Consider the following 55661-nt stretch of genomic DNA (forward strand, 5'->3'; position numbering starts at 1 on the left):
AACATGAGACGATGGGCGGCGATCACGCCATAGCTGCGCCCGAAATCCGCAAAACGCCGCAAAAGCGCGGCTCCCAACCCCCGAAAAGCCTCCAAAGCAACGAAAATGGCCGCCCTCAATCCTCACAACAAGCCTCCCGCAATATTGCGCAACGGGCCCCACTTGGGAGCGCCGGCCGCCCCCACATCCGGCAAGACAGGTCTGCGCGCTGCTTGTCCAGCAACGACGCCGGTGGCCACGTTCAGAACTTGTAGCTGAGATTGATGCCGACCGTGTTCAGTTTCACGCTCTGATCGCGGTCGTTGAAGGGGGCCGGCGCCTCATGGTTCTCTGAGCCGAAATCGTAATAGCGATATTGCGCGCCGACGACGAACTTGTCGGTCAGCGCGTAGTCGACGCCCGCGCCCACGGTCCAACCGACATTTGTGCGCGTGTTGTCAAACCCTGGCCCCGAGGTCTGCGACGTCTCGATGTCGGCAAAGGCTATGCCGCCGATGCCGTAGACCAGCAGGCGGTCCATGGCGAAGCCGGCCTTGGCGTTGACCGAGCCGAACCACTTGATTTCGGCGCCGAATGTGTCTCCCAGGACCGATTGCGCCGTGCCGTCGACCGAGGAATAGTTGAGGTCCGCCTCGGCGCCCAGCACGGCCTGATCGAACTGCCAGAGGCCGGCGACATGCCCGCCGACGAATCCGCCGTCGACGTCGGGCGTGATGGAAAACGGCGCGCCTTCCGTTGTGGTGATCTCGGAGCGGCCCCAGCCATATCCCGCCTGCAGGCCGGCATAGTAGCCGGTCCAGTCGAAGCCAGGCGCGGTCATCGGCACGTCGACTGTCGCGTCGGCAGCGAAAGCCGGCACGGACAGGACTGCAAGAAGACCGGCACTTGCGACCAGGCGATGCATCGAACCCGCCGAGAAGAGTCAAATATCCTTGATCGGAACATAACCTGATCTGCGGCAAAACGGAATCGGATTTCTGCAAAGGTGATTAGGGCGAGGTCGAGCGCATCGCCGAGCGGATTTCAGCCGGCAACGCCAAGGTCGAAGTCGACCTGAAACCCGAGTAATCCGGCAATCTCCAGGCAAATCCTTTCTTCCTCGCTGGCCAAAACGCCGTCGGCTTGGCACAGTCGGGCAAACAGGAGTCTTTGATGGCCACGAAGCCGCCCGCCCGCGCGACGAAACCCAAACCGTGGACCGAAATGGCGACCGATCTGGTCGATGTCGCGATGGGCCGCAAACCCGCCGATCTCGTCATCCGCAACGGGCGCTGGGTGAACGTCCATTCGGGCGAGATCATCGCCGGCACCGACATCGCCATCTCAGGCGGTCGCTTCGCCTATTGCGGGCCGAATGCCGGCCACACGATCGGGCAGGGCACCAAGGTGGTCGACGCGGGCGGACGCTATCTCGTGCCCGGCCTTTGCGACGCGCACATGCATGTCGAGAGCGGCATGGTGACGGTCACCGAATTCTGCCGCGCCGTCATCCCGCACGGAACCACCTCGATGTTCATCGATCCGCACGAGATCGCCAATGTGCTGGGCCTGCCGGGCGTGCGGCTGATGCATGACGAGGCCGTGGCCATGCCCATAAACGTGCATGTGCAGATGCCGTCCTGCGTGCCCTCGGCGCCTGGGCTCGAACATGCCGGCGCCGAACTGACGGTCGCCGATGTCGCGGAAGCGATGGGCTGGGAAAACATCATCGGACTTGGCGAGGTGATGAATTTCCCGGGCGTCGCCGCCAACGATCCGGTGATGTCGGGCGAGATCGCCGCGACGGTCAAAGCCGGCAAGACGGTTGGCGGGCATTATGCCTCGCGCGATCTTGGTCTGCCGTTCCACGGCTATGTCGCCGGCGGACCCGAGGATGACCACGAGGGCACGCGCGCCGAGGACGCAATCGCCCGCGTACGCCAGGGCATGAAGGCAATGCTGCGGCTGGGCTCTGCCTGGTACGACGTTGCCTCGCAGATCAAGGCGGTGACGGAAAGCGGCATCGATCCGCGCAACTTCATCCTGTGCACCGACGACAGCCATTCCGGCACGCTGGTGCATGAGGGACACATGGACCGGGTGGTGCGCCACGCCATCAGCCAAGGTCTGAAGCCGGTGACCGCGATCCAGATGGCAACGCTCAACACCGCCCTTCATTTCAAGCTGGAACGTGAGATCGGTTCGATCGCGCCCGGGCGGCTGGCCGACCTGCTGATCGTCTCCGATCTCACCCAGATGAGCATCGACGAGGTCTATGCGCGTGGCGTCAGGCTGGCCAAGGGCGGCAAGCTCGACATCGATATCCCGGCCTATGATTATCCGAAGACGGCGAAGAACACCGTCAAATTGGGCAAGAAGCTGAAGGCCGGCGATTTCGATATCGCGGCACCCAAGGGGGCCAACGAAGTGCGGGTGCGGGTGATCGGTGTCATCGAGAACCAGGCACCCACGCGCGCGCTGGAGGCCGATCTGCCAGTCGAGGATGGGCTGGTCGCCATGGATCGCCGCAACGACATTTGCCAGATCGCGCTGGTCGAGCGGCACAGGGGCACGGGTGCCGTCACCAATGCCTTCGTCTCCGGTTTCGGCTACATGGCCGACTGCGCCATGGCCTCCAGCGTGGCCCATGACGCCCATCACATCATCTGCGTTGGCACCAACAAGCAGGATATGGCGCTGGCCGTGAACCGACTGGGCGAAGTTGGCGGCGGGGTCGTGCTGTTCTCCAGAGGCAAGGAACTGGCGCTGGTCGAAATGCCGATCGCCGGGCTGATGTCGGACGAGCGCGCCGAGATCGTCGCTGCCAAGGCTGAGAAACTGACCGAGGCAATGCGCAAGATGGGCTGTTCCCTGAACAACGCCTACATGCAGCACTCGCTGCTGGCGCTGGTGGTAATTCCGGAGTTGAGAATTTCCGACGTCGGGCTGATCGACGTAACGACGTTCCAGAAAGTCGATCTATTCGTCTGAAACCAGCCGTCCGCTCTTGGTTGCTCACCCGCCGGTGGCGATGGTCAGCACCTTGAACGGCGTCGTGATGATGACTTCGGCAGCCGAGCCGACGACCTTTCCCAGGCCCTGACCGATATCGGTGAGCTGTGCCGGGTCCTCATCCGCGGCGAGGCCCGCCGGCGTGCGCAGCCTATTGCCGAGCAATTGCACCAGGAACGGGTTGTCGGCGAATTTCGCGTGGTTGAGGCCGCCGTCGCCGCCCTTGGTCTTGGTCAGGTCGACCACCGACACGCCATAGGAGGCGAGGTCGGCGGCATTGCCATAGTCGCCGACGCGCGGTTTGTCGCCAGAGATGAACGAGGACAATTTGAGAGCCCGGTCGTCGCCTGAAAGCAGCACGGCGAACGGCTTGTCGGGCTTGCCATAACGGATCATCTGCTTCTTGAACACGTCGACGTCGATATCCGGTGAGGCAAGGATGACATAACCCAGCTTGCCGCCGAGATCGCGGTCGCCGGTGATGGCGAGTTGGCGCAGCGCCTCCATCGTCAACCATGTCCCCATCGAATGGGCGATGATGTCGATGCTCTTGACCCGCGTCTTGGCGAGCATCCTCAGCGTTGCCTCGAGATCGTCACGGGCGGCGGTGGAACTGTCCTTGTCGTAGATATAGCCCGTCGTCTTGGCGCCCGACGCCCACGAGAATAGCACAGGCGTACCCGGATATTTCGTGTCGTGGGCGATCTGCGTCAGCCGGTAGATGCCGTCGTCGAAACCATTGTTGAAGCCATGCACGAAAACCAGCGCACGGTCGCCGCGCATGGCGATGTCAGCGCCGACCGCCTTGGCGAATTGCGGCGCGCCTTCGTAGAAGGTGACATCCCTGGCTGTGAAATCCTTGGCCGGGTTGCTGTTGGCCGAACCCTTGGCGCGCTCGATGTTGCCGACCTGATGGCTCTTCGGAACCGTGACATCGACCCGCGCAAAGCTGGTGGTCAGGGAACGGTCGCCGTCGAAGACCTGCCGTGGGTCCTTCGCCGCTTTCTGGCGGGTGGTGGCGACAAATATTTCATGGGCGGCCGCAATATCGGATGCCGGCACGGTGACCGTCGTCTTGTTGAGCAGATCATGCGTATTTCCAGCGCAGCCAGCGACCAGCACCGCGAACGCGACGACACCATGACTCTTCAAGCGCAAGGCCACGCGTCGGCTCCCGCATAAGGGGACGTCAAACGCATGACGTCGCTCGATACTCCGATAAGGCCAGAGACGGGCGCGGTCCAGTTCAAAGTAGGCCAATGGTTCGGCGATGGTGAACAGGCACGGCGAAAACCGCGGCGCCGCATCTACTGTCCAAGCAGGCTGATGCGGTCGGTCACGTCCCGGTCGCTGGCGAAACCATCGTCCTCGCGCAGCCGCTGGCCGATCATCTTCACCAGTGCCGGATTGTCGGCGAATTTCGTATGATTGAAGCTGTCGCTGCCTTTGACCTTGGAGAGATCCACGACCGTCACGCCGTAGGAGGCAAGGTCGGCGGCATCCTTGTAATCGCCGACGCGCGGCCGCGAGCCGGCGATCAGGCCGGACAACCTCAGCGCGCGGTCGTCGTCCGACAACAGCAGGATGAACGGCTTGTCGGGCTTGCCGTAGCGGCGCATCTGGCTCTTGAACACATCGACATCGATGTCGGGAGAGGCCAGCACCACATCGCCAAGCTTGCCGCCAAGATCGCGATCGCCGCTGATGGCCATCTGGCGCAGCGTTTCCATTGTCACCCAGGTTCCCATCGAATGGGCGACAATGTCGATGCGCCGCGCGCCGGACTGCTGCAGCATTCGCAAGGTCACTTCGAGCTGGTCGCGGGCGGCACTGGCGCTTTCCTTGTCATAGACATAGTCGGTGGTCTTGGCGCCCGAGGCCCAGGAAAACAGCACCGGCGTCCCGGGATAGCCGGAATCATGGACAATCTGGGTCAAGCGGTAGACAGCGTCGTCGAAGCCGGTGTTGTAGCCGTGGACGAAGACCATCACGCGGCCGCCGCGCGCCGCTATGTCGGCGTTGAGCGCGCTGGAGAATTTCGGCTGGGTATCGTAGCCGACGACCTCGGAAGCCATGAAGTACTTTGCCGGATCGTCCGACTTGCCGCGTGAACGCCGCTCGATCTGGCCGGTCGTGTGGAGCCCGGGAACGGTGACATTGACGCGGGCGTAGTTGAGCGTCGCCGAGCGTTCGCCGTCGAAAACCTTGTTGGGGTCGTCGGAGGGCTTGCGGGTCGTGGCAATGAAGATCGAGTGGTTGCCCGCGATTTCCGTCACCGGCGCCGACATGACCGCGCTGCCGAGCAGTTCCTCGGTTTTGCGGCCGCCGCAGCCCGCCACCAGCAGCGCAAGCGCAAGAATGCAAATCGTCTTCAAATGCACGATAAAAATTCCACTCGATCCCAAACAAGGGCCGTCCACCCTCCGCGATACCTCCCCAGCAGGCCAAGTGCGGCGGAAGTAAGTCGCGTCCAGCCGAAATGCGGTCGGCGCCTCGCGACGGCCTTCGCACTGTTGCGCGAAGGCCAAAGCGGCAGCAAGGCCGTAACGCCGCAGAGGGCAGGCGCCTGCATCTCGGCCGGATGTCGAATTCAGGCGCCCATCAATGCGCGGCTCGGCTCGATGCGAGAAAACATGAACAAACGTCCCCAAGTGCCTGCTAGCATTTCGGGACGGCGCCGTTGCGGGCGCGGGCTCGACCGGGCAATGGCCTTGCCGGGCCGGATGTGTAATAGGGTTATTGTCTAACTCGCCCGCGGGCGATCCCGGGATGACCTTGTCATGACCAGCTTTTCCTCGCGCGTCGCCACCGCCGCCTCTGCGATCCGCCAGATATTCCCGGAGACACCGCTGCAGGAAAATGACTATCTGTCGAAAAAGACCGGCGCCCGGGTGCTTTTGAAGCGCGAGGATTTGAGTCCGGTCCGCTCCTACAAGATCCGCGGCGCCTTCAACTTCTTCCGCAAGGCGCTTGGCGAAGGCAACCAGGCCGAGCTGTTTGTCTGCGCGTCCGCCGGCAACCATGCGCAGGGCTTTGCCTTTGTCTGTCGCCATTTCGGCAAGAAGGGCGTGGTCTTCATGCCGGTGACGACCCCGCAGCAGAAGATCGACAAGACCAGGCTGTTTGGCGGCGACTTCGTCGAGATCAGGCTGGTCGGCGATTTCTTCGACGACTGCTATCGCGCCGCCTTCGAATTCACCGAGAGCTCCGGTGGCCATATGGTGCCGCCCTTCGACCATAAGGACATCATTGAGGGTCAGGCGACGGTCGCCCATGAGATCGCGGACCAGATGCCGGGCGCGCGCATGCCCGACATGGTCATGCTGCCGGTGGGTGGCGGCGGTCTGGCTGCCGGGGTGACACACTATTTCGCCGATCAGGGCCGTGAGGCCCAGTTCGTGTTTTGCGAGCCTGCCGGCGCGCCGAGCCTGCGCGAGAGCCTTGCGGCGGGAAAACGGCTGAAGCTCGCCAAGGTCGACAACTTCGTCGACGGCGCGGCGGTCGCCGAGATCGGCCGCGAACCTTTGCGCTATCTCAAGGAGTTTGCCCCAGAGAGCGTGCGGCTGGTCCCGGAAAACCGGCTCTGCGCGACCATGATCGAGATGCTCAACGTCGAAGGCGTGGTCCTGGAACCCGCCGGCGCGCTTGCGATCGATGCGCTGAAGGATTTTTCCAGGAAGGAAATCCGGGGCAAGACCATTGTAGCGGTAGTATCAGGTGGCAATTTCGATTTCGAGCGACTGCCGGACGTCAAGGAACGGGCGCTGCGCTTCGAAGGCCTGAAGAAATATTTCATCATCCGCTTTCCGCAGCGGCCGGGCGCGTTGCGCGACTTCCTCGACATGCTGGGTCCGGACGACGACATCGCCCGCTTCGAATATCTGAAGAAGTCGGCGCGCAATTTCGGCTCGGTCCTGATCGGCATCGAAACCAAGGATCGGCGCAATTTCGACCTGCTGAAGGCGAATTTCGAGGCCGAGGGCGTCCAGTATCAGGACATCACCGACAATGAGACACTGGCGGGTTTCATAATATGAGCGGCAAGATCTTCATCGCGCTGTTTTCCGGCATCAATGTCGGCGGCAACCGCATCGTCAGGATGGCGGAGTTACGGTCGTTCTTCGAGGGCCTCGGTTGTTCCGATGTCTCCACCTACGTGCAGAGCGGCAATGCCGTATTCCGCGCTGACAAGGGCGACGCCGCCGCGCTGACCAAACAGATCGAGGCGGCTTTCGAGAAAAAATGGGGTTTCCATTCGCGCATCATGGTGCGCGATTTCGAATGGTTCGAACGGCTGGTGCGCGAAAATCCCTATCCGGAAGCGGCCGCTGATCACACGAAGCTCCACGCCTATGCGCTGGAGCGTGAGCCGACCGCCGATGAGGTGGCCCGGTTGGCGGAAAAGTGCACGGGTCCCGAGCGGTTCGAGGTCAAGGGCGATGTGCTCTATCTCAGCGCGCCGGACGGGCTCGGCAAATCGGTGTTCGCCAGCCTCATTCCGCGCACGTTGAAAGTGCCGGGCACGGCCCGCAATTGGCGCTCAGTGCTGGCGCTGCTGGAAATGGCGCGCAAGTCCGGAAGCGATTGATCCACGCGTCTCGCCGGAAATGCGCGGCGACACGCATGAACGAACTACGCCGCCTCGGCGCGTTTCCAGTCGAAGGCCAGTTCTTCGCGGAACGCAAAGCGTTTGATGTGGTCGGCAACGACATTTTCGAGGCGCTCGATCGAAGCGGACTCGTCGGTCGAAACCGTGATGTGCAGCGCTGCCCCGTCGGCGTCCATGACCGCGCGGCCCAGTGAAAGGTCGATGACGCCGTGATTGGGGTCGAACTCGACGGGAAACTTGTGCGCCCAATGTTTGCACAGCTGCTGCAGATAGCGGCTTGCGTGCGCCGTGGAGACATTGGCGTGGCTGATCGGCATGAAGGGTTCTCCGAAGCTATCTCAAGACGTGGCGCTGCTCTTCAGGGCAGGCGCCATAGGCGCATAGATAGGCACAACCTGGCAAAACACCATGGAGTGGCCGCCGGCCACTTGAAAAGGCTATCGATTACCAGCTTCCGGTATTCGCCATCGACGCCCACGGTTCCGCCTTGGCCTTGGCCGGACCTTTCTGCAGAAGCTCGATCGAGATGCCGTCCGGCGACCTGATAAAGGCCATGTTGCCGTCGCGCGGCGGCCGGTTGATGGTGACGCCATTGTCCATCAGTCGCTGGCAGGTGGCGTAGATGTCGTCGACCTCGTAGGCGAGGTGGCCGAAATTGCGCCCGCCCTTGTAGTCTTCCGGATCCCAATTGTAGGTCAGCTCGACCAGCGGCGCCTTGTCGGCGATGCCGCTCTGCTCGTCTTCCGGAGCGGCCAGGAAGATCAGCGTGAAGCGGCCCTGCTCGTTTTCATAGCGGCGAACTTCCTTCAGCCCGAGCTTGTTGCAATAGAAATCGAGCGAGGCATCGACATCGGCGATGCGGACCATGGTGTGCAGATAGCGCATGTGTTTTCCTCGATCTGTTGGGTTGCGGCGCAACATAGGGTCGGCCCGGTCAAAGGGCAATCGCCGGGGTCAGGCGGCGCCGGCAAAGAACAAATCCGGTATTCCCGCAATGAACCGTGAAAAAAGGCACGTCAGGTCTTGCACATACCGGAAGCCGCGGTGTTAATCTGGTGCCAAGAATCAGTTGCGGTGTTCTTGAATAAAGGGGGCATTCTTATGGGGGAAAAGGCCTCTTTGACGGGGCGGGCGAATACCCTTGGCGACGCCTTGACACGCGACGAGGGCGGCGACGCCGCCGACCTTGCCGAAATTGCCGGCGCCATCAAGTGGTTCGATGTGGCCAAGGGCTATGGTTTCATCCTTCCGGATGACGGTGTTTCGGGCGATATCCTCCTCCATGTGACTTGTCTTCGACGGGACGGCTTCCAGACAGCCTTGGAAGGCGCGCGCGTGGTCTGTCTTGTGAAGCAGGGCGAGCGCGGGCTGCAGGCCTTCCGTGTGCTTTCCATGGATGTCACCACCGCCGTCCATCCCGCGGAAATGCAGGAACAGCGCACCCATGTCTCGGTGACGCCGGAGAGCGGGCTCGAACGCGCTCTGGTCAAATGGTTCAACCGCACCAAAGGGTTTGGATTCCTGACGCGCGGCGAGGGCACCGAGGACATTTTCGTTCATATGGAGACCTTGCGCCGCTACGGCATCACCGAGCTTCGGCCCGGCCAGGTCGTACTTGTCCGTTTCGGCCGCGGTGACAAAGGCCTTATGGCTGCCGAAATTCACCCCGATATGGGCACCTTGCCGGTCTCGCACTAGGGCGATCCGGCCGAGGATTTCATATGAGACACAGGAACGGGCTGACGACGGGCGTGGTATGCGCTGTGGCCGCCGTCATAGTCGCTGCAGCCGCATTCTTCTATTTCCAGGTACCCAGCGCGGCCGATGGCCGGGCGATGATCCTTCCGGTCGATCCCGCGCCGCTGGTGGTTGTGACCAAGAATGGCAAGCGCTCCTTCTCGATCGAAGTCGCCGATACAGAGGCCGAGCGGGAAGCCGGCCTGATGTTTCGCGAGGACATGGCCGCCAATCATGGCATGCTGTTCGTCTTCGACGAGACACGCGACGTCAGTTTCTGGATGAAGAATACGCCGATGCCGCTCGATCTGATCTTTGTCGGTCAGGACGGCAGGATCCGCGCGATCAAGCAAGGCGAGCCGCAGTCGGAGGCAATTGTTTCGCCGGGCGAGCCGGTTCGCTTCGTGCTCGAACTCAAGGCTGGCACTGCCGCCAGGGACGGCATCGCGGATGGCGACCTGCTGCGCCATCCGGCGATCGGCACGGCACCGGGTCCTGGCATGCCGCCCGCGGACAAGGGCGATTCTCCGAACGTCGATTCTGATTGAGCGCCGGGACCGCCTTCCGATGCAGTTTTTTTCCCATGGCGGGTTCGATCTAGCCTTCCTCGACCGCCAACCGGCATCGGGCGAGGGCGATCCGGTGCTGATGATCCATGGCTTCGCCTCGAGCCACTATGTCAACTGGGTGTCGCCCGGCTGGTTCAAGACGCTCAATGATGCCGGCTATCGCGCCATCGCCTTCGACAATCGCGGCCACGGCTCGTCATCCAAGAGTTACGACGAGGCCGATTATACACCCGCGAAAATGGCTTCGGATGCCGCTGCCTTGCTCGATCATCTCGGCATCGAACGGGCCCATGTCATGGGCTATTCGATGGGCGCGCGAATTGCTGCCTTCCTGGCACTGTCCGACCCGGACAAGGTGGCGACGCTGGTCTTTGGCGGCCTCGGCATCGGCATGATTGACGGCGTCGGCGATTGGGATCCGATCGCCGCCGCTCTCCTTGCCGAGGATCCGGCCGCGACAACCCATCCGCGCGGCCGCTCTTTTCGCGCCTTCGCCGACCAGACCCGAAGCGACCGCCGGGCGCTTGCCGCCTGCATCGTCACCTCACGGGAATTGCTTGGTGAAGAGGATATCGCCCGCATAGCCCAGCCGACGCTGGTCGCGGTCGGTACCACCGACGACATTGGCGGATCGCCGGACGAGCTTGCGGCGCTGATGCCCAACGCCAGGGCCTTCCACATCGAGGGCCGCGACCATATGCTGGCTGTCGGGGACAAGACCTTCAAGCAACGGGTGCTGGAGTTCTACGCCGAAAATCCGCTCTGAGGCTTCGATTTCTTTTGGACCAAGGGTCTCGGGGCGCGAAATTGACCTAGGTCAAGGCCTGCAGGGACCGTGCGATATTTTGTCTGGCTTGTGGTTCGAAGCGCTGCCGGAACTCCTGCGTGTGAAAAATATGCGGTCGGGCAAGGAAGGTCTTCAGCACCGCACCGCGGCCGGCACGCCATATCGACTCCTCCACCCAGCCATATTCGCGGCGGACCGCGCGTTCATAGGCGTCGAACGCCTCAGGCGCGGCACCCAGGATCGAAAGATCCATGTCGAGAAACAGGCTGGCGTCGCGTATCGCCGCCGCGTCGTCGAATAGCGGCAGCTGGTGTGTGGCGGTGGCGAGGATCATAGCGCTGATGCGGCCCATGCGGCCGGCATCGATGCGGCCGGCGAGCTTTTTCTCGGCAAGGGCGGCACTTTGCGCCTCATTGTCCCTGGCCCTGCTGTCGTAGATGGCGTCGTGGAACCAGATCGCCGCTTCGACGGCTTCGGGGTCGCCGAGCTCTCCCCGATAGTCGCGAGCAAGCGCCAGCATTGCCTCGATATGCGCGAGGTTGTGATAGTGGCGTTCCTCGGCGGCGTAGAGCGCCGAAATTTCGGTTTTCAGGGCGTCGTTGATCAAGGGTTCGTTTTCCATGGCTGCTTGAATTCCCGCGAACCAAATCCATTTGACACAGCACTAAGGAAAATTGAGTTCAATCGTGCTATGATCTGGCTTATATGTGCGGCCCCGATGACAGCAGACTAGCAGGACGCAGGACGAGACGTCGATGAACAGCATCAGCATTTCCCGCCACAGCGCGTTGCAGCCGGTCGATCCGATCTGGCGTTCGATCCGCGACGAAGCGATGGAAGCGGTCAACCGCGACCCGCTTTTGGCCGCGTTCCTCTATTCGACGATCCTCAACCAGGAGAGCCTGGAAGAGGCTGTCGTCCACAGGATCGCGGAGCGGCTTGCCCATCAGGATATCGGCTCCGATCTCATCCGCCAGACCTTCAAGTCTATGCTCGCCGACGATAAGGACTGGCCGACCACGGTGCGCGTCGACATCCAGGCCTATTATGACCGCGACCCGGCTTGCGACCGGTTCATCATGCCGGTGCTCTACTTCAAGGGCTTCCACGCCATCCAGACCCATCGGCTGGCGCATTGGCTGTGGAACCACGGCCGCAAGGATTTCGCTCTCTACCTGCAGAGCCGTTCGTCCGCGGTCTTCCAGACCGATATCAATCCGGCCGCGCGCATCGGCAAGGGTATCTTCATCGATCACGCCACCGGCCTCGTCGTCGGCGAGACCGCGGTGATCGAGGACGATGTGTCCATCCTGCACGGCGTGACGCTGGGCGGTACCGGCAAGGCCGGTGGCGACCGCCATCCCAAGATCCGCCATGGCGTGCTGATTGGCGCCGGCGCCAAGATTCTCGGCAACATCGAGGTCGGCCATTGCTCCAAGATTGCCGCCGGATCGGTGGTGCTGTCGCCTGTGCCGCACAACAAGACGGTTGCCGGCGTGCCGGCCCGCGTGGTCGGCGAGACCGGTTGCGACCAGCCTTCGCGCCAGATGGACCAGCTTCTGCCGTCGCAGAAGATGGACCACGTGATCAGTTTCGATATCTGATTTGCTGGCAGTTGCCCCGCATGATTGCGATTTGCTCGGTGGTGCTGCCGCTTCCGGTGCAATAAGGCCGGCTTGCCTTTACATCGCCATTGTCGACGTGCCAGAAGCGCCGTTCAAACGAGCAAGCCGATGATCGGAGAAGACTGTTGAAGCCGGACGAAATCAGAAAGCTGGACGCCTATTTCAAGCGCGTCTTCCAGAACCCCAAGCTTGAGGTCAAGGCACGGCCGCGCAAGGAAGATTCGGCCGAAGTCTATGTCGGTGACGAATTCCTCGGCATCGTCTTCAAGGACGAGGACGATGGCGACTATAATTTCTCGATGGCGATCCTGGACATCGACCTGGCCTGAGCCAGCAATGCCACGGCAGGCCGCGTCGAGCGCGGCCGGGCCGCTTTCAGCCGGTCAATGTCCGGTCTTGAGGATTCGCCCCGCCTCGGCCGCGATCGCCGCATCGAGCGTCTGCCAGTCGCCAAGGAATTCCTTCGGGAAGCGATAGGTAAGGCTGAGATCATCCCCGACATGGATGTCCCGCTCGCAAGGAGCCAGCGATTCGCCGGCGCTCGGCCCGCTGAGGCAGCGGGCCACGAAGAGGTCCTTGCCCCCACGCTTGCCGACGACCAGCATCTCGTTCAGATAGCCTGATTTCTCATTGAAGCCGTAGACCGTCGTGCCGCCAGGTCCTGGAATGCCGGGCTGGACGATCAGCGCGCTGTAGATCGGCCCGAACCGGCCGCTCATGTCGCGCGACATCATCTGCTGCTCGAAGGACAGGAAGATGATGTTCCTGTTGGCCCCGGCGTGATTGAAATCATCGCGCGACGCCTCGCTGTAGCCGTCCATCTGGGGATAGCGCAAATAGAGGTCGAGGCGCGAGGCGATGCCGTCGCGCCGGGCCTGCTCGAACCGGATGAAATTGGCTGGCACGGTGATGATGTTGTTGCCGATCACCACCTCGCGCACGGTCGCGTCGTCGGTGTAGCCGGCCATGGCAATGGAACGGCCGAACCATTTGCCGCCAAGGCTGATGACTATCGACAGCAACGCAAGTGCGGCGAACGCGTAGAACACCCGCTTCATCAGCATGGAATCGACCACGGTGAGTTCTGGGCCGTCGGCGATCGCTGCCTGCTTCATCTCGGTCCTAGTCCCTCCGCCATCCGGGTGTCCCTCGACGGCACACATCGTACGGCACGGCTCTTGCTGCCGTCCTGAAACGACTGTGCGATTTCATGGTAAATGGAGGGTTAATATGGTCCAGATCGAGCTCTTGCTGTTCGCTTTTGTCGTCGGGCTGACGGTTTGCGGGCTGACCGGTTCGACAATGGAACTGGTATCGGGTCGCAAGGTCGCCTTCACCGAGCCATATGTGTCGCCCTCGCATGTGCTGCGCTCGCTGGCTGCCACTGCCGGCGCCGGGCCGTTCATGCTGATCAACGATGCCCTTGATGCGCGGCGCCAGAACCGCATTTCGACAGTGGCGCTCTTGTCATGCGGTTGCACCGCTATTGCCTGGTCCCTGGCGCTGGGCATCGTCGTGCTCGCCATTGCTTCATGGGCGGTCCGTCTCCTAGGGTTTCCAGCCTGAGACGATTCGGAGACCGACAATGCCGCTTTATGCGATCGATGGAACGGAGCCGAGCTTCGCCGACGCTGACTCGAACTGGATCGCGCCCGATGCCACGCTGATTGGCGACATCAGGATCGGCCGCAATGCAGGCTTCTGGTTCGGCGCCGTTATCAGGGGCGACAACGAGCCCATCGTCATCGGCGCCGACACCAATGTGCAGGAGCATACCGTCATGCACACCGATCCCGGCTTTCCGTTGACCATCGGACAGGGCTGTACGATTGGCCATCGCGCCATGCTTCATGGCTGCACGATTGGTGACAACAGCCTGATCGGCATGGGCGCCATCGTGCTGAATGGCGCCAGGATCGGCAAGAATTCACTCGTCGGCGCCGGCGCCCTGGTCACCGAAGGCAAGGAGTTTCCGGACAATTCGCTGATTGTCGGTTCGCCGGCCAAGGCGATCAGGGTGCTGGACGACGCGGCGGTCGAGCGGCTGCGGGCATCGGCCGCGCACTACGTCGCCAACGCCAGGCGCTTCAAGGCGGGGTTGAAGAAGGTCTGAACTCTCGGCCGACGCACGCCTTCGGCCGCCGGTTGCGCTTATGGTTCCCGGTTACCCGTTCCGCGCTCGGCCATGGCTGCTCGTAGCAGCGACGCGCCCAACCCGAATCCTGCAATCTCTGCTTCTTCAAGGGCTGTCGTACAGTCGTCGATACGGGTCCTTAACGAAGGGTCCGCGCCGCCGGCAAGAAGCAGGCGGATCGCCTCCGCGTCGCGCGTGGCGACGGCGTAGTGGAGCGGCGTCCAGTCGTTGACGCCTCGCATATCCGGATCGGCGCCGTGATCGATCAGGATGCCGATGATGTCGAGCTTGTCCGCGCGCTTGGTGGACAGCGCCGCGATAATGGAGGGAAATCCGGCATGATCCTCGTAATTCGGGCTGGATCCGGCCTCGATCAGCATTGCGACGAATGCGAGAGGGCTCCAGTAGATGGCGTATTCCAGCGGATGGCCAAGACCGAGCTCGAACGGCATGTGCTCGTCGAACCACCCCCTCGAGCCGCCCAAGGCGGTGCCGAGGGCCCCGAAGTCGCCAGCCTTGAAGGCATCGTCGATTGCCTTGAACAGCCGGTGGCGCTCGCATCGATCTTCCGGGATTTCCAGCATCGGCAGTGATCCAGGAAACGAAACGGCCGATTGTGCATCGATCTGTTGCGCGTGGAAAGGCAGGGGCAGCGTGATGCACCACGTGTCATCGGGTCAGTTTTAGCAGCTTCCTCCAGAAATGGTGGAGCCGGCCCGGGGACGGGGCCGGCTCCTTTGACCCGGTCGTTGGGGACGGGGAGGGTGGGGACTCGACCGGGTTTCTCGTTGAGCGCGTCGTGCAACGCGCCTGACCTTGTTGGCGTCCTCAGCGGACGCTGGCGACCGCGTCGGAACGGCCGTCGTTGATCGTCACCCAAACGCCGGAATTTTCCGTCGATTGACGCTTGAGATAGGTGTAGTCGGTGTCCGTCCAGGACAGCACCTTGGTTTCCAGATTGTCGAGGATGAACTCGCCGAGGCTGGTGCGCACGGTCAGCACCGCGTGGCCGTCGCCGTTCGGCTGGCGCGCAACCGTCATCAAAAGGTCGCCGGCCGGCACGCCCACATCCATCAGCTCGCGGCGCTTTTCCAGCGCATAGTCCTCGCAATCGCCATAGCCATTGTCCGGGTAGGCCCAGTATTCCTCGACACCGTAGTTTTCCATGTCGGTGCGCGGCTTGACGCGGGTGTTGACCGAATTGTTGATGCTGACGATCGTCGCCCATAGCTTCCGGGTCAGGTCGACCGGCTCTCCCTTGGGGGTCTTCTCGTTGCATTCGCCAGGAATGCGTTGGCAGAATTCATAATGGCCAACAGGCTGCGTGGTGCGTCCGCCGGTATGCATATAGGCCGGTCCCGCGGCATATGCTGATCCCCAGGCGGAAAGCTGCATCGCCATTGCCATCAGCAACAGCTTGCCCCTCGCTTTTTTCATTATTCAGTCTCCCCGTTCGAAGGGAGACATTGCCACATGTGGATTTATTCGACGCAAAAAAGCGAAGTAGGTTTTAAGTAAAACGCCAGTAGAATAAGCATAAAATTTGAATCATTTGAGTATTGAATTGTTTGGATTGCTGGGCTGGTTTTCTGCGAATTCAGCCTCGCGCGGACCATTTCTGAAACTATGGAACCTGCCGTCCGAGGATATATCGATCGCCGCACCCCGGAATCAAAAAGCCGGCCGCGAGGGCCGGCTTGATGGGCGTGCTTTGCGGCCTGATCAGGCGCGCGGCGTGTTGAATTCGGAATCGAGCGTTTCGGGGCGCTGGATGACGGCGAATTCGATGGCGACGCCGTCTTCGAAATGCCGGACGATCTGGCCGCGCATCGTGCCGAGCATGACCTGGACTCCGATCGCCGGTTTGACGTCGATCTCGATCGCGGCGCCGGACAGTGACAGATCGATGATCCGGCACTGATACTGACGGCCGTCGGTGAGCTGCAGCACGCTGGTCGGATTGCGTGGCGAGACGCGCTCGTGACGGCGGTCTTCCGGCAGGTCGAGCTCGTGTTTGTTGGCAAGCCAAGTCAACTGCGCCGCGAGCTTGTCCTTCTTGCGGTCGGACGCAATCACCGTCATCGCGAAGCCGTCCGGCAGCGTGCGTGTCAAAATACCTTCGATGCGGCCGATATGGTCGATATAGGCGATGACTTTCTCGCCGGGCATGCCGATGCGGTCGGTACGAAGCGCGACGTTGCCGGGCGACATGTCGACGACCTGGCACGGGTGCTCGGTGCGGTCCTCCAGCATGAATCGTCCGTATATCTTGACCCGGACGCGCTGAAAGTTACGCCTTTCAGCTTGGGACGGCGCGTAGTCGACCGCCGCTGACCTCATGACTGCCTACACCCCGTTTGGCATCCCGCGCGTCGATGCAAGGGACTTCGTCAGAGAAGTACAACAAAGCGGGTTAACAAAGGGGAAAAACGAGCCCGCGGGACTGTGTGATCATCAACTATCTTCGCGCCCGCCGTCGAAGACGACGAGATGGCGAATGCGGCGCGCCCGCCCAAGCGCCGAGATCGTGTCAGGCGCCCCGATTTCGTCGGGAACGAGCGAGGGAACGTCGATCGCCGGGCGATTGTTCAGCAGCTCTTTCTCCGGGTCGATGACGCGTATGGAATCAATCAAGGCGTCCGTGATCGGATCGGCGCCCAGCCAGAACGGCTTCTCAACGGCGCTGATCACGCCGAGGCAGCGCGGATTTTCAATGCCACCATCGAGCGGCAAGGCGAGCAATTCGAACTTGTTGGAGCGGCCGTTGCGGCTGAAGCCCTCGAAATTGATCAGCACGACGGATTTCTGGTCGAAGACCCCGTGGATCAGCCGCGAAACCAGCCGCTGATCCTTCTCGCGCCATAGCGAGGGGAAAGAGAACCCCTTGAGTTCGCGGCCGTAGCAGGCGCAGAGCCTGGTGCCGGCCAGACGAAATACCGGCTGCCCGCGCGTGTCCCTTTCCAGGATGAACGTATCGGCCAGCAGCGACTTGATATCGGCCGGCTCGACTTCCGATCGCTTCGGAGCGGGGCGTCCGTCACGCAGGCGGTTCCAATAGTGGAACAGCGTGATCGATCCGTTTTGGTTCATACTAAAAAGCTCCGCGCATTCTGTCGTCTGATGTCCCATCGGTGAACAGAAGGGCGCCCTCCGATGACCTACATGCGTTGGGGAGCAGGAAGCGTGCCAGCGTCGTTAACACTTGTTCACGGGTCGGGGCCGTTAAGGTTAACAATTGGTTTACGTTGCGTCCTGGCAAGCCGTGTGGCACACAAAAGCCACTCCAGAAGCGGTCGTTTCGCGACGATCGGCAGCACTTCAGTCAAGAGTTTTAGGGGAGCAGGGGGCTCGACCGGCCGTCCAGGGGAAACCCTGGACGGCTTCTTTTTTGATTCGCGTCCCTGATTCGGAGCGGGACGATTCGCTGTTTGCGGTTCCATCGGCGGTGATCTAGATGCTGGCCAGACCGAACCACGCCAGACCGAACCAGCCCAGGCCGAACCAGCATCGAGTGCGATTGCAGATGAGCGAACCGCAATATCCGTCCGAGCCCGAAACGGCCGAGACCATGCCGCCACCGGCGCGTGAGCCGGTGTTCAACCTGCCGCCGATCGTGATGGCGGTGATCGGCATCTGCGCGATCGTCTATCTGCTGCAGCAATATGTGCTGAACGACGCCCAGCAGATGACGCTGCTGTATGACGGGGCTTTCATTCCGGTCCTCTATACCGGTCAATACGGCTTCGACTGGTTCCTTTTCACCCGACCTTTCACTTACGCCTTCATGCATGGCGGCTTTGCCCATATCGCCATCAACATGGTCTGGCTCGCCGCATTTGGCTCACCGCTGGCCAATCGTCTCGGCGCGCTCCGGTTCGCGTTGTTCTTTGCCGTCACCGGACTGGCTTCGGTGGCGCTCTTCTGGGCGATGCATCCGTATGGAGAAGCGCCGCTGGTCGGCGCATCGGGCGCCATATCGGGCATGATGGGGGCTGCGGCGCGTTTTGGTTTCCGCACCGACCGCTCGGCCGGCAAGGCTGGTTTCGCCGGCCCGGTTCTGCCGGTCGCGATCGTGCTGCGTTCGCGCGGCGTCGTCATTTTCCTGGCCATGTGGATGATCATCAATCTCGCCACCGGCCTTCTCGGATTCGCGCCGGGCATCGACGGCCAGATCGCCTGGGAGGCGCATATTGGCGGCTTTCTCGCGGGCTTTTTCGGCCTGCGCCGGTTCGACAGGGGATGGCAAGCACCTGACTGGGAGACCTCCGACCGGACTTGAAATGCAACCGATCACGGCGCACGATGTTCACTCTTATGTGAAAGCCGGTCAGGGCAGGAACCGGTTGGCAAAATAGAGGAGGACGCCATGACGGTTAAGGCCATTCTCGAGCAAAAAGGCCATGACGTATTGACGCTCGGGCCGAACGAAAAACTGAGCGAAGCCATCCGAATCCTCTCCGAGCACAGGATCGGGGCGCTGGTCATCACCAATGGCGATCGCAAGATCGTCGGCATCCTGTCGGAACGCGACATCGTGCGCGTGGTTGCCAGGGAAGGCGGCGCCGCGCTCGATATCCCCGTGCGTTCGGCCATGACGCCGAAGGTGAAGATCTGCAATGAAAACCACACCGTCAACGAGGTGATGGAGATCATGACCAGGGGTCGTTTCCGCCATCTGCCGGTGGAAAAGGACGGCTTGCTGGACGGCATCGTGTCCATCGGCGACGTGGTCAAGCGCCGCATCGAGGACGTCGAGCGCGAGGCCGCGGAAATCCGGGCCTACATCGCCACCGCCTGAGCGGTGATGGGTGCCGCCGGCCGAATGCCGGCCGGCAGCACCAAGACTACCTGTTGTCGAGCTCGGAGCGGACGTGCCCGCGCCTTGTGACGCGGTAGTGTCCGACGACGAAAACCGTTTTCTTGCGTTTCAATTTTCGGTTTTCTGCCCTGCCTCGCTACGAGGTCAGGGCCTCGCCGGGACCGAGCGTAAGTGGACATCCGCTCTCCGAGACGTCCAGAAAACTCCCGGCCGTGGCTTTGCGCTTGTCTCTTTTGGCGGTTTGCACTAGCGAATGGCTTTCACGCCAGACGTGAAAGTCACGTCCCAAACATGAAACTTCCGTCAGAGTCACCGTAATTCGCAGGCTACCATGAGCATCATCGATACCCGCATGCCCGACGCCAAACGCCTGATACCAGGCGCCACCGGCGACTGGGAAATCATCATCGGGCTTGAAGTGCATGCGCAAGTGATATCGGAGGCAAAGCTCTTCTCCGGTGCCTCGACCGCCTTCGGTGCTGCTCCCAATGCCAATGTCAGCCTGGTCGATGCGGCCATGCCCGGCATGCTGCCTGTCATCAACGAGGAATGCGTCAAGCAGGCGATCCGTACCGGCCTGGGGCTGAAGGCGGCGATCAACCACAAGTCGGTTTTCGACCGGAAGAACTATTTTTATCCGGACCTGCCGCAAGGCTACCAGATCTCGCAGTTCAAACAGCCGATCGTCGGCGAGGGCACGGTCATCGTCTCGGTCGGTCCCGACCGCCAGGGCGAGTTCGAGGACATCGAGGTCGGCATCGAGCGCCTGCACCTGGAGCAGGATGCCGGCAAGTCGATCCACGACCAGCATCCGACCATGTCCTATGTCGACCTCAACCGCTCCGGCGTGGCGTTGATGGAGATCGTATCGAAACCCGACCTGCGCTCCGGCGACGAGGCAAAGGCCTATGTGACCAAGCTGCGGACCATCATGCGCTATCTCGGCACCTGCGACGGCAACATGGACGAAGGCTCGCTGCGTGCCGACGTCAATGTCTCGGTGCGCCGGCCAGGTGGCGAATTCGGCACCCGCTGCGAAATCAAGAACATGAATTCGATCCGCTTTATTGGCCAGGCCATCGACTACGAGGCGCGCCGGCAGATCGCTATCATCGAGGACGGCGGCAAGATCGATCAGGAAACGCGGCTGTTCGATGCCGTCAAGGGTGAGACGCGCTCGATGCGCTCCAAGGAAGAGGCGCACGACTATCGCTATTTCCCCGATCCCGATCTTCTGCCGCTGGAATTCGACCAGGCCTATGTCGATGCCCTGGCCAAGGAATTGCCGGAACTGCCCGATGACAAGAAAATGCGGCTGATCTCCTCGCTCGGCCTCTCGACCTACGACGCAGCGATCCTGGTGTCGGAAAAGCCGATCGCCGATTATTTCGAGAAGGTGGCGGCCGGGCGCGACGGCAAGCTCGCCGCCAACTGGGTCATCAACGATCTGCTGGGCGCTCTCAACAAGGCCGGCAAGGACATTGAATCCGCTCCGGTTTCGCCCGACCAGCTCGGTGCGGTGATCGACCTGATCAAGGAAGGCACCATCTCCGGCAAGATCGCCAAGGACTTGTTCGAGATCGTCTGGAACGAGGGCGGCGATCCGCGCCAACTGGTCGAGACCCGCGGCATGAAGCAGGTCACCGACACCGGGGCCATCGAGAAGGCGGTCGACGAGGTGATCGCGGCCAATCCCGACAAGGTCGAACAGGCACGGGCCAAGCCGACGATGGCCGGCTGGTTCGTCGGCCAGGTGATGAAGGCGACCGGCGGCAAGGCCAATCCGCAGGCCGTCAACGATCTCGTCAAGGCCAAGCTGGGTATCGAGTAAAGGTATGTTCGTCCGCACCGCCGGAGACCGCGACCTCGCAGCCGTACGGGCGTTGCTGGTCGAGACCTGGCATGCCACCTATGACGCGATTTACGGTGCCGAGCGGGTCGCCGAGATCACCAATGAATGGCACTCCATCGCCTCATTGAAGGCGAGGCTGGCTAAGCCGAGCAGCGAGTTCCTCGTTGCCGATGACGGCAAGCGCATTGGCGGCATGGCGTTTGCCGAAGCCGTCGGCGACGGCGGTGTGGTCATGCTCAGGCAGCTCTATGTGCTTCCCTCGCTGCAGGGCCGAGGCATTGGGGGCATGCTCCTCGACGAAATCATCGAGAGCTTTCCGGAGGCCCACCGGATTCGGCTCGAAGTGGAAGAGAAGAACACCCGCGCCGTTGCCTTCTATCAGGCCAATGGCTTCGTCCAGGCCGGCCGCACCGAGAATTGCGGCTCCGCCGGCTCGGCCATCCCGGCGCTGATCTATGAACGGGTACTTGCCGCCTGAGCACCTGATCACCTTCGCGCGAGCGCACGACCCGGGGGCTGTTTTCGTTTGACGGCCCTGACGTCCGGCACCAAAGCTGCTTAGGCCGACCCGCGCGAGCCGGAATAAACCGGCGCGCAGGACGGCTTTAGGGGGAGCCATGCCAAGTCTGCCGGAACTGATGCCGACTGAGGTGTCGGACGAAACCTTTGGTGGCGTCACCTATCACATAGCGGGCGAACTGGTGCCTGTGCTTTCCGTCGACGTGACGCGGATGCCCGTCTATTTCGAGCACCACATCCTGCTGTGGAAAAATTCCACGATCACCATCGGCCTGAAATCGCTGAAGGGTGCGCTGAAGCGCATGATGGCCGGCATGCAGATCTTCGTGACCGAGGCCTCGGGAGCGGGCATCATCGCGTTCAGCCGTGACGGGCCGGGTCACATCGTGCCGATTCACTTGCGGCGAGGCGAGGAGATCCAGGTGCGCGAGCACCAGTTTCTGGCCGCCACCGGCAACGTCGACTACACGTTCGAGCGCGTACGCGGCCTTGCGACGATGCTGTTCGGCCAAAGCGGCTTCTTTATCGACCGGTTTCGCGGCGACACCGGTGACGGCATCGTCTGGCTGCACGGCTATGGCAACGTGTTTGAAAAGACGCTCGCTCCAGGCGAAACCATAGACATCGAACCCGGCGGCTGGCTGTTCAAGGATGCCTCGGTCAGGATGGAAACCAAGATCGATCGGCTGTCGAGCGGCTTCTTCGGTGCCAATATGAACTTCATCGTCAACCGCTTCACCGGCCCGGGCAGGGTCGGCATCCAGTCGATGTACCTGCATATGCCGACCGAGGAGTAGGCTCGGGGAACCGCAAGCGGGATGGATGAAGGCCAGGGTCAGCGCGAGCGCAGCGGTGAGGACAACTCGCGTATCAGCAGTTCAAGCTCCCGCTGGTCGCCCGTTCCCGTCTTGTCGAAGATCGTCGCTAATTGCGACTTGATGGTGCCGTCGGAAACGACGCTGGCGGCCGCGATCTCCCTCTGGCTGGTGGGCACCTCCGGCCGACCGGCAACCATTTCGCCGTTACCACCCGTGACGGCAGGGCGAGCGGGATTGCGTTCTTCGGCGGAAGCTCACATCTATCACCTGGAAACGCGGAGATCGCAGTGGGCGACCAGCACGGGCATGCGCATACAGCCGGAGCGTCGAGGCGCGGCCGCAACTGGCCCGGCCCGTGGCGCAAGACGCCCGGCCGCTTGCTCGGCACGTCGCTCGTGCGGCTTTACCAGCTGACGCTGTCCGGCTTTGTCGGCAATTCCTGCCGGCATCTGCCGACCTGTTCGGAATACGCGCATGAGGCGATCGCTCGCCATGGCCTGTGGGCCGGCGGCTGGATGGGGTTGTTCCGCATGCTGCGCTGCGGCCCATTCGGCACTCACGGCATCGACCTCGTGCCGGAGGTGCTGGCGTCCCGCTACGTCTGGTTCTTGCCATGGCGATATTGGCGGATCGGCCGCAAGCGCGGCGAAGCCCAGGGATGAGGGCGCTGGTCGCGCCGCGCCCGTTTACGATCCGGTAGGGTTAACGCAAGCCTGCACGACAACTGCGCATTTGAGACAAAATCGAGACAAGAGACATCGCTAAGCCCGCTCGCGAACCCCTCCTGGAGCGAGCATCCCATGCGCAACGTCGACCGTCTTCCTTTCATCTTTGCCGGAGTCCTGTTCCTGCTCGCCTGGCTGCTGGGATTTCCGATGCGCGCGCAGTCAGCGCCGCTCAGGGATGTGCAGTGCACGCTGATCGCCGATGCCGCAACCGGCAAGACGCTTTACCAGGAAGGGGTGTGTGACCAGCGCTTCAGCCCGGCTTCGACGTTCAAGGTGCCGCTTTCGCTGATCGGCTACGACGCCGGCATCCTGGGCGACGAGCACACGCCAAGCTGGGACTATAAACCCGAATTCAACGCGGTGAAGCGGGGTCGGAAGACCGTCGATCCGGTGATATGGGAACGCGATTCCATCATCTGGTATTCTCGGGAGATTACGCGTCGGCTCGGAGCTGAGAAATTTGCCGGCTACGTATCGAAGTTCAACTACGGCAACACTGACGTTTCGGGCGATCCCGGCAAGAATGACGGGCTCACCCATTCCTGGGTCAACTCTTCGCTCGAGATCTCGCCGGTTGAACAGGTTGCCTTCCTGCGGCAACTGCTCGCCGGCACGATGCCGGTATCGGCCAAGGCGCATGACATGACACGGGCCATCATCCCGAGTTTTAAGGCCGGCGATTGGGTCGTTAAGGGCAAGACCGGCAGCACCCGGCTCGGCGAGGGCGGTAAGGACAAGCGCTCGCTCGGGTGGTTTGTCGGCTGGGCGCGGAAAGACGGCCGCCAGATCGTGTTCGCCCGGCTCGTCGTCGATACGAAGCGGACCGACATGCCGAAGGGGTTGGCGACACGGGCCGCGTTCCTGAAGGAACTGCCGCAGCTGATTTAGTGAGCCGGGCTTTACGGCGGCGGCATCTGCTCATAAAAGACTGCCGCCGCCGGACGCCTCCGGCACTCTGGCAGGTCGCAGCTCCCGAACCGCTGATATCTGCATTTTTACCACCCGCGCTCGTTTGCGGGACTGGATAGGAGATACATATGCTGAATTCCGTTTCCCTGACATTTCCCGACGGCTCCGTGCGCGACTACGACGCAGCGATGACCGGTGCCGGGCTTGCCGAGTCGATCTCGAAGTCGCTGGCCAAGAAGGCCGTGGCCTATGCCATCGACGGCACCGTGCGCGACCTCAGTGATCCCCTGGGCAAATCCGGCAAGGTAGAGATCATCACCCGCGAAGACCCGCGTGCGCTGGAACTCATCCGTCATGACACCGCGCACGTGCTGGCGGAAGCCGTTCAGGAGATATGGCCGGGAACGCAGGTGACCATCGGGCCGGTGATCGAGAACGGATTCTACTACGACTTTGCCCGCAACGAGCCGTTCACCCCGGACGATTTCCCGGTGATCGAGAAGAAGATGCGCGAGATCATCGCGCGCAATAAGCCGTTCACCAAAGAGGTCTGGTCGCGCGACAGGGCAAAAAAGGTCTTCGCCGACAAGGGCGAACGCTACAAGCTTGAACTGATCGACGCTATTCCCGAGGATCAGGATCTCAAGATCTATGCGCAGGGCGACTGGTTCGATCTTTGCCGGGGTCCGCATATGGCCTCGACCGGGCAGATCGGCAACGCCTTCAAGCTGATGAAGGTGGCCGGCGCCTATTGGCGCGGCGACTCGAACAATCCGATGCTGACGCGCATCTATGGCACGGCCTGGGCCGACCAGGCGCAGCTCGAAGCCTACCAGATGATGCTGGATGAGGCCGAGAAGCGCGACCACCGCAAGCTTGGCCGCGAAATGGACCTGTTCCATTTCCAGGAAGAGGGGCCGGGCGTCGTCTTCTGGCACGCCAAGGGCTGGAAGATGTTCCAGAACCTGGTCAACTACATGCGCCGCCGGCTCGACGAACAGGGCTATCAGGAGGTCAATGCACCCCAGGTGCTCGACAAGAGCCTGTGGGAGACATCGGGCCACTGGGGCTGGTACCGGGACGCCATGTTCAAGGTGACGGTCGCAGGCGATGAAACCGACGATGACCGCGTCTTCGCGCTGAAGCCGATGAACTGCCCCGGTCACGTGCAGATTTTCAAGCATGGGCTGAAATCCTATCGCGATCTGCCCGTAAAGCTTGCGGAATTCGGCAATGTGCATCGCTATGAACCGTCGGGCGCGCTGCACGGGCTGATGCGCGTGCGCGGCTTCACGCAGGACGATGCGCATATCTTCTGTACCGAGGAACAGCTGGCTTCCGAGTGCTTGCGTATCAACGACCTGATCCTGTCGACCTATGCCGATTTCGGTTTCGACGAAATCAGCGTCAAATTGTCGACGCGGCCGGAAAAGCGTGTCGGCACCGACGAGGCCTGGGATCATGCCGAGGCGATCATGGGCAGCGTGCTGGAGACGATCAGGACGCGCTCCGGCAACCGCATCAAGACCTCGATCAACCCGGGCGAGGGCGCCTTCTACGGGCCGAAGTTCGAGTATGTGCTGAAGGATGCGATCGGCCGCGAATGGCAATGCGGCACGACGCAGGTCGACTTCAACCTGCCGGAACGTTTTGGCGCATTCTACATCGGCTCGGATTCGGAGAAGAAGCAGCCTGTCATGGTGCACCGCGCCATCTGCGGTTCGATGGAGCGTTTCCTCGGCATACTGATCGAGAACTATTCCGGCCATTTCCCACTGTGGTTCGCGCCGCTGCAGGTGGTGGTGGCGACGATCACTTCGGACGCCGACAGTTACGCGACCGAGGTCGTCGCGAAGCTGAAGGCCGCAGGGCTGTTGGCGGAAGCCGACCTGCGCAACGAGAAGATCAACTACAAGGTCCGTGAGCACAGCCTGGCCAAGGTGCCGGTCATCCTCGTCTGCGGCAAACGCGAGGCGGAGGAGCAGACGGTCAATATCCGCCGGCTCGGTTCGCGAGACCAGGAATCGCTTGGCCTTGCCGAAGCAATCGAACGGCTGACCGAAGAAGCGATCACACCCGACCGCCGACGCAAGCGCGCTGCTTGATTCGAAGTGTTCTCGATCGAATGGCGGTGGATCGCTCCACCGCCGTTTTCATATCCCTGTCACGGCAACGTTGTAACGAGCCCTTATGCTCAAGCTGAAATCGCGCGAACGACCGTTCCCCGAGCTTTCTTACGCCAATCCGCACCAGCCGGCTCTGGCGCGCTGGTTCATTCATTCGGTGGAAGGCCTTTCGGGCCGCGACCGGTTCGCCGCGCTCTATGAATTCTGGCGCCATCAGGTTGTGCCGACCGGTGAGCGTGTGTTCAGCCGCATGCTGGACCTCATCGATGTGGGCGTGCGAAGCCCCGACCAATGGCCGCCAGCGCAATTGCCCGACACGCCGCTGGTGATCGTTGCCAACCATCCGTTCGGCATCGGCGACGGCATCGCGGTGCTGTCACTGGCAGAGCAACTCGGGCGACCTTTTCGAGTGATGATCCACAAGGATCTGCTCAGGATTCGCGAGATGGAGCCTTATTCGCTGCCGATCGACTTTTCCGAGACCAAGGACGCGGTGAAGAACAACATGGCGGTGCGCCATGAAGCGGTGCGGCTGCTGAAGGAGGGCGTCACCATCGTTGTGTTTCCGGCTGGCGGCGTCGCCACCGCGCCCAAGGGTTTTGGCCGCGCGCGCGATCTGCCATGGAAGATGTTTCCGGCCCGTCTCGTCCAGGAAGCCAAGGCGTCGGTCGTCCCCATGCATTTCTCCGGCCAGAACGGCAGGCTTTTCCATCTGGTCAGTGGTCCGATGAACATGGCCGAGCGCGACGGGCGTGTGGCTAAATTCGTCGGCAAGGCCTCGCTGACCTTGCGTACCTCGCTGCTCATCCGTGAATTCGCGCGGCTGTCCGGCAAGGCGATCGAGGTGCGCGTCGGCAATGTACTCAGCTGGAGCGAACTGGAGCCGTTGCGCGATCGCAAGGCGTTGCTCGACCGGCTTTATCGCGGTGTGTTCGACTTGGCTCCGGCCCTGCCGCGCCGTCGCATCCCGTTCCTTCCGGCGCGGACCAAGCTGGCTGCCTGAAAGCTAGTCCGCGCCTTCTTCCGGATCCATGGCCGCTGCTTCGGTAGCGAGAACCTCAATCTCCTGGTTCTGCCCGCCAACGACCGTGAAATCCTTCTGGTAGATCCGGTCGCGGTTTTTGGCGATGATGGTGTAGTCGCCTTCGGCCAGCACCATCGAGGCGAAGGCGCCGACGGTTTCCTTGATCGGATCACCGGATTCGTTGAGCAGCGACCAGGAGGTGTCGGCGATCGCTTCGCCACCCGCCTCGCGCACCAGCTTCATGGTGATTTCGGCGGCGTGATGCTCGACGGTGGCTTCGGTCAGCTTGCCGGCCTCGACACGGATGTCGGATCGGATGACGGCGTTGACCGCGCCATAGGTCGAGACGACGTGGTAGATGCCCGCATTGAGCCGCACGACGCTGTTGGGTTCGACATCGGGAATGACTAGCGCGCGATCGCCATTGGCGTCGGCGGTGCCCTCATAGATCGAAAAGCGCAGTCTTTTCGGCGGAATGCGCACGCCGCCGGACAGAACCGCGTCGAGCTTCAGGCCGCCGGCATCAAGCACCAGGCTTTCTCGCTTGGCTTCCTTGCCGACGGTGATGCGCTTGGTGGCGCCGGCACGGCCATAGGAGGCGTGGACCAGATAACTGCCGGGTTCGAGCTGGAAGACGGCGCTGCCGCCATGCGCCGAGGCGACCATCGGCAATTTGCCGTTGACGGTTTCAGGCTTGAAGACACGCCAGACGAGGCCGCGGGTGATGTCGGTGCCTTTGGTGGTCAACTGGGCCGACAGGGTGATGGCCCCACCGCCGCCAAGCGCCAGCGGGGTCTCGCTCTTCGGCGTCGCATAGCTCGAAATTCCGGGAAGTCTCAGGTCGCTGACGCCGTCCTTTTCCTGCGCGACAGCCATGGAGACCGGCAGCAGGAACAGCGCGGCGCAGAGCCGGATCAGGAAAAGACGCAGTCGCCCCTCAAACATGCCTTGCGTTGAAGCCCATGGCGGTGGCAATTTCAAGGCTTAAGAGTCCGATGCGTGACTCTTCAGCCCGGCGCTAGCGCGCCTTTGCCCGAGCCGCCCGAATTCCCGATGGTGCGCTTCAGCTCAAAACAGAGTGCCAGGAGACTTGCGCCCATGGCGTCGCCGATCATCGACTTCCTGCTGACCCGAAATTCAGCGCCTATTCCCGACCTCAAGGAGCCGGCGCCCAGCGACGCCGATATCGCCACGATGATTGCCGCCGCCTCACGCGTGCCCGACCATGGACGGCTCGAACCCTGGCGCTTCATCCTCTATCGCGGCGAAACCCGCATCGGGATCGGTAAAAAGCTGGCGGCCTTGGCCGAGCAGCGCGAAGGTCCGCTGCCCGAGGGCCGTCGCAACCAGGAACTGGCGCGGTTCTCGCGCGCGCCGCTGGTGATCGGTGTCGTGTCGATTCCCAGGGAGAACCCAAAAATCCCGCAATGGGAGATGTTCCTGTCCGGAGGCATGGCGGCGATGAACCTGATGATCGCGGCCAATGCGCTGGGCTATGGCACGAATATGATCAGCAACTGGTATTCCGACGTGCCGGAGGGCAGGGCGATTCTTGGACTGGCGCCGCAGGAGCGCGTTGTCGGTTTTATCCATATCGGTTCCTATGCCGGTCCGGCGCCGGAGCGGCCACGGCCCGATTCGGCAAAGCTCTATGCCGATTACGCCGGGCCTTGGGCGGGCTGAATGTTTTACGAACCGGCGAAGGGGCATGGACTGCCGCACGATCCTTCGAAGGCCATCGTGGCGCCGCGTCCGATCGGCTGGATCTCGACGCTGAACGGGGCAGGCGAGATCAACCTCGCACCCTATTCTTTCTTCAACGCGGTCTCGACCCGGCCTTTTATCGTCTGGTTTTCCTCCGAGGGCGAGAAGGACAGTGCCTCGTTTGCCCAGGAAAGCGGCGAGTTCGTCGCCAATCTCGTCGGCCGCGACCTTGCGGAGAAGATGAATTATACGTCCGTCGACGCGCCGCGTGGCGTCAACGAATTCGTCTATGCCGATCTCGCCATGGCGCCCTCGCGTCTCGTCAGGCCGCCGCGCGTAGCGGCGGCACCCGCGGCGCTCGAATGCCGGGTGACGGAAGTGTTTCGCCCAAAGGCGCTGGACGGATCTGCGACAAGCGCCGTCGTCGTTGCCGGTGAGGTGATCGGCGTGCATATCGACGATGCTTTCCTGAAAGACGGCTTGTTCGACATCACCAAGGCCGGCAATGTCGCTCGTCTCGGCTACATGGACTATGCCAGCGTCAACGAGGTCTTTTCGATGCGCCGGCCGCGCTGGGGCAAGGAGTAGCCGTCAGGCGGATGTCCCGGCCGCCCTCGCGCGCGCCAAAAGGCGTTCGGCCAGCCGCAGGTGCGGTCGGTCGAACATTTTGCCGTCGATGCCGACGACGCCAGGATTTCCGGCTGCCTCGAACGCCGCGACGATGGCCGCCGACTGTCTCACCGCCTCGGCCGAGGGCGTAAAGGCGGCGTTGATAACGGGCACCTGATCGGGATGGATCGCCATCTTGCCGGTGAAGCCGTCACGCTCGGCCTCGGCGCATTCCGCGGCGAAGGCCGCCATGTCGCGAAAATTCGGAAACACGGTGTCGATCGCGGCGACCTCCGCAGCCCCCGCCGCGAGGATGGTCATCAGGCGGGCGTGACGGAAGAGATCGGTGTAGGCGCCGTGATCGTCGCGGGCCGCACGCGCGCCGATCGCGGCCGACAGGTCTTCCGCGCCCCAGGTGAGACCAGCAAGCCGCGCGCTTGTCCCCGCATAGGTCGCCGCCGCCAGCACACCCGCCGGCGTTTCGGTGATGATCGGCAGGATTTTTATCGAACCGTCGGGCAGATCGTTCTCGGCCTCCCGGACCCTGAGCTTGGCCGCGAGCTGCTGCACATCCTGGCCGCTGTTCGACTTGGGCAGCATGATGCCGTCGGGCCTCGCTGCGACGAGCGCCGCCAGATCGTCATCCGTCAGTCCGGTCGATAGATCGTTGACCCTGACATAGATCGCCGAGTTGGTTTGCCCCCTGCGTTCAAGGATGAAGCGCGCCGCGATCTCGCGCGCCGGCGCCTTGTTCTGCGGCGCGACGGAATCCTCGAGATCGACGATGACCACGTCAGCGCCGGCGCCAAAACCCCTTTCGAGCTTCCGTTCGGAATCGCCGGGAACGAACAGCAGCGAACGCATCAGGCCGCATTCTTCAGCATCATCGCCTGTCTCGTGCATTTGGCAACAAGGTCGCCATGCTGATTATAGGCGCGATGCTCGAATTCGACGATGCCGCGATCGGGTTTCGACCTGGATTCGCGCACCGAAATCACCGTTGTTTCGACGCGGATGGTGTCGCCATGAAATACCGGGTGCGGAAACACGGTTTCCTTCATGCCGAGATTGGCGACAGTGGTGCCGACGGTGATGTCGTTGACCGAGATGCCGATCATCAAGCCGAGCGTGAACAGCGAGTTGACCAGCGGCCTGCCCCACTCGCTCTTGGCGGCGAAGTCGAAGTCGATATGCAGCGGTTGCGGGTTCAGCGTCATCACCGAGAACAGCATGTTGTCGCTTTCGGTGACGGTCTTGCGCAGCGTGTGCTGGAAGACGTGGCCGACGACGAACTCCTGGAGATAAAGCCCGGCCATGTCCTGCTCCTCTGCTGCAAAAGGTTGATAGGCGCTGCTTTCCAGGCTCGCAAGCCAGTTAATGAACATGGTGAACCGTTCGTAAACCATTTCTGCCTACCGTCACCACGGGGCCAGGAACGTTCTGGCAAGGGGCGTAAGCAGGCGCATGGTTGTTTCGCATTTTTTGAGATGGATTTGCACGGCCAGGGTGTCGGAGCGCGCCGCCGCCGCCAGTGCGCTGGCCCGGGCCTATGTCAATTCCGAATTGCCGTTCGAGGACCGCTGCGCCGCCGAGGCGGCGCTGACGCTGCTACTCGACGACGCCTCGTCAAAGGTGCGGCTGGCGATGGCCGAGGCGCTCTCGATGAGCCACCACGCGCCGCTGCAGATCATCAGCGTGCTCGCCTCCGACCAGCCGGAAGTCGCCGGGGTCGTGCTGGCGCGCTCGCCGCTGCTCACCGACGCCGATCTGATCAACCGTGTGGCGGGGAGCCAGAGGGCAACGCAGAAACTGATCGCCGACCGGCCGCTCGTCTCTATGGCGCTGGCGGCGGCCATCGCCGAGATCGGCGAGGCGGAGGCCTGCGCCGTGCTTTTGGCCAACACCGGCGCCGAGATTGCCTCCCTCAGCTTCCGCCGCATGGCTGAACGCCACGGCCATCTGCCTCTGGTGCGCGAGGCGCTGATATCCGACGCGCGCCTGCCTGCCGACTGCCGGCATATGCTGCTCGTCAAGCTCGGCGAGACATTGAAGACATCGCCGCTGGTTCTGGCATTGATGGGAGCCGCGCGAGCCGACCGCGTCATGCGGGACGCCTGCGTCAAGGCCTCGGTGACGCTGATCGAAGGCACGCGCCAGGAAGAGCACGCGGCGCTGATCGAGCATCTCAGGCTGCGCGGCGATCTCACCGCGAGCTTCCTGATCCGCACCATCGCGCATGGCAAGGTCGATTTCTTCGGCTCAGCGCTGGTCGCGCTCAGCCAGCAGTCCGAAGCACGGGTGAGGGCGCTACTGGCCGGCGGGCACGATGTGGCCCTGCAGGCGCTGTTTCGCAGCGCAGGCCTGGCTGCCGCCACGCATGCGGTCATCCTGCGTGCGCTGAAGATCTGGCGCGAGGTTGCCAACGGTAAGCGCGTCGCCGGTGTTCAGGAAGTCAGCTGGCTGATGCTCAAGGAATTGGGCGGGCAATCCGCCGAAGGCGATCTCGCCGCCCTGGTCAAGTCGATCCACCTTGATGCTCTGCGCGAGAACGCACGCGGCCATGCGCTGGCGATCGCCGCAGCCTAGGTTTTATCCCTCGCGAAAAAATCCGGGAAATCCTCCATTGCCGCGGCGATAATGCGCAGGGACGCCGCGACTTGCAGCATGTCGCCGGTGGCGTCTCGCTGGGCGATGCCTGCTGCGTACTGCCGGGCGACGGCAATGGTCGCTGTTTGCGGATCGCCGGAGGCACGGAAAAGCAGCTCGCGCGCCAATCCCCTCAGGAAGTTAGCGATTGAAAGCGTCGTTTCCGATAGGATGGCATGGTTTTGGCTCGCAGTGCGCAGCCGCAGGATTTCTAGGCCGACCGTGACGGAGGCGACGCCGCCGCCCAGCACCGCCTCACCCTTCCTGCCGGAATTCTGCACCAGCGGCATCAACTGATTGACCCGGTCATAAGCGAGGCTCTCGAAGGCCGAACGCCTCGGCAAGCGCTCATGCAGGCAAAGCCGCGCCAGATCCTCGCGCATGGCTCGCACGATGCGGTCGGCGGCCAGCCATGGGTCCGCCGGCAACACGACGATGAAGACGCCGATTGCCAGCAGGATGCCGACCAGGATCGATGCCGAGCCGGCGAAGAAGGGGCCGGGATCATAGGTCATTGCCTGGTGCGGGCTGAGGAAGGCCAGGAAGTTGATGGCGAAGGCCGTCGCCACCCCGACATAGCGCGGATTGGCCATGGCGAGTGCCGCCGGCACCATGATGGGCACGACGAACAGCATGAACCAGCCGAAGCCGGGCAGAGCGGGAAGCGCGATCTGACCGACGAGAAAGGCGAATGGCAAAGCGAGCAGCGTTCCCTTGAAGAAACCCCAGGATACCTGCACGGGGTCGGGGCGAGCGGCAAACAGGCTCGACACGACGGCAACGAGGATGACGGTGCCGGCCGCTTCCGACCACTTCGTCGTCAGCCAGAAAGCCGCGACCAGCAACGTGGCAAGGGCCGCGCGGATGGCGTTGCGCGCGGCACCGGGATAGTCGCGATGCACCACCAAGGCCGGCTGCCGGCTGCCGGGACCTCGTCGGCGACTGACGGGCGCGCGCAAAGCGTCGAGGCCACGAAGCACCTGTTTCAGCGCCTCGGCAAAATCGGCCGCGATGGTGAGGCGGGTGATGGTGCCGACCCTGTCCTCACCCTGTTCGGTCGAAGCATCGGGTATTTGCCGTGCTCTGATCGAGATCGCGTCGAGTCGTGCCAACCAGGGCGAGGTGTCGTCCAGCGCTCCCGGCTTGGCTGCCAGTTCGCTGACAAGGGCTTGCAACTCCGAGCGCACCGGGATGAGGGCTGCGTTTTTCGGAGCGGCATGCGAATAGAGCGCGCGCGCCGCCGAAAGGGCCGAGAGCAGCTGTCCGATGGTGCGTCGCACCGGATGCGCGCGCGGCGCGAAGCTCGCCGCTTCGAGCCTGGCATAGGCGCGCATTTCGCCAAGCGTCTGGGTGTCGGCGACAAGCTTCCGGTGCAGGCCGATGAGGGTTGCCCGGTCTCCGCCGGAGAACGCACCGCCGGCGTAAGTGGCGAGGTCGAGAATGCAGCGTTTCAGCCGCGAGATAATGGCGTCGCTGGCCAGTTTTGGCAGGATCAGCCGGCTGGTGAGGCCGGCGCAAACGATGCCGAGCACGATCTCGGCACAACGCGCGACCGCGAGGTCAACGACCACATGCGGCTGTCCGAAAGCGGGCAGGCCGATGATCATGGCGGTGTAGCCGGCAAGGGCGGCGCCATAGGCCTCGGGATTGCGCAGCAGCGACGAGACGAAGGTGCAAATGCCAATCCAGACGGCAAGCACCGTCACCAGAATCCAGGGGCCGGTGCCGAACGCCGTGGTGATGCCGATTGCCGCGATACCCCCGGCAAGTGTGCCGAGCAGCCGGTAAAAGCCTTTCGCCAGCACCATGCCGGCAACCGGCTGGGCGACGATGAACACCGTCATCATCGCCCATTGCGGATGGTCGAGCTTCAGCGCATAGGCGGCGAGAAGCGCGATCATGCCGGCTAAAACGGTGCGCAGGGCGAAAATCCAGTCGGAGCGCGTCGGTTGCGTCAGCCCGGCCAGGCTCGTCTCGAAATAGGTTTTCAGCCGCGCCCAGGTCACATGCTGGTCTCCATGTCAGGAACGCAAGCTAAATTCGCCAGCGGCTAGATATCCAGCACTTCCGTCTCGGCGAATTCGGCGCGTTCCTGGATGAAGCGGAAGCGAGCTTCGGGCTTGGTGCCCATCAGCTCATCGACCCTGTCCTTGGTGGCAGAATCGATTTCGTTCACATCGACCCTGAGCAACGTGCGCTTTCTCGGGTCCATAGTGGTTTCCTTGAGCTGCGCAGCCATCATCTCGCCCAGGCCCTTGAAGCGGCCGAGCTCGACCTTGCCGCGCCCGGTGAATTCGGTGCGCAGAAGCTCGTCCTTGTGCGCGTCGTCGCGGGCGTAGGCGACCTTGCCGCCTTGCCTGATCGAGTAAAGCGGCGGCACCGCCAGGTAGAGATGGCCGCCGCGTACCAGCGCCGGCATCTCCTGGTAGAAAAAGGTGATCAGCAGCGAAGCGATGTGGGCGCCGTCGACGTCGGCGTCGGTCATGATGATCACGCGGTCGTAGCGCAAATCCTCGTCACGGTACTTTGACCGCGTGCCGCAGCCGAGCGCCTGGATCAGGTCCGATATCTGCTGGTTGGCGGCCAGCTTGTCATTGCCGGCGCTGGCGACGTTGAGGATTTTTCCGCGCAGCGGCAAGACGGCCTGGCTGGCGCGGTCGCGCGCCTGCTTTGCCGAGCCGCCCGCGGAATCGCCTTCGACAATGAAGAGTTCAGCACCTGCCGCCGCGTTCTGCGTGCAATCGGCGAGCTTCCCCGGCAAGCGCAGCTTGCGCACAGCGCTCTTGCGCGACACCTCTTTTTCCTGGCGGCGGCGCACCCGCTCATCGGCGCGCGCGATCACCCAGTCGAGCAGCTTCGAGGCTTCCTGCGGATTGTCGGCCAGCCAATGGTCGAACGGGTCACGGATCGCGGTCTCGACGATGCGTATCGCTTCGATCGTCGCCAGCCTGTCCTTGGTCTGGCCGACGAATTCCGGCTCGCGGATGAACACCGACAGCATGCCGGCGGCCGAGATCATGACGTCTTCCGAGGTGACGATCGAAGCGCGTTTGTTGCCGACGAGGTCGGCATAGGCGCGCAGGCCGCGCGTCAGCACGTTGCGGAAGCCGGCCTCGTGGGTGCCGCCTTCACCGGTCGGGATGGTGTTGCAGTAGGAATTGATGAAGCCGTCGCCGCCGAACCAGGTCACCGCCCATTCGAGCGAGCCATGGCCGCCTTGCTTGTCGCTCTTGCCGGCGAAGATTTCGCGCGTCACCTGGAATTCGTCGCCGAGCGACGCTTTCAGATAATCCTTGAGGCCGCCGGGGAAATGGAATTCCGCCTTGGCCGGTGTCTGATCCTTTTCCTTGATCAGGGAGGGATCGCAGGTCCAGCGGATTTCGACGCCGCCGAACAGATAGGCCTTCGAACGCGTCATGCGGTAGAGACGCGCCGGCTCGAATGCCGCGCCTTTGCCGAAAATCTGCTCGTCGGGGTGGAAACGCGTCCTGGTGCCGCGGCGGTTGTGCACCTCGCCCAGGTGCTCCAGACCGCTTATCGGAATGCCACGTGAAAAGCGTTGGCGATAAAGCTGGCGGCCGCGCGCGACTTCGACTTCGAGATGATCCGACAGGGCGTTGACGACGGAAACGCCGACGCCGTGCAGGCCACCTGATGTCTCATAGACCTTGGAATCGAACTTGCCGCCCGAATGCAGCGTCGTCATGATCACTTCGAGCGCGGGCTTCTTGAATTTCGGATGTGGATCAACCGGGATGCCGCGGCCATTGTCGGTGACAGTGAGATAACCATCGGCTGAAAGCTCGACATCGATGAAGGTGGCGTGGCCGGCAACCGCTTCGTCCATCGAATTGTCGATGACCTCGGCGAACAGATGGTGCATCGCCTTGTCGTCTGTGCCGCCAATGTACATGCCCGGCCGCCGGCGCACCGGCTCCAGGCCTTCGAGCACCTCGATGTCGGCGGCGCTGTACCCCTCGCTGCCATCCTTGGCAGCGGCCGGGCGCCTGGCGGCCGCTTGCACCAGCGGGTCGGCCGGGCGCGCCGGCGTGCGAACCGGTTGCTGCTGCTTGCCCACATTGCCGAAGAGATCGTTGTTATCGTCCATGCCAACCATAGGGTCCGGTGCTGCGAATCACCCGTCGATACTGCCACGCTTTTCGGCGCCAGGCGACGGAGGTTCCTGTTACGTTCGGGGATTTAACCCCTCTTACCCTAAAACCATTCGATAACCAAGCAGGCGGAAATCGGTCGAATGCCACCTCACAAGATTCCCGATTCTTTACCAATGCGGACTAGCGTGAGCCCAACATAACAAGAAACGACGGGCATCAGGGGTTTCGGCGTGAGGGGCAAGGCCATAACGATGATCGGCATCGCCGCCGTTTTCGGCGCGATCTCGATCTTTGCCGCGGATTTCTGGGTCAAGAGCCAGGCCAAGGCCGATGCCCAGGAGAAAACGGCGTCGATCTCCGCTCCAGCACCCAAAATAGAGTTCAAGACCATCGTGGTGGCCAATGCGCCGTTGCGTTATGGCATGGAGCTCGACCGCGCCAAGCTCAGCGAAATTCCGTGGCCGCAGGAGTCCCTGCCGCAGGGGGCCTTTGCCACCATCGATGGATTGCTCGGCGAAGGGGGCCGGGTCGTGCTGTCGCCGATCGAGGTCAATGAGCCGTTGCTGCTCACCAAGCTGTCGGGACCGAACGGTCGCGCGACGCTGTCCAATATGCTGACGCCCGGAATGCGGGCGGTCACCATCCGCACCGACGAGATCGCTGGGGTCGGTGGCTTCGTCACGCCGGGCGACCGGGTCGATGTCGTGCTCACCCGCGATGCCGGCGAAATCCAGGAAGTCGCCAAGAACGCGCAAGGCGCGGCCGGCTCGACCATCACCTCGGAGATCGTCGTTGCCGACGCCAAGGTGCTGAGCGTCGGGCAGGGCGCCGACGAGCGCCAGACGACGCCGCAGGTGGCCAATTCCGTGACCCTCGAGGTGACGACCGAAGGCGCGCAGAAAGTGGCGCTTGCCCGCACGGTAGGCACGCTGTCGCTGTCGCTGCGCTCCGCCAGCGAAGGCGGCGACGGCAAGAACGGCGTCACCACCATCTCGTCCTTCGGCGGATCCGTGGCTTCCAATGCCCAGGCCGCCGCCGGCTCCTTGTTCGATGCCATCGCCAAGGAGCCGGAGAAGCCGAAATTCAAGACGGTGATCGTGACGCGCGGCACGCAGGCCGAGGAATACCAAGTCCCTTCGCGGGACCAGAAGTAAAGACCGGTGGGGACCGGGCGGGACGGGATCATGGTGATGCACACCTTATATCGAATGACGAATCTGTTGCGTTTCGTGCGCGCCTTGGCCATGGCGGCTTCACTGGCCGCGAGCGGCATGCTCGCCTTCGTTGGCGCGGCCAGGGCGGACAACGACATCGTCTATGTCTCGTCGACCAGGAATGCCTCGATCAAGGTCGCGAAGGGCAAGCCCAAGACGATCATGACGAGCGCGGCCTTCTATCAGATCGTCATCGGCGATCCGGAGATCGCCAACGTCAACCCGCTGACCGACAAATCCTTCTATGTGCTGGGCAACAATCTCGGCACCACCGGCATTGCGCTGTTCGACGAGAAGAAGCAGCTCGTCGGCACCGTAGATATCGAAGTGACGCTCGACACCGACCAATTGGCGAGCACCATCCGTGCCAGCGTGCCGGACGCCAAGATCAAGGTCGGCTCGGCCAATGGCCGCGTGGTGCTGTCGGGCGAGGCGGATGACGCGGTCGCCGCCGAAAAGGCCAACAAGATCGCCACCCGCTTCTCCGGCAATGAGGAGGTGATCAATTCGGTCAATATCTCCTCGTCGCAGCAGGTCCAGCTCAATGTCCGCTTCGTCGAGATCAACCGCCAGGCCGGGCAGGACCTGGGCGCGAAATACAGCGCCAATTTCGCCTACGGCTTCGGCGGTCGCGATGTCTCTCTCGATCCGGGCTCGGTGCCGGCGGCGGGGACTGGCGAGATCATTGGCCGGCTGCTGTCCAATGGCGTCTCGATCGACATCGCCATCAAGGCGTTGGAGGAGCGCGGCCTTGCCCGAAGGCTGGCCGAACCGAACCTGATTGCCCGATCCGGCGAAACGGCGAGCTTTCTTGCCGGCGGCGAATTCCCGATCCCGGTTTCCGAGGACAATGGCAAGATCTCCGTCAGCTACAAGAAATACGGCGTCAGCCTGGACTTTACGCCGACCGTGCTGAAGGACGGGTTGGTCAGCCTCGACATCGCGCCGGAAGTCTCCTCGATCGACGCTTCAGCGTCCTACAATATCGGCAACATTTCGGTGCCGGGGTTCATCGTGCGCCGCGCCAAGACCTCGGTCGACCTGAAGAACGGCCAGAGCTTCATGATCGCCGGGCTGCTGCAATCCCAGAACGACATCACCACGTCGCGCATTCCCGGTCTCGGCAAGATGCCGGTGCTGGGGTCGCTGTTCTCGTCGAAATCCTATCAGCGGCGCGAGACCGACCTGGTCATCATCGTCACACCCTATCTGGTCAAGCCGGTCGACCCGTCGAAGAAATTGGCTGTGCCGACCGATGGCACGCAGCCCGCCAGCAACGTCGACTATTTCCTCAACAACACCGAGGAGGTGAAGGCGTCGGACACCAACCGTGCGCTGGCGCTGGCTGACGGCAGCGCCGTGCGGGGCGCTTCCGCGACCAAAGTCGGTCATTTCCTCGACCTGCCGAAGGACTGAAATCATGCGTCTGGTCCTGAGATCGAGCATCGCCCTGCTTCTTGCCGGTTTGGCAAGCGGCTGCACCAGCGACGACTATCTGCGCAGCGAAGGCGTGACGTCAGTCGCCGGTGAGGCGCAGGCGGCCAACACCGTCATGCAGATGGTGGACCCGTGGAAGTATGGGGTCCAGAACACGAGGCTTCTCGTGCCCGCCAAGCGCGGAACCGCCGAACCGGTCACACCCGATCAGGCGGCCGGCGCCAAGGCAGCGCAAACCACCACCGGCAACTGATCCAGACGGCGATCGACCTCACAGGCGGCGAGAATGGCAAACAGCACCAAGAAGATCCTGCTCGTATCGACAGACCGGACCTTCGCGCAGGACACGAAGACCGCCTTTGCCGCCTCCGAGATCATCCAGCTCATGACGGTTGAGAAGAACGTCACCGAGCTGCGCGGCGAGGTCCAGGAAGCCGAGTTCGGCGTCGTTATCGTCGACATGGATGCGGCGAAACTGGAAGAAATCGAGTCCCTGCAGCGCGTCATGCGCCGGCTCGAGGGCAAGGCACCGGTGGTCGTGGTCACCCAGGAGTTCAACGCCGCCGCCGTGCGCATCCTGGTGCAGCTCAAGGTCGCCGACTTCCTGGTCAAGCCGATCACCACGGCCGACCTCGTGCGTTCGGTCGTGCGAGCGTTGCAGGGGCCCGGGCGCGAGGAAAACACCGAATCGCAGATCTATACCTTCATGCCCGCCGCCGGCGGCGTCGGCACCACGACGCTGGCGCTGCAGACCGCGTTCCAGCTGCATCATTCGGTGACGCGCGGCGCCTCGACCTGTGTGGTCGACCTCAATTTCCAGCAAGGTGCCTGCGCCGAATATCTCGATCTGGAGCCGCGTTTCGACATCACCGAGATCGAGAACCAGCCCGAGCGCCTCGACCGGCAATTGCTCGATGTGATGCTGTCCAAGCACGCCAGCGGACTTTGCGTGCTGGCGGCGCCGACGCATCCGGCTGAAATGCGCTCGTTCAAGACCGATGTCGTGGTGCGCATGCTGGACCTCGTTTCGGCCTATTTCGACAATGTCGTCATCGACATGCCGCGCACCTGGTTTCCGTGGACGGAAACGGTGCTGCTCGGTTCCAACAAGCTCTACATCGTTGCCGAAATGACGGTGCCGTGCCTGCGCCATACGCAGCGGCTGATCCAGGCCGTCTACGAGACCGCGGGCAAGGAAGTGAAGCCGAACGTGATCGTCAACCGTTTCGAGCAGAAGATGTTCGACAACGGCATCAAGCAGGCGGATGTCCAGGAAATCCTTGGCGAGCATTTTGTCGGCGGCATCGCCAACAACTACCGGCTGGTGCGCGAGGCGGTCGATCGCGGCGTGCCGCTGCACGAGATCGATCCCAATGCCAATGTCGTCAACGACCTGAAGAAGATCATCCTCCCGGAAGAGGCAGTGGCGACGGCGAGCAAGTCGAAGTCGCTGTTCGGTTTCGGCAGGGGCCTCTTGAAAAGGAAAGCTGGATGACCAGCCGTTTCTCAACTCTGCAGAACCGTGACGCGCGCCCGCAGCGTCCGGCGGAAACAACACCGGTCGCGCATCATGCCGTCGTCATCCCGACCAGCCGAAAGGCTTTGCCGGCGAAACCGGAAGCAGCACCGGCAAAGAATGCCAACAAGGTGCTCGATGCCCGCGTGCGCATCCACCGGATGCTGCTCGAGGAGATCAATCTGGTCGCGCTGGAGCGCTTGCCCAAGGATGAAATGCGCCGGCAAGTGCATGATTTCGTGTCGGAAAAGACCCGCCAGGAGCGGATGGCGATCAACACCGCCGAACTCGACGCGCTGGTCGACGATATCGTCGACGAGATGGTCGGCCTCGGCCCGCTCGAGCCGCTGCTCAAGGATCCCGACATCAACGATATCCTGATCAACGGTCATCAGAACTGTTTCGTCGAAAAGAAGGGCAAGCTGCAGCAGGTCCATATCCCGTTCAAGGACGAGGCGCATCTGCTCAGAATCGTCAACAAGATCGTGGCCGCCGTCGGCCGCCGGGTCGACGAATCGCAGCCGATGGTCGACGCTCGCATGCTGGACGGCTCGCGCTTCAACGCAGCCATCCGCCCGGTGGCCGTCGATGGCCCGCTGGTGTCGATCCGCAAGTTCTCCAAGAACAAACTTGGCCTGCACAGGCTGGTCGAATTCGGCGCCATCACACAGAACATGGCCGAAGTGCTGGCGGCAGCCGTGCATGCCCGCAAGACGACAATCATTTCGGGCGGTACCGGCACCGGCAAGACGACGATGCTCAACGCACTGTCGGCCTTCATTCCGGAAGACGAGCGGCTGATCACCATCGAGGACGCGGCGGAGCTTCAATTGCAGCAGCCGCACGTCGCGCGCATGGAAACACGCCCCGCCAACATCGAAGGCCATGGCGAGCTCAAACAGCGCGACCTGGTCAAGAACGCGCTGCGCATGCGTCCCGACCGGGTCATCCTCGGCGAGTGCCGCGGCGAGGAAGCCTTCGACATGCTGCAGGCGATGAACACCGGCCACGAAGGCTCGATGGCGACCATCCACGCCAACACGCCACGTGATTGTATTTCGCGCCTGGAGCAGATGCTTGGCATGACCGGCATGCCAATGACGGTGCAGTCGATCCGCAGCCAGATCGCAAGCGCCATCGACATCATCGTCCAACTGACCCGGCTTTCCGACGGCAAGCGCAAGGTGACGAGCGTCGCCGAGGTGACCGGCATGGAAGGCGATGTCATCCAGATGCAGGAGATCTTCCGCTTCGTGCGCACCGGCATGGAGGCTGATGGCAAGATCCTTGGCTACTACGAGGCGACCGGCATACGACCGCGTTTTCTGGAAGATCTGCGCGCGATGGGCATCGAGTTTCCCGGACGTTATTTCGAACCCGGCCGGCCGCAGGAGTAGCCGGGGTGTTCGATGGGTTCAGCGCGATCTATGTCGTCTATGCCGGGGCCGCATTGACCGGCATCATGGTCGCCGAAGCGGTCTACCTGCTCTATGCCGGTCGTAGCGACAAGCGAACCGCCATCAACCGGCGTATGAAGCTGCAGGAAAACAAGATCAGCCAGGAACAGGTGCTGATCCAGCTGCGCAAGGAGCGCGGTCTCGACGCGGGAACGTCGCTGTTCTCGCCCGGCCGGTTCCGTGCCCTGCGCACGCAGTCGGGCATGGTCATGCCGCTCTCGAAATTCCTGATGATCACCTGCGGCGTGGCGATGGCCGTGGCCCTGTTCGCCATCTCGCGCGGCTTGCCGCTGTTGATGGGGCTCATCCTGGTTGTCGTGCTGATGCCGCTGCTGCCGGTCATGGCGATGCGCTCCATGCGCAAGCGCCGGCTCAAGCGTTTCGGCATCCAACTGCCCGAGGCACTGGAACTGATCACGCGCGGCCTCAAGGCCGGTCACCCGGTGCCGGTGGCCATTGCCATGGTGTCGCGCGAGATGCCCGATCCGATCGGCACGGAATTCGGCGTCATTGCCGACGAAGTCACCTATGGCTCTGACCTTGTCTCGGCGCTGAACTCGCTTTTCGACCGGGTCGGCCACGAGGATTTGCCGCTGTTCGTCACCGCCGTCTCGATCCAGACCAGCTCGGGCGGCAATCTGCGCGAAATCCTCGATGGGCTGTCGACGACGATCCGCGAACGCGGCAAGCTGCGCCGCAAGGTGCGGGCCATTTCGAGCGAGGGCCGCCTGTCGGCCTACATTTTGACGGCCGTGCCGGCGCTGCTGTTCACCGCGATCATGGCCATGATGCCGGGATATTACAGCGACGTCTGGGGCGTTCCGAAGACATGGTACATGATCGGCGGATCGGTTAGCTGGCTGATGCTGGGTAATCTGATCATGTTCAAGATGTCGAACTTCAGGTTCTGACATGCAAGGCGTCATCGAATTCCTCGCCTCCCTCGCGCCGACGTCGCTGATGCCGGTCGCCATGCTGTTGCTGGCCGTGGGTGCCGCGGCGGTCGCCTGGCCGATGGTGGCGGCGAGGGGCGACCGCAACGAGGTCATGCGCCGGCTCAAGGTCGACCACGGTCCGGTGGTGGCCAAGTCCGAACCCGCGCAGAAGAAGAACAGCGGCGTCGTGCGCGAAAAAGCGGTGAAGAGGGCGCAGGAATTCTACGCCAAGAGCGACCCGGAAAATGTTGCCCGCCTGCGTTTGAAGCTCATCCAGGCCGGTTACATGGAGCCGCGCGCCGTCGGCATGTTCTTCCTCATCCGGTTCACGGCAATGATCGGCACGACGTTCGCCGTCTTCGTGCTCAACCGGTGGATGGCCAGCCCGGACGCGACCATGACCAGCCGGTGGACCTTCATCATCCTGTCGGGCGCTGCCGGCTATTTCCTGCCGGGCCTGGTACTGACCCAGAAGGTGCGGGAAAAGATGCGCGAATACCGCAACGGCTTCCCCGATTTCATGGATCTGATGATCGTCTGCTCCGATGCCGGCATGAGCATGGAAGCGGGCGTCGAGCGCGTTTCGAAAGAACTCGCCAGGACCTATCCTTCGCTCAGCCAGAACCTGCAGCTCGTATCGCTCGAGCTTCGGGCGGGGCGCAGCCTCGACGACGCGCTGAAGGCGCTCGCCGATCGCCTCAGCCTCGACGAGGTACGCTCCTTTGCCACGCTCCTGCAGCAGTCGAAGGAACTAGGCACCAGCCTGTCGGGCGCGCTCAGGGTGTTTTCCGATGAAATGCGCCACAAGCGCATGTCGCTGGCCGAGGAGAAGGCGCATGCCTTGCCGGCAAAGATGTCCGTGCCGGTCGTGGTCTGCATCCTGCCGGTGGTTCTGATGATCGCTGTCATTCCCATCATCGTCAAAATGACGGGTCACTAAAGGGCGCCGCGTCGACGTAATCAGGCATGCAAACATCCGTCGAAGTGATACATCGGACCCGCAAAGTCCGCGAATAAACGAGAAGTCCATGCGAATACTGTTGCCCACCCTCTTGCTGGGCCTCGCCGCGGCCAGCTTGCCGCCGGCCCAGGCCGCGGCCGGCGATTGCGGCGATGCTGCCGCCTTGGTGCAGCAGGCCTATCCCAAGGCCCGCAAGAGCGCCGACGGCGCCTCGTTCACGCTCGAACCTCACACCAGCATCGCCCTGACGCCTCCGGGCTACGACACGCCAAGGCTGGTCTGCAAGATCTGGCCCGCCCATGACCAACTGCTGTTGGTCGCGGTACCGCTGATCGACAGCGCCCAATCCGTCGGCGACATGCATATAGGCGATATCGAGCTTCTGGTCGTCGACAGGAAGAACCAGCAGGTGCGCCAGCGCCTGCTCCAGCCCGGGCTGATGAACGATGATGCCATCGCCATCCGCGGCGTCGGATTCGATGCAGGCCACTATCAGCTGGCGCCCAAAATCACCGCCTTCGGCCTGCGCATCGACATGGCGACTCATTCGCAGGCCAATCCCTTCAGGGAAACCGACCTGCGACTCTATGCCCTCGAGGGCGATGCGCTACGGATGGTGCTCGATGGCTTCGACGTGGCCGGCTTTGGCGGCGAAGGCGATACCAATTGCGCCGGGTCCTTTCATTCTAGCCAGGTCAGCCTGGCGATGAGCCGGGCGAGCCATCAGGGCTATCACGATATCACCGTGACCGCGCGAATGAATACCGACGAACCCGCTCCCGACAAGAATGGCGAGTGCCAATCCCACCCCGGCAAGTCCGTGAAGCGGACTTACCGGCTGCGCTATGACGGCAACCGCTATCAGCTTCCGGCGACGCTCAAGGCCCTGGAGCCGTGAGAACGCCGCTGGCGATGGTTAATGGCTGGTGTGCCAGAAACCAAAACTTGGGCGCATTTCGGCACCGAAGCTTAATCGCTGTGCTGTAGTGTCTTTCCCTGAAGAACGACCCGGCAAATCGGGCGACGGGGCAGGGTATGCGTCAGATAAAATTTGCGGCAGTGGTCACGATGGTGGCCGTCCTGATGATCACCGGGTGCACGACGAACAATAACGTCGACACGACCAAGACCACCGCGATCCGGCCGGCAGCGAAGGATGTCGACACATCCGACCTGGCGCAAGGCAAGGCACAGTTTCGCGATGCCAACTATGGTCTTGCCGAAGCGCATTTCCGCAAGGCCGTCGAACTAAAGGCCGACAATGCCGAGGCCTGGATGGGGCTTGCCGCTTCCTATGACGAACTCGGCCGCTTCGACTTCGCCGACCGCGCCTATGGCCAGCTTGTGAAGGTCGCCGGCCGCAAACCGCAGATCGTCAACAACATGGGCTATTCGCAACTTTTGCGCGGCAACAAGAAGAAGGCCAGGGCGCTGCTGCTGGAGGCGAAGGCCGGCATGGCCGACCCCGCCGTCGTCGACGCCAATCTCGCGTTGCTCAACAAGGGCTGATGCCGTTTGATCCTCGCGCCGGCCAGGGGTGCGGTTTCGGGACAGGTGGCATCGACGCTTTGTAAACCGTATCCGCAGGTTGGGTCGAGAGATCGCCTGAAAACCATGTCCGAGGGCTGCCGCTGACCTAGGATGCGGCGCAACCGCCGATGCTTGAGAGGCCCCCGCCCGATATGCTGGATTTCAGTTCGCTCCTGCTCGCAGCCGCGCTGTCGGGCGTCTGTCTCAGTGTCACCATGTTAGCGATCTGGGCCACCGCGCCGCAGGCCAGATTCGTGCTGACGGTGGCATGCGGCATTCTCGTGCTCGTCGCGCATGTGATCCTGTTCTGGCATTATACCAGGGAGCCAGATCCGCTGCTTTGCCAGGTCGCGCTGGCGCTGCTCAGCCTGGGTTTTCTGATTATCTGCATTTCGGCCATGCAATATCTCGGTGTGCCGGACCACAGGCGTGCGATTGCTCCGACATTTGCCGCCATGGCTATCTGTGCGGCCGTGACCTTCATGGGCCTTGACGGTATCGGTTTCGTGATCACCTACGCGACGGTTACCGCGCTGCTCTCGACGATCGGAGCCATGTTCTGGATCAACGGCAGTCATGATCGCCGCATCTTGCTGGTGGTGTCATTCCTGAGCGGCACCTGTGCGCTGTCGTTTGCCCTCTGCGGCGTGGTTCTGATGACCAAAGGGCAGTGGACGCTCGGCGTCGCGCCCGACAATTGGGCCGAACGCCTCAACTCGGTCGTGGCGGTGGCCTGTATGACCGGCCTCGGCGCATTGACGCTTTCGCTCCATCATTTGCAGGCGCAGATCGAGCTCAAGGCCGAGACCATGACCGACCCGTTGACCGGACTGATGAACCGTCGCGGTCTGACGTCGCTTTATGGCGAGCGCACCTTCGGCCCGTTCATGGCGATCGTCATGTTTGACCTTGATCACTTTAAGCGGACGAACGACATCTATGGACATCCGGTCGGGGATCAGGTCCTTTGCCGCTTCGCCGCCGTCATCAGGAAATATGCCAGGACCGGGGTTGACGCCTTTCGCTTGGGCGGCGAGGAGTTCGCGATCGTCATGTCGAGGATGACGGAAGAGCGCGCCTATGATCTTGCCAGCAAGATCGGCGTCGCTTTCGGCACGGAAATCGTGCCCACCCCGCTCGGTCCCTTGCGCAGCACGGTCAGCGGCGGGATTGGATTCGGCGAAGCCGACGGCAGCACCCTCGACGAGGTGCTGGCCAGGGCCGACTCCATGCTCTATGCCGCCAAGCGTGCGGGGCGAAATTGCGTCATCAGCCGCAAAGGCAAGGCCGACCCGGTCAAATCGGCCTTGCGCTCCGCGTAGCTATTCGGCCGCACCCAGATAGTCCGACAGCGGCGGGCAGGAGCAGACCAGGTTGCGGTCTCCCGCGACATTGTCGATGCGCGATACCGGCGGCCAGTACTTTGCCGCTGTGTCGGCGTCGCCGGCGGGATAGGCCGCCTCGAGGCGCGAGTAAGGGTGGTTCCATTGACCGGCCAGCGCCTCAGCCGATGTATGCGGGGCGTTGACCAGCGGATTATCGGCCAAAGGCCATTCGCCTTTGGCCACTTTCGCCGCCTCGCCGGCAATGGCGATCATGGCCTCGCAGAAGCGGTCCAACTCGCGCTTGGGCTCGGACTCGGTCGGTTCGACCATAAGCGTGCCGGCGACCGGAAACGACATGGTCGGCGCGTGGAAACCATAGTCGATCAGGCGCTTGGCGATGTCCTCGACGCTGATGCCGGCGCTCTCCTTGAGCACGCGGGTATCGAGAATGCATTCATGGGCGACACGATCGCTCCTGCCCTTGTAAAGCAGCGGGAAGTGCGGCGCGAGCCGCGTCGCGACGTAATTGGCGGACACGATCGCCGTCTCGGTCGCCTGCTTCAGGCCGGAAGCGCCCATCATGCGGATGTACATCCAGGTGATCGGCAGGATGGAAGCGCTGCCGAAGGGAGCGGCTGCCACGGCATGCGCCGAGCCTTCGGTGACATGGCCGGGCAGATGGGGTTTCAGATGCGCCCTGACGCCGATCGGACCAACGCCCGGTCCGCCGCCGCCATGCGGGATGCAGAAGGTCTTGTGCAGGTTCATGTGGCAAACGTCGGCGCCGATGTCGCCGGGACGGGCAAGTCCGACCAAGGCATTGAGGTTGGCGCCGTCGAAATAGACCTGGCCGCCATGCTCATGGATGAGCGCGCAGAGGTGGCGCGCGCCTTCCTCGTAGACCCCATGCGTGGATGGATAGGTGAACATCAGCGCCGCGAGATTCCTGGAATGCTCGTTGGCCTTGGCGCGCATATCGTCCATGTCGATGTTGCCGTCTTCCAGGCAGCGCACGACGACGACGCTCATGCCGGCCATCGCGGCACTCGCCGGATTGGTGCCATGTGCGGAGGAGGGGATCAGGCAGACGGTGCGATGACCCTCACCGCGCGAGCGGTGATAGGCGCGGATGGCGAGCAGCCCGGCATATTCGCCCTGGCTGCCGGCATTGGGCTGCAACGTCACGGCGTCGAAGCCGGTGATCTCCGACAGCCAGCCCTCCAGTTCGCCGATCATGGCGCGGTAGCCGGCCGAATGCGCTGATGGCGCGAAGGGATGCAAATTGGCGATTTCCGGCCAGCTCACCGGCATCATTTCCGCCGCGGCGTTGAGCTTCATGGTGCACGAGCCCAGCGGGATCATGGCGCGGTCGAGCGCCAGGTCCTTGTCGGCCAGCCGGCGCAGGAAACGCATCATCTCGGTTTCCGACTTGTTCTCATGGAAGACCGGCTGGGTCAAAAACTCCTTGCCGCGCGGCTTGCCGGGCACCGTGCTGTCGGCGGAAGAAGCAGCCTTGGCGTCGAACAGAGCCGCGATCGCATCGAGGTCGGCATCGGTCGAGGTCTCGTCGAAACTGATGCCGACCTGGTCGGCGTCGAGCACACGCAGCAGCCGGCCGGTCTTTTCGGCGGCGGCAGCGATCCGGGGGGCCTTGCCTTTGACCTCCACCGTCACCGTATCGAAACGGCTGGAGCCGAGCACCGATACACCCGCGGCCTTGAGGCCGCTCGCCAGGCGATTGGCCAGCGCATGGATGCGCCCGGCGATCGCCTGCAGGCCCGCCGGGCCATGCCAGATGGCGTATGCGGTCGCCATATTGGCAAGCAGCGCTTGCGCGGTGCAGATGTTGGACGTCGCCTTGTCGCGGCGGATGTGCTGTTCGCGTGTCTGCAAGGCGAGGCGATAACCGGGACGGCCCTTGCTGTCGGTCGACTGACCGACCAGGCGGCCGGGCATCAGCCGTGTCAGCTTGTCGGAGACGGCGCAATAGGCGGCGTGTGGGCCGCCAAAGCCCATCGGCACGCCGAAGCGCTGCATCGGGCCGACGGCAATGTCGGCGCCGAGTTTCGCCGGCGCGTCGGTCAGCGTCAGGCCAAGCGGGTCGGCGATGAAGACGATAATGGCGCCGGTGGCGCGCGCTTTTTCGATCGCCGCCTTGTGGTCGCCATAGACGCCAAAAGTGTCCGGCCAGGAGACGAGCAGGGCTGCGGTGTTGTCGTCGATCGTCTCGCCGTCGATCTCGATGCCGAGCGGCTCGGCGCGGGTGCGCACCACATCCAGCGTCTGCGGGTGCGGCGTGCCGGCGAGTGCCACCTTGGTGCGCTTGTCGCGGTGATGGCGTAGCGCGATGCCGACCGCTTCGGCGACCGCTGTCGCCTCGTCGAGCAATGAAGCCGATGCCACCGGCAGGCCGGTCAGTTCCGTGACCAGCGTCTGGAAATTGAACAGCATTTCGAGCCGGCCCTGGCTGATCTCGGCTTGGTAGGGCGTGTAGGCGGTGTACCAGGCCGGATTCTCGAACAGATTGCGCTGGATGACCGGCGGCACGTGGACGCCATGGTAACCGGCACCGATAAAACTCTTCAGCACGGTATTCCTTGCCATGATCGTCGACAATTCGGCGAGCGCTTCGGCTTCGCTGGCCGGCTCCGGCAGGGCCAGCGGCTGGTCGAGGCGGATCGATCTCGGCACGGCCTGGCTGATCAGCGTCTCGACCGAGGTAACACCGAGGACGGCGAGCATGGCTCTGACGTCGGCAAGGCCGGGCCCGATGTGGCGGGCCGAGAAGGGGTAGGGTGCTGCGGTCATGTCAGTAAATTCCTGATGTCAGGCGATATGGGCTTTGTAGGCGGTCTCATCCATGAGGCTGGCGAGCTGGCTTTCGTCGGCGAGCTTCATCTTCCACAGCCAACCGGCGCCGGTTGCCGCCGAGTTGACCAGCGATGGGTCGGACGACAGCGTGCCGTTGGCCTCGGTGATCTCGCCATCGACCGGCGCGTAGACGTCGGAGGCCGCCTTGACGGATTCGACCACGACGGCGGTATCGCCCTTGGCGAGCTTCTTTCCCGTTTCCGGCAGTTCCACGAAGACGAGATCGCCGAGCTGCTCCTGCGCGTAATCGGTGATGCCGACCGTGGCGATGCCGCCCTCGACGCTGAGCCATTCGTGATCGGCGGTGAAATAGATCTTTGCCATGGGTCTATCCTTTGCGGTAGCGATGAGGAGTGAAGGGCAGGGAACTGACGTCGATCGGGATCTTCGTGCCGCGCACGTCGGCGAAGACCCGCGTTCCGGGCTTGGCCAGCGGGGTGGCGACATAGCCCATGGCGACCGGATGGCCGGCCGAGGGGCCGAAGCCGCCCGATGTGACATGGCCGACGGGGTTGCCGTCGGTGTCAAACAGAGAAGCGCCGGCACGCACCGGCTGGCGACCCTGCGGTTTCAGCCCGACGCGCTTTTGCGCCGGGCCTCGTTCCACGACGGCGCGCAAGGCATCGGCGCCGATGAAGGTGCCTGAGGCTCGGATCTCTTTCGGGATTGCCCACATAAGCGCCGCCGCGGCCGGGTCGGTTTCCGGCGTGATGTCTTGACCGTGCAGGCAGAGGCCTGCCTCCAGCCGCAGGCTGTCGCGCGCGGCAAGGCCGATCCAGAGCACACGCTCGTCCTCGAGCAGCTTGGCGACGAGTTCTCTTGCATCGGCCTCCGGCAGGCCGATCTCGAAACCGTCTTCGCCGGTGTAACCGGACCGGCTCATGAACCAGTTCTTTCGCGGCTCGATGCCGTGCATGAACAGCAGCGAGCCCGTCTCAAGGCCGGCGCGGGAAAGTGCCGCCCACGCTTCCGGACCCTGGATGGCCAGGAAGACGCGGTCGAGTGGTTCGAACTTGACGTCGAAATCGGTGGCCAGCGCGCGCAAATGCTTTTCGTCGGCGACGGCGTTGCCGGCGTTGGCGACCACCAGGAACCTCGTATCGCCGAGCCGGGTGACGATCAGATCATCCAGAATGCCGCCCACCTCATTGAGGAAGAAGGTCAGCTTGGATTGCGAAATTTCGAGCGCGCCGGCGTCTAGCGGGCAGGCGCGGTCGAGCAGCGCGACGGCGTCTGGCCCGTTGAGCTCGAACAGCTTCATGTGCGAGATGTCGAACAGGCCCGCATGTTCGCGGGTGTGAAGATGCTCCTTCATGACGCCGGCCGGATAGGTCAGCGGCATCGACCAGCCGGCAAAGGCGCCGAAGCGCGCACCGGCCGCTGCATGGATATCTTCGAGGGGAAGGTGTCTATCGTCGCCCGTCATGTTCTCTCCAGAGTCGCACGCAATCGGCCGCGAATGGCGACCAGTCCGTGCCCCTCTGTCTGAAGCCTGAGAGACTCGCGCAGCCGGAACTCTGTCAGCGGCGCTTACACCTTCGGCGCGGGGGCAAGCCCCGACTTTCCAGAGTGTCTTTCCCGTCTACGGTTCTTTTGCCTGAGAGATTTCGGGCGATTTCCCCTTCGGCGGCAGCTCTCGCTGCTCTCTCCCGCAAACAGGTAGGACTCAAACCCTGAGCCCTCGACGCGCCATCCATAGCCCGTCGGCGACACCTTGTCACCTCCCAGCGACATCGTTCTGACAAGTCTTCGCTAACCACGCCGTTTGCCGGTTTTTCAAGATACTCCTGATATAGCAGGCCAATGTGACGCGTTGGGGCGGACGGGGACGACAGATGGGCGAATTGATCATGAGCGCTGCGGTGGCGGGGCTGATTTCGAAGAACCGCATCGCTTCAGAGGATGTCGTAATGCTGCGCCGCGACGTGTTCGCCGACGGGGTGGTGACCCGGGGCGAAGCCGACGCGTTGTTCGCGCTCGACCAGACGGCGCGGGACAAATGCGCTGAATGGGCACCGTTCTTCGTCGAGGCGGTCACCGACTACATCGTCCACCAGGAAAAGCCCTCGGGCTACATTTCGCAGGAGAATGCCGACTGGCTGGTCCGCACGATTTCGCGCGACGGCTTGGTCGACAGCCGGACCGAACTCGAATTGCTGGTCCATGTGCTGGAAGAGGCGAAATCCTCGCCGAGCCGGCTTTGCGTCTACGCGCTGGAGCAGGTCGCCCACGCCGTCGTCGACGGCAAGGGACCGCTGATGCTCGGCGGTGCACTGGTGCCCGGGTTGATCGCCAGGGCCGAAGTCGAGCTTCTGCGCCGTATCCTCCATGCCCATGGCGGCGACGGCAACATCGCCATCACCCGGGCCGAGGCCGAGGTGCTGTTCAGGATCAACGAGCGGACGGCCCAGGCCAACAACGATCCGTCCTGGAACGACCTGTTCGTCAAGGCGATCGCCAATTTCGTCATGTGCTCGGCCGGTTACGAGGCGCCTACCCGCGAGGTGGCGCTGCGCCAGGAAACCTTCCTCGATCATGCCGATCCGGAAATCGGCGGTTTTTTCAGCCGCATGGTCTCCGGCGGCCTTGCCGGCATCATAGAGGCCTATCGCTCTCCTGATGACGTAGAGACCGAATGGGAAGCCAAGAACAGGGCAGCCGAGGCGCTGGCCCGTCGGGCCGAGACGATCGATGCCGGTGAAGCCGGATGGCTAATCGAGCATATCGGGGCGGACCGGCCTTTGTACGAGAATGAGCGCGCGTTGCTGACCCTGATCAAGCATGCCTCGCCGGAAATCCATCCGGCGCTGAAGCCGTTGCTCGACAAGGTAGCCTAAGCCGCACCGTCCGCTGCTATCGTTCTGCAAAGAATGATATTGAAATGGCCTTCGGGCCATCCCGCCAGTTCGGCCATCCGCTTGAAGCCAGCCTTTTCATAGAGGCCTGGTGCCTGGAAGTCGTGGCTGGAGACCCAGATCTTCTTGACACCGCGATCCGCGGCCTCGGCGACAAAAGCGTTGAGCAGTCGTCTTGCGTAGCCGCGACCGCGGTGAGCCTCGTCAATCCACATCAACGTGAGCTCGGACGCGCCCGCCCAGGAATAGCCGGCGGCAACTCCGATCGCGTGTCCCGCATCATCGCGGATGACAAAGGTCAGCCTTCGGTCATCGTCGCGGTCCGTTACACGCCGATTGTCGCGATGGAGACGTTCCTCGAGCGAACTCAATTCGACGGGCGACAGGTCCTGCTCGGCCTGTATGCGGGGACCATCAGATGCCGCCATACCAGTCGTAGCCATTGTCCTCCCAATAGCCGCCGCGGCCACCGCCGACATTGGCGAAGCCGTCGACCAGTTCGATCTTGTAGAGATATTTCGGCATCTTGTAGCCGAGCTGGCGCTCGACGCGGACACGCAGCGGCGCGCCGTTCTCGACCGGCAGCGGCTTGCCGTTCACGCCATAGGCGAGGATCGTTTGGGGATGGCGAGCGTCGATCAGGTCGATGGTGCCGTAGTATTTGATGTCGCCCGACAGGCTGCGGTCGATCGTGTCGAGGCAATGGAACATGACATAGCGCGCCTGCGGCTTGACCACCGCCTGGTCGAGCACCAGCGCCAGCGGCGTGCCGGTCCACTTGGCGATGCAACTCCAGCCTTCGACGCAGTCGTGACGGGTGATCTGGGTGCGGCTCGGCATGTTCATCAGTTGCTCGCGGGTAAGCGACAGCGGCTTTTCCACGAGGCCTGAAACCTCCAGACGCCAGTCGGAGAAGTTGTTGGCGAGCAGGTTCTTGTAGGTGTCGTCATCGGGCGCGGTCACGCCGTTCGGCCGTTGCGGCTGGCGGATATCTGCCTCGGTGAATTCCGGCGCCAGCGAATTGCCGCCGCCGAGCAACCGCTGTGCCCTGTGGGTCAGGCCGTTGGCATTTTCGAGGAAACTGCGCAGGCCGCTGCCGATGCTGAGCTGACTGTCGAAGGCGTCACAGCCCGACAGCATGACGCCGGAAGCGCCTAGGCTGGCTGCGGTCAGGAATTTCCGGCGGCTGATCTGAAATTTCGTCATTTCAGGCACTCCTCTCGGGCGTTTTGTCGTCATGCACGGGAGGATCGGTGCGGTACCAGCCGGTGATGATCGAACGCAGTTCGTTGATTGGCCCGGCGGCCACAATCATCAGGATGTGAATGATGAAGAAGGCGACCAGCAGAACCATGACGGTGAAATGGATGGTGCGGGCGGTCTGCCGTCCGCCGAGCAATTCATTGAGGAACGGCAGCACCGAATTCATGCTCGGCGACATGGCGAGGCCGGTGATGATCATCAGCGGCAAGAGCACGAACAGAACGCCGCCATAGGCCATTTTCTGCAGCGTGTTGTATTCGCGCGTGTGGTGGAATTTCAGCCTGGCGTGATTGGCGATGTCCCGCGGCAAGCGTTTGAGGTCATCCAGGCGCGGCGCCAGATCGCGGCGGATGTGGCCGTTGATCAGGCTGGCGACCAGCCAGACGATCAATGTCGTCGTCAGTATCCAGGCAAAGAAGAAATGGATGACGCGGGCGGTGCCGAGATCATAGTAGGAGGGGATCGTCGCCCAGGATGGGAAACCGCGCGCCGTCTCGTTAGCTGCCGGACCCGACCAGCCGAGTACGCCTGTCGTGTCGAAACGGTGCCCGAAGATTTCGGTGTAACCGCGCGGCCCGGCATTGGTGTTTTCGGCGCCTATAGCGAAAACGGTGTTGTTGTAGGCGAAGCCGGATTGCTTGCCGATGTAGAGCTGAGGCCGGGCATTGAAAATCTGCAGGCCGGAAAGAAGCATGAAAAACAAGGAGATGGCCCAGAGCCAGTGTGTCAGCCGCGTCCAGCTCGACTGCCGGTAGATCAATGGTTTCTCTTTTGAAGCGGGGAGACCCGGTCCAATTTCGGATTGGCTTCTGGCAACCGATTCCATCTTGTCTGGTCTCCCTGCCTCGCGGCTTGTCCTACGTGTTCATTGTCCTCCTGATACGTCGCGATCCAAACCGATGTTTCATCCGATCACGGATTTATTATGGACGGACCGCCCAGGCTGACGGCGAGATTGACGGCCGCGGCGACGATGACCGTGTTGAAGAAGAACGACAGGATCGAGTGGACAAGCACGACACAACGCATATGCGTCGTCGAGATGTTGGTATCGGCGGTCTGTGCCGTCATGCCGATGACGGTCGAGAAGTAGAGGAAATCCCAGCCCTCCGGGCGTCTGTCGCCCGGGAACAGCAGGCCACCGACCGGGATCTTCTTGTTGGTGCCGATGTCGACCGCGTCGCCGTCCATCCAGTAGACATGGGCATAATGGAGCGCCGCCATGGCATGGATGGTAAACCAGCCGAGCGGGATCGACAGCAGTGCGAAGCCGAGTTCGATCGGGTGATCCCCATCCTTCCGATTGATCAGCAGGAACAGCGAGATAAGCGCAACGCCGACAACAGTGAGGGTCACCGCGAAGATGACCAGAACCGGCTGGTCGGTGGCGCGTGCGTTCTTGCTGAGATATTTGCCGGTGAACTTGGGCATCTGACTGACGACAAGAACGACGTAAGCAGCAAAAAATGCGTTGGCGCCGATCGAATAGGCGAGCGGGGCGTGCAGCAGCAACGCCATAAGCAGCGCAAACGCACCGATACAGGCCGACACCGCGAACAGCATATGGCGCTGCATCGGTTTCTCGATCGGGGTTTCGGCGGCCATGGCGGTCTCCACCTGGATGGCGCGTGGTTGCTACTCCGGTGTGACGGATTTCAGCGCCCGCCGCAAGATACGGTCGAGTTCGCCGAGAAACCGGGAGCGATCCTGCGGCGCGAAGCTGGCATTGTAGCCCTTGCTCTCGCCAGTCTCGCGCAGGTGCTGCTTGAGGTCGCGCATCGCCACCGCCATGCCGATCGTCTCGGGCGTGAATGGCCGCCCGGTCGGTCCCAGCACATGGGCGCCGAGCGCCACCGTACGTGCGGCAAGCGGAATGTCCGCCGTCACCACGATGTCGTTGGGCTTGGCGTTCTCGACGATCCAGTCATCGGCGGCGTCGGCGCTCTTGGAGACCACGACATTGCGGATCATCGGGT

At 62.7% G+C, this 55661-nt stretch carries 58 protein-coding genes and 1 riboswitch (1 of these 59 running past the window's edge); of the genes, 33 read left to right on the forward strand and 25 right to left on the reverse strand.

The features are described from left to right. Window positions 1-241 precede the first annotated feature (241 nt). Window positions 242-904, reverse strand: a complete 663-nt coding sequence (locus tag FJ941_RS04670; protein WP_140503478.1) for an outer membrane protein — start codon at window positions 902-904, stop codon at window positions 242-244. 248 nt (window positions 905-1152) lie between these two features. Here FJ941_RS04670 and ade point away from each other — a divergent pair, with 248 nt between their 5' ends. After that, window positions 1153-2970 carry an adenine deaminase gene (ade, locus tag FJ941_RS04675; protein ID WP_140503480.1) on the forward strand — a complete coding sequence of 606 codons (1818 nt, stop codon included), beginning with the start codon at window positions 1153-1155 and terminating at the stop codon, window positions 2968-2970. A 24-nt stretch (window positions 2971-2994) separates the two neighbouring features. Here ade and FJ941_RS04680 read toward each other — a convergent pair whose 3' ends face one another. Further along, entirely contained in the window at window positions 2995-4155 is a 1161-nt protein-coding gene (locus tag FJ941_RS04680) for an alpha/beta hydrolase (protein ID WP_140503482.1), read from the reverse strand. A gap of 143 nt (window positions 4156-4298) precedes the next feature. Next, window positions 4299-5396: an alpha/beta hydrolase gene (locus tag FJ941_RS04685; protein ID WP_181166122.1), complete on the reverse strand. Its 1098-nt coding sequence runs from the start codon at window positions 5394-5396 to the stop codon at window positions 4299-4301. Window positions 5397-5771: 375 nt separating this feature from the next. Here FJ941_RS04685 and ilvA point away from each other — a divergent pair, with 375 nt between their 5' ends. Together ilvA and FJ941_RS04695 are read left to right on the forward strand one after the other, a co-directional pair. Continuing rightward, window positions 5772-7028, forward strand: coding sequence for a threonine ammonia-lyase IlvA (ilvA, locus tag FJ941_RS04690; RefSeq protein ID WP_140503486.1), 1257 nt, complete (start codon window positions 5772-5774; stop codon window positions 7026-7028). Next, window positions 7025-7579, forward strand: a complete 555-nt coding sequence (locus FJ941_RS04695) for a DUF1697 domain-containing protein (protein WP_140503488.1) — start codon at window positions 7025-7027, stop codon at window positions 7577-7579. Before ilvA ends, FJ941_RS04695 begins: the two co-directional genes overlap by 4 nt. Window positions 7580-7623: 44 nt before the next feature. On the opposite strand, the gene FJ941_RS04700 is transcribed toward FJ941_RS04695, so the two are convergent. Together FJ941_RS04700 and FJ941_RS04705 are read right to left on the reverse strand one after the other, a co-directional pair. Beyond that, entirely contained in the window at window positions 7624-7917 is a 294-nt protein-coding gene (locus FJ941_RS04700; protein ID WP_140503490.1) for a DUF2218 domain-containing protein, read from the reverse strand. A gap of 127 nt (window positions 7918-8044) precedes the next feature. Next, window positions 8045-8485, reverse strand: coding sequence for a VOC family protein (locus FJ941_RS04705; protein ID WP_140503492.1), 441 nt, complete (start codon window positions 8483-8485; stop codon window positions 8045-8047). 216 nt (window positions 8486-8701) lie between these two features. On the opposite strand from FJ941_RS04705, the gene FJ941_RS04710 reads away from it, so the two are divergent. Genes FJ941_RS04710 through FJ941_RS04720 form a run of 3 tightly spaced genes read left to right on the forward strand, consistent with a single transcriptional unit; the run spans window position 8702 to window position 10672 of the window. Continuing rightward, the gene (locus FJ941_RS04710) at window positions 8702-9298 is read left to right on the forward strand and encodes a cold-shock protein (RefSeq protein ID WP_032935881.1); all 597 of its coding nucleotides are present in this window, start codon (window positions 8702-8704) and stop codon (window positions 9296-9298) included. Window positions 9299-9321: 23 nt separating this feature from the next. Further along, entirely contained in the window at window positions 9322-9885 is a 564-nt protein-coding gene (locus FJ941_RS04715) for a DUF192 domain-containing protein (RefSeq protein WP_140503494.1), read from the forward strand. Window positions 9886-9904: 19 nt separating this feature from the next. Continuing rightward, a complete protein-coding gene (locus FJ941_RS04720) occupies window positions 9905-10672 on the forward strand; it encodes an alpha/beta hydrolase (RefSeq protein WP_140503496.1) in 768 nt (255 codons plus the stop codon). Between the two features lie 46 nt (window positions 10673-10718). Here FJ941_RS04720 and FJ941_RS04725 read toward each other — a convergent pair whose 3' ends face one another. Then, on the reverse strand, window positions 10719-11315 hold the full coding sequence (locus FJ941_RS04725; RefSeq protein ID WP_140503497.1) for a hypothetical protein: 597 nt from the start codon (window positions 11313-11315) through the stop codon (window positions 10719-10721). A gap of 133 nt (window positions 11316-11448) precedes the next feature. Here FJ941_RS04725 and cysE point away from each other — a divergent pair, with 133 nt between their 5' ends. Together cysE and FJ941_RS04735 are read left to right on the forward strand one after the other, a co-directional pair. Then, window positions 11449-12297, forward strand: a complete 849-nt coding sequence (gene cysE / locus FJ941_RS04730; protein ID WP_140503499.1) for a serine O-acetyltransferase — start codon at window positions 11449-11451, stop codon at window positions 12295-12297. Between the two features lie 146 nt (window positions 12298-12443). Next, entirely contained in the window at window positions 12444-12647 is a 204-nt protein-coding gene (locus FJ941_RS04735; protein WP_006200852.1) for a DUF3126 family protein, read from the forward strand. 54 nt (window positions 12648-12701) lie between these two features. Here FJ941_RS04735 and FJ941_RS04740 read toward each other — a convergent pair whose 3' ends face one another. Further along, on the reverse strand, window positions 12702-13433 hold the full coding sequence (locus FJ941_RS04740; protein ID WP_140503501.1) for a hypothetical protein: 732 nt from the start codon (window positions 13431-13433) through the stop codon (window positions 12702-12704). A gap of 115 nt (window positions 13434-13548) precedes the next feature. Between FJ941_RS04740 and FJ941_RS04745 the strand changes: the two genes are divergently transcribed. Both FJ941_RS04745 and FJ941_RS04750 read left to right on the forward strand, forming a co-directional pair. Further along, window positions 13549-13884, forward strand: a complete 336-nt coding sequence (locus FJ941_RS04745) for a hypothetical protein (RefSeq protein WP_140503502.1) — start codon at window positions 13549-13551, stop codon at window positions 13882-13884. Between the two features lie 19 nt (window positions 13885-13903). Beyond that, window positions 13904-14431: a gamma carbonic anhydrase family protein gene (locus FJ941_RS04750; protein WP_140503504.1), complete on the forward strand. Its 528-nt coding sequence runs from the start codon at window positions 13904-13906 to the stop codon at window positions 14429-14431. A 38-nt stretch (window positions 14432-14469) separates the two neighbouring features. Here the strand turns inward: FJ941_RS04750 and FJ941_RS04755 are convergent, their stop codons facing one another. From FJ941_RS04755 to FJ941_RS04770, 4 genes are all read right to left on the reverse strand, one after another. After that, a complete protein-coding gene (locus FJ941_RS04755; protein ID WP_140503506.1) occupies window positions 14470-15036 on the reverse strand; it encodes an ankyrin repeat domain-containing protein in 567 nt (188 codons plus the stop codon). 244 nt (window positions 15037-15280) lie between these two features. After that, on the reverse strand, window positions 15281-15889 hold the full coding sequence (locus FJ941_RS04760) for a transglutaminase-like cysteine peptidase (protein ID WP_140503508.1): 609 nt from the start codon (window positions 15887-15889) through the stop codon (window positions 15281-15283). A gap of 285 nt (window positions 15890-16174) precedes the next feature. Next, window positions 16175-16792: a PilZ domain-containing protein gene (locus tag FJ941_RS04765; protein ID WP_140503509.1), complete on the reverse strand. Its 618-nt coding sequence runs from the start codon at window positions 16790-16792 to the stop codon at window positions 16175-16177. Between the two features lie 114 nt (window positions 16793-16906). Beyond that, the gene (locus FJ941_RS04770) at window positions 16907-17542 is read right to left on the reverse strand and encodes a PAS domain-containing protein (RefSeq protein WP_027145032.1); all 636 of its coding nucleotides are present in this window, start codon (window positions 17540-17542) and stop codon (window positions 16907-16909) included. Between the two features lie 433 nt (window positions 17543-17975). Between FJ941_RS04770 and FJ941_RS04775 the strand changes: the two genes are divergently transcribed. From FJ941_RS04775 to FJ941_RS04795, 5 genes are all read left to right on the forward strand, one after another. After that, on the forward strand, window positions 17976-18731 hold the full coding sequence (locus tag FJ941_RS04775) for a rhomboid family intramembrane serine protease (protein WP_140503511.1): 756 nt from the start codon (window positions 17976-17978) through the stop codon (window positions 18729-18731). 87 nt (window positions 18732-18818) lie between these two features. Beyond that, window positions 18819-19250 carry a CBS domain-containing protein gene (locus tag FJ941_RS04780; protein WP_027145030.1) on the forward strand — a complete coding sequence of 144 codons (432 nt, stop codon included), beginning with the start codon at window positions 18819-18821 and terminating at the stop codon, window positions 19248-19250. A 352-nt stretch (window positions 19251-19602) separates the two neighbouring features. Then, on the forward strand, window positions 19603-21102 hold the full coding sequence (gene gatB, locus FJ941_RS04785; RefSeq protein WP_140503512.1) for an Asp-tRNA(Asn)/Glu-tRNA(Gln) amidotransferase subunit GatB: 1500 nt from the start codon (window positions 19603-19605) through the stop codon (window positions 21100-21102). A gap of 4 nt (window positions 21103-21106) precedes the next feature. After that, on the forward strand, window positions 21107-21601 hold the full coding sequence (locus FJ941_RS04790) for a GNAT family N-acetyltransferase (protein ID WP_140503514.1): 495 nt from the start codon (window positions 21107-21109) through the stop codon (window positions 21599-21601). A gap of 139 nt (window positions 21602-21740) precedes the next feature. Then, window positions 21741-22439, forward strand: a complete 699-nt coding sequence (locus FJ941_RS04795) for an AIM24 family protein (RefSeq protein WP_140503516.1) — start codon at window positions 21741-21743, stop codon at window positions 22437-22439. Window positions 22440-22477: 38 nt separating this feature from the next. On the opposite strand, the gene FJ941_RS04800 is transcribed toward FJ941_RS04795, so the two are convergent. Next, window positions 22478-22636 (reverse strand): hypothetical protein, encoded by a 159-nt coding sequence (locus tag FJ941_RS04800; protein ID WP_210242212.1) that lies wholly within the window; start codon window positions 22634-22636, stop codon window positions 22478-22480. 111 nt (window positions 22637-22747) lie between these two features. On the opposite strand from FJ941_RS04800, the gene yidD reads away from it, so the two are divergent. The 4 genes from yidD (at window position 22748) to FJ941_RS04820 (ending at window position 27226) form a co-directional block, all read left to right on the forward strand. After that, a complete protein-coding gene (gene yidD, locus FJ941_RS04805) occupies window positions 22748-23122 on the forward strand; it encodes a membrane protein insertion efficiency factor YidD (protein ID WP_140503520.1) in 375 nt (124 codons plus the stop codon). Window positions 23123-23260: 138 nt separating this feature from the next. After that, window positions 23261-24076: a class D beta-lactamase gene (gene blaOXA, locus FJ941_RS04810; RefSeq protein ID WP_140503522.1), complete on the forward strand. Its 816-nt coding sequence runs from the start codon at window positions 23261-23263 to the stop codon at window positions 24074-24076. Between the two features lie 149 nt (window positions 24077-24225). Beyond that, a complete protein-coding gene (thrS, locus tag FJ941_RS04815) occupies window positions 24226-26202 on the forward strand; it encodes a threonine--tRNA ligase (protein ID WP_140503524.1) in 1977 nt (658 codons plus the stop codon). A gap of 85 nt (window positions 26203-26287) precedes the next feature. Further along, window positions 26288-27226, forward strand: coding sequence for a GNAT family N-acetyltransferase (locus tag FJ941_RS04820; RefSeq protein ID WP_140503526.1), 939 nt, complete (start codon window positions 26288-26290; stop codon window positions 27224-27226). 3 nt (window positions 27227-27229) lie between these two features. Here FJ941_RS04820 and FJ941_RS04825 read toward each other — a convergent pair whose 3' ends face one another. Then, a complete protein-coding gene (locus tag FJ941_RS04825; RefSeq protein WP_140503528.1) occupies window positions 27230-28192 on the reverse strand; it encodes a hypothetical protein in 963 nt (320 codons plus the stop codon). Between the two features lie 153 nt (window positions 28193-28345). On the opposite strand from FJ941_RS04825, the gene FJ941_RS04830 reads away from it, so the two are divergent. Together FJ941_RS04830 and FJ941_RS04835 are read left to right on the forward strand one after the other, a co-directional pair. Then, the gene (locus tag FJ941_RS04830; protein ID WP_140503530.1) at window positions 28346-28930 is read left to right on the forward strand and encodes a nitroreductase; all 585 of its coding nucleotides are present in this window, start codon (window positions 28346-28348) and stop codon (window positions 28928-28930) included. Next, a complete protein-coding gene (locus tag FJ941_RS04835; RefSeq protein ID WP_140503532.1) occupies window positions 28931-29539 on the forward strand; it encodes a flavin reductase family protein in 609 nt (202 codons plus the stop codon). 3 nt (window positions 29540-29542) lie between these two features. Here the strand turns inward: FJ941_RS04835 and FJ941_RS04840 are convergent, their stop codons facing one another. Together FJ941_RS04840 and FJ941_RS04845 are read right to left on the reverse strand one after the other, a co-directional pair. After that, window positions 29543-30424: a CoA ester lyase gene (locus FJ941_RS04840; RefSeq protein ID WP_140503534.1), complete on the reverse strand. Its 882-nt coding sequence runs from the start codon at window positions 30422-30424 to the stop codon at window positions 29543-29545. Then, complete coding sequence (locus tag FJ941_RS04845; RefSeq protein ID WP_140503951.1) at window positions 30424-30876, reverse strand: MaoC family dehydratase; 453 nt, start codon at window positions 30874-30876, stop codon at window positions 30424-30426. Before FJ941_RS04845 ends, FJ941_RS04840 begins: the two co-directional genes overlap by 1 nt. 148 nt (window positions 30877-31024) lie before the next feature. Between FJ941_RS04845 and FJ941_RS04850 the strand changes: the two genes are divergently transcribed. Beyond that, window positions 31025-32146 carry a DUF2336 domain-containing protein gene (locus FJ941_RS04850; RefSeq protein WP_140503536.1) on the forward strand — a complete coding sequence of 374 codons (1122 nt, stop codon included), beginning with the start codon at window positions 31025-31027 and terminating at the stop codon, window positions 32144-32146. Here the strand turns inward: FJ941_RS04850 and FJ941_RS04855 are convergent. Beyond that, window positions 32143-34212: an FUSC family protein gene (locus tag FJ941_RS04855; protein WP_140503538.1), complete on the reverse strand. Its 2070-nt coding sequence runs from the start codon at window positions 34210-34212 to the stop codon at window positions 32143-32145. The two genes, FJ941_RS04850 and FJ941_RS04855, sit on opposite strands and share 4 nt — an antisense overlap. Before the next feature lie 44 nt (window positions 34213-34256). Next, entirely contained in the window at window positions 34257-36314 is a 2058-nt protein-coding gene (gene parE / locus FJ941_RS04860) for a DNA topoisomerase IV subunit B (RefSeq protein WP_140503540.1), read from the reverse strand. Between the two features lie 237 nt (window positions 36315-36551). Between parE and cpaB the strand changes: the two genes are divergently transcribed. From cpaB to FJ941_RS04910, 10 genes are all read left to right on the forward strand, one after another. Continuing rightward, window positions 36552-37475, forward strand: coding sequence for a Flp pilus assembly protein CpaB (cpaB, locus tag FJ941_RS04865; RefSeq protein WP_246672981.1), 924 nt, complete (start codon window positions 36552-36554; stop codon window positions 37473-37475). Window positions 37476-37565: 90 nt separating this feature from the next. After that, a complete protein-coding gene (locus tag FJ941_RS04870; protein ID WP_246672983.1) occupies window positions 37566-38951 on the forward strand; it encodes a type II and III secretion system protein family protein in 1386 nt (461 codons plus the stop codon). A gap of 4 nt (window positions 38952-38955) precedes the next feature. Further along, window positions 38956-39225, forward strand: coding sequence for a hypothetical protein (locus FJ941_RS04875; RefSeq protein ID WP_027145011.1), 270 nt, complete (start codon window positions 38956-38958; stop codon window positions 39223-39225). A 33-nt stretch (window positions 39226-39258) separates the two neighbouring features. Further along, on the forward strand, window positions 39259-40467 hold the full coding sequence (locus tag FJ941_RS04880; protein ID WP_027145010.1) for a response regulator: 1209 nt from the start codon (window positions 39259-39261) through the stop codon (window positions 40465-40467). Continuing rightward, entirely contained in the window at window positions 40464-41885 is a 1422-nt protein-coding gene (locus FJ941_RS04885) for a CpaF family protein (protein WP_140503544.1), read from the forward strand. The genes FJ941_RS04880 and FJ941_RS04885 overlap by 4 nt, the downstream gene beginning before the upstream one ends. Window positions 41886-41890: 5 nt before the next feature. Beyond that, a complete protein-coding gene (locus FJ941_RS04890; protein WP_140503546.1) occupies window positions 41891-42856 on the forward strand; it encodes a type II secretion system F family protein in 966 nt (321 codons plus the stop codon). 1 nt (window position 42857) lies between these two features. Then, window positions 42858-43820 (forward strand): type II secretion system F family protein, encoded by a 963-nt coding sequence (locus tag FJ941_RS04895; RefSeq protein WP_140503548.1) that lies wholly within the window; start codon window positions 42858-42860, stop codon window positions 43818-43820. 88 nt (window positions 43821-43908) lie between these two features. After that, complete coding sequence (locus FJ941_RS04900; protein WP_181169714.1) at window positions 43909-44739, forward strand: hypothetical protein; 831 nt, start codon at window positions 43909-43911, stop codon at window positions 44737-44739. Window positions 44740-44876: 137 nt separating this feature from the next. Beyond that, complete coding sequence (locus tag FJ941_RS04905; protein ID WP_140503550.1) at window positions 44877-45350, forward strand: tetratricopeptide repeat protein; 474 nt, start codon at window positions 44877-44879, stop codon at window positions 45348-45350. Between the two features lie 149 nt (window positions 45351-45499). Next, window positions 45500-46693 (forward strand): GGDEF domain-containing protein, encoded by a 1194-nt coding sequence (locus FJ941_RS04910; protein ID WP_246673693.1) that lies wholly within the window; start codon window positions 45500-45502, stop codon window positions 46691-46693. Here FJ941_RS04910 and gcvP read toward each other — a convergent pair whose 3' ends face one another. From gcvP to gcvT, 3 genes are read right to left on the reverse strand one after another with little or no spacing between them, the layout of a single operon-like run. Further along, a complete protein-coding gene (gene gcvP / locus FJ941_RS04915) occupies window positions 46694-49504 on the reverse strand; it encodes an aminomethyl-transferring glycine dehydrogenase (protein WP_140503552.1) in 2811 nt (936 codons plus the stop codon). It abuts the gene before it with no gap. 18 nt (window positions 49505-49522) lie between these two features. Then, window positions 49523-49891 carry a glycine cleavage system protein GcvH gene (gene gcvH / locus FJ941_RS04920; protein WP_027145002.1) on the reverse strand — a complete coding sequence of 123 codons (369 nt, stop codon included), beginning with the start codon at window positions 49889-49891 and terminating at the stop codon, window positions 49523-49525. Window positions 49892-49895: 4 nt separating this feature from the next. Then, on the reverse strand, window positions 49896-50993 hold the full coding sequence (gcvT, locus tag FJ941_RS04925) for a glycine cleavage system aminomethyltransferase GcvT (RefSeq protein WP_140503554.1): 1098 nt from the start codon (window positions 50991-50993) through the stop codon (window positions 49896-49898). Window positions 50994-51142: 149 nt separating this feature from the next. Beyond that, window positions 51143-51229, reverse strand: a riboswitch (glycine riboswitch). A gap of 173 nt (window positions 51230-51402) precedes the next feature. Between gcvT and FJ941_RS04930 the strand changes: the two genes are divergently transcribed. Continuing rightward, entirely contained in the window at window positions 51403-52404 is a 1002-nt protein-coding gene (locus FJ941_RS04930; protein WP_140503556.1) for a hypothetical protein, read from the forward strand. Here FJ941_RS04930 and FJ941_RS04935 read toward each other — a convergent pair. From FJ941_RS04935 to FJ941_RS04955, 5 genes are all read right to left on the reverse strand, one after another. Then, window positions 52401-52901: a GNAT family N-acetyltransferase gene (locus FJ941_RS04935; RefSeq protein WP_246673694.1), complete on the reverse strand. Its 501-nt coding sequence runs from the start codon at window positions 52899-52901 to the stop codon at window positions 52401-52403. The two genes, FJ941_RS04930 and FJ941_RS04935, sit on opposite strands and share 4 nt — an antisense overlap. Next, entirely contained in the window at window positions 52837-53628 is a 792-nt protein-coding gene (locus FJ941_RS04940; RefSeq protein ID WP_140503558.1) for a molybdopterin-binding protein, read from the reverse strand. The genes FJ941_RS04935 and FJ941_RS04940 overlap by 65 nt, the downstream gene beginning before the upstream one ends. A 1-nt stretch (window position 53629) precedes the next feature. Next, complete coding sequence (locus tag FJ941_RS04945) at window positions 53630-54511, reverse strand: cytochrome b/b6 domain-containing protein (RefSeq protein ID WP_140503560.1); 882 nt, start codon at window positions 54509-54511, stop codon at window positions 53630-53632. Window positions 54512-54597: 86 nt separating this feature from the next. Then, complete coding sequence (locus tag FJ941_RS04950) at window positions 54598-55290, reverse strand: DUF1345 domain-containing protein (protein ID WP_140503561.1); 693 nt, start codon at window positions 55288-55290, stop codon at window positions 54598-54600. A 30-nt stretch (window positions 55291-55320) separates the two neighbouring features. After that, window positions 55321-55661, reverse strand: partial view of a YaiI/YqxD family protein gene (locus FJ941_RS04955; protein ID WP_140503563.1) — the 3' portion only. It continues 127 nt past the right edge of the window; the window shows 341 of its 468 coding nt (coding positions 128-468); its start codon lies off the right edge, out of view; it ends in the stop codon at window positions 55321-55323.

The sequence above is a fragment of the Mesorhizobium sp. B2-3-13 genome (assembly GCF_006442195.1).
GTDB classification, from domain to species: Bacteria; Pseudomonadota; Alphaproteobacteria; order Rhizobiales; family Rhizobiaceae; genus Mesorhizobium; species Mesorhizobium salmacidum.

Coding starts and splice junctions, on each gene's coding strand:
- FJ941_RS04695 (WP_140503488.1), top strand. CDS start 7,025: ATGAGCGGCAAGATCTTCATCGCGCTGTTTTCCGGCATCAATGTCGGC.
- FJ941_RS04750 (WP_140503504.1), top strand. CDS start 13,904: ATGCCGCTTTATGCGATCGATGGAACGGAGCCGAGCTTCGCCGACGCT.
- FJ941_RS04760 (WP_140503508.1), bottom strand. CDS start 15,889: ATGAAAAAAGCGAGGGGCAAGCTGTTGCTGATGGCAATGGCGATGCAG.
- FJ941_RS04875 (WP_027145011.1), top strand. CDS start 38,956: ATGCGTCTGGTCCTGAGATCGAGCATCGCCCTGCTTCTTGCCGGTTTG.
- FJ941_RS04845 (WP_140503951.1), bottom strand. CDS start 30,876: ATGGCCGGGCTTTATCTCCAGGAGTTCGTCGTCGGCCACGTCTTCCAG.
- FJ941_RS04670 (WP_140503478.1), bottom strand. CDS start 904: ATGCATCGCCTGGTCGCAAGTGCCGGTCTTCTTGCAGTCCTGTCCGTG.
- FJ941_RS04910 (WP_246673693.1), top strand. CDS start 45,500: ATGCTTGAGAGGCCCCCGCCCGATATGCTGGATTTCAGTTCGCTCCTG.
- FJ941_RS04755 (WP_140503506.1), bottom strand. CDS start 15,036: ATGCTGGAAATCCCGGAAGATCGATGCGAGCGCCACCGGCTGTTCAAG.
- FJ941_RS04930 (WP_140503556.1), top strand. CDS start 51,403: ATGGGCGAATTGATCATGAGCGCTGCGGTGGCGGGGCTGATTTCGAAG.
- FJ941_RS04885 (WP_140503544.1), top strand. CDS start 40,464: ATGACCAGCCGTTTCTCAACTCTGCAGAACCGTGACGCGCGCCCGCAG.
- FJ941_RS04895 (WP_140503548.1), top strand. CDS start 42,858: ATGCAAGGCGTCATCGAATTCCTCGCCTCCCTCGCGCCGACGTCGCTG.
- FJ941_RS04950 (WP_140503561.1), bottom strand. CDS start 55,290: ATGGCCGCCGAAACCCCGATCGAGAAACCGATGCAGCGCCATATGCTG.
- FJ941_RS04725 (WP_140503497.1), bottom strand. CDS start 11,315: ATGGAAAACGAACCCTTGATCAACGACGCCCTGAAAACCGAAATTTCG.
- FJ941_RS04945 (WP_140503560.1), bottom strand. CDS start 54,511: ATGGAATCGGTTGCCAGAAGCCAATCCGAAATTGGACCGGGTCTCCCC.
- blaOXA (WP_140503522.1), top strand. CDS start 23,261: ATGCGCAACGTCGACCGTCTTCCTTTCATCTTTGCCGGAGTCCTGTTC.
- FJ941_RS04700 (WP_140503490.1), bottom strand. CDS start 7,917: ATGCCGATCAGCCACGCCAATGTCTCCACGGCGCACGCAAGCCGCTAT.
- cysE (WP_140503499.1), top strand. CDS start 11,449: ATGAACAGCATCAGCATTTCCCGCCACAGCGCGTTGCAGCCGGTCGAT.
- FJ941_RS04935 (WP_246673694.1), bottom strand. CDS start 52,901: ATGTCGGCGGTGGCCGCGGCGGCTATTGGGAGGACAATGGCTACGACT.
- FJ941_RS04905 (WP_140503550.1), top strand. CDS start 44,877: ATGCGTCAGATAAAATTTGCGGCAGTGGTCACGATGGTGGCCGTCCTG.
- FJ941_RS04770 (WP_027145032.1), bottom strand. CDS start 17,542: ATGAACCAAAACGGATCGATCACGCTGTTCCACTATTGGAACCGCCTG.
- FJ941_RS04840 (WP_140503534.1), bottom strand. CDS start 30,424: ATGCGTTCGCTGCTGTTCGTTCCCGGCGATTCCGAACGGAAGCTCGAA.
- FJ941_RS04820 (WP_140503526.1), top strand. CDS start 26,288: ATGCTCAAGCTGAAATCGCGCGAACGACCGTTCCCCGAGCTTTCTTAC.
- FJ941_RS04775 (WP_140503511.1), top strand. CDS start 17,976: ATGAGCGAACCGCAATATCCGTCCGAGCCCGAAACGGCCGAGACCATG.
- FJ941_RS04720 (WP_140503496.1), top strand. CDS start 9,905: ATGCAGTTTTTTTCCCATGGCGGGTTCGATCTAGCCTTCCTCGACCGC.
- gcvT (WP_140503554.1), bottom strand. CDS start 50,993: ATGACGGGCGACGATAGACACCTTCCCCTCGAAGATATCCATGCAGCG.
- gatB (WP_140503512.1), top strand. CDS start 19,603: ATGAGCATCATCGATACCCGCATGCCCGACGCCAAACGCCTGATACCA.
- FJ941_RS04705 (WP_140503492.1), bottom strand. CDS start 8,485: ATGCGCTATCTGCACACCATGGTCCGCATCGCCGATGTCGATGCCTCG.
- FJ941_RS04765 (WP_140503509.1), bottom strand. CDS start 16,792: ATGAGGTCAGCGGCGGTCGACTACGCGCCGTCCCAAGCTGAAAGGCGT.
- FJ941_RS04740 (WP_140503501.1), bottom strand. CDS start 13,433: ATGAAGCAGGCAGCGATCGCCGACGGCCCAGAACTCACCGTGGTCGAT.
- parE (WP_140503540.1), bottom strand. CDS start 36,314: ATGGACGATAACAACGATCTCTTCGGCAATGTGGGCAAGCAGCAGCAA.
- FJ941_RS04715 (WP_140503494.1), top strand. CDS start 9,322: ATGAGACACAGGAACGGGCTGACGACGGGCGTGGTATGCGCTGTGGCC.
- FJ941_RS04835 (WP_140503532.1), top strand. CDS start 28,931: ATGTTTTACGAACCGGCGAAGGGGCATGGACTGCCGCACGATCCTTCG.
- gcvP (WP_140503552.1), bottom strand. CDS start 49,504: ATGACCGCAGCACCCTACCCCTTCTCGGCCCGCCACATCGGGCCCGGC.
- FJ941_RS04710 (WP_032935881.1), top strand. CDS start 8,702: ATGGGGGAAAAGGCCTCTTTGACGGGGCGGGCGAATACCCTTGGCGAC.
- ade (WP_140503480.1), top strand. CDS start 1,153: ATGGCCACGAAGCCGCCCGCCCGCGCGACGAAACCCAAACCGTGGACC.
- thrS (WP_140503524.1), top strand. CDS start 24,226: ATGCTGAATTCCGTTTCCCTGACATTTCCCGACGGCTCCGTGCGCGAC.
- FJ941_RS04830 (WP_140503530.1), top strand. CDS start 28,346: ATGGCGTCGCCGATCATCGACTTCCTGCTGACCCGAAATTCAGCGCCT.
- FJ941_RS04790 (WP_140503514.1), top strand. CDS start 21,107: ATGTTCGTCCGCACCGCCGGAGACCGCGACCTCGCAGCCGTACGGGCG.
- ilvA (WP_140503486.1), top strand. CDS start 5,772: ATGACCAGCTTTTCCTCGCGCGTCGCCACCGCCGCCTCTGCGATCCGC.
- FJ941_RS04825 (WP_140503528.1), bottom strand. CDS start 28,192: ATGTTTGAGGGGCGACTGCGTCTTTTCCTGATCCGGCTCTGCGCCGCG.
- FJ941_RS04850 (WP_140503536.1), top strand. CDS start 31,025: ATGGTTGTTTCGCATTTTTTGAGATGGATTTGCACGGCCAGGGTGTCG.
- FJ941_RS04900 (WP_181169714.1), top strand. CDS start 43,909: ATGCGAATACTGTTGCCCACCCTCTTGCTGGGCCTCGCCGCGGCCAGC.
- gcvH (WP_027145002.1), bottom strand. CDS start 49,891: ATGGCAAAGATCTATTTCACCGCCGATCACGAATGGCTCAGCGTCGAG.
- FJ941_RS04940 (WP_140503558.1), bottom strand. CDS start 53,628: ATGACGAAATTTCAGATCAGCCGCCGGAAATTCCTGACCGCAGCCAGC.
- FJ941_RS04780 (WP_027145030.1), top strand. CDS start 18,819: ATGACGGTTAAGGCCATTCTCGAGCAAAAAGGCCATGACGTATTGACG.
- FJ941_RS04870 (WP_246672983.1), top strand. CDS start 37,566: ATGGCGGCTTCACTGGCCGCGAGCGGCATGCTCGCCTTCGTTGGCGCG.
- FJ941_RS04880 (WP_027145010.1), top strand. CDS start 39,259: ATGGCAAACAGCACCAAGAAGATCCTGCTCGTATCGACAGACCGGACC.
- FJ941_RS04795 (WP_140503516.1), top strand. CDS start 21,741: ATGCCAAGTCTGCCGGAACTGATGCCGACTGAGGTGTCGGACGAAACC.
- FJ941_RS04745 (WP_140503502.1), top strand. CDS start 13,549: ATGGTCCAGATCGAGCTCTTGCTGTTCGCTTTTGTCGTCGGGCTGACG.